The organism is Denitrificimonas halotolerans (genome assembly GCF_034259425.1).
Classification (GTDB): domain Bacteria; phylum Pseudomonadota; class Gammaproteobacteria; order Pseudomonadales; family Pseudomonadaceae; genus Denitrificimonas; species Denitrificimonas halotolerans.
This window is the reverse complement of the sequence record NZ_JAXIVU010000010.1, coordinates 1-57,671: the sequence shown is the minus strand read 5'-3', so window position 1 is coordinate 57,671 and position 57,671 is coordinate 1. Positions and strand designations below refer to the sequence as shown.

The window sequence follows — 57,671 nt, the reverse complement described above, 5'->3', positions numbered from 1 at the left end:
CGCACGCCCCTGCTCAGTAAGCTTACGCTCCGAGTCCTTAATCTGATAAGGCTCTGCAGCACCATGCCTTAACAACCAGAGTTTCATATCTTTGGCTCATCCTTTGACATATTTTCTTGCGCCTTGGTTTTAGCCAATACTTCTGCAGTTACTTCCACTTGCTGCTCTGTCGCTAAATCTGCTTGAGACGTAACACTCTCACTGCTTTGAGCATTTTCTGGCAATTTACTTTCAGCAATTGCTTCCTCATCCAGTATCTGTTTGCGTTCTTCAGCTACCTCCTCTGAAGTCATAGCTGTCACCACCACTGGTGAAGTTGCCGCTGCAGCTGCACTTGCCTCTTCTGAGGTAGGTTCTTTAACGTTGGGAACATATGCGCACTCACCATTAGCTTGACGGGCACGCGGCCAATCAGCAACTGGCCAAGGTTTCTCATCCGTATTAAACACTGCATAGCGTCCAATCTGACTGAGGTATTGACTCAAACTATCACCAAAACTCATAAAATGCTGACTTGGTGCTCCGTAAAAAAGACGATATAAAAACTGCGCCACAATTAAAATAGCTAACAAAGGCACAGCAACCTGCCATACTAAGAAAAATAGCAGCATCCATAGCACGCGCAAAAAAAGCGATTCGCGCCTGATAGTTTTTTCCGCTGGAGTCATTTGAAAAATCCCCTATTTAAAACCATCAATTGAAATAAAGTCGACATCTGTTTTAGGCTCACCGCTCATTAACCCTGCAATGACTTGTTCTAGAGTACACCCCTCAAACAAAATTGCATGCAAACCAGCCACCAAGGGCATATAGACACCAAGTTCTTGTGATTTTTCTTTAAGCACTTTTAAAGTATTGACCCCTTCAGCTACTTCACCCAAACGCTCAACAGCATCCTCAAGACTTAAACCTTCACCAAGGGCAAAACCCACTTGATAGTTACGACTTTTAGAAGATGTGCATGTCACAATTAAGTCGCCCACTCCAGCCAACCCCAAGAAAGTGATTGGATTAGCGCCCAACTTCACTGCAAAGCGTGTCATTTCAGCTAAAGCACGGGTAATTAACATACTTTTTGTGTTTTCTCCCATACCTAGCGCTGCTGCCATACCAGCAATAATAGCGTAAACATTTTTAAGCGCTCCACCCAATTCAACACCAAAGCGATCAGCGCTGGCATACACCCGAAACGTTGGGCCATGCAAAACAGATTGCACTGTTTTACACAGTGCTTGATCTTCACTCGCCACCACACTGGCAGTTAAAGCATGTGCCGCAACCTCACGTGCCAAGTTCGGGCCAGACAACACACCCACGCGAGCATGGGGTGCAACCTCTTCTAAAATCTGACTCATTAGTTTAAATGTTTTAGCCTCAATACCCTTCGTAGTGCTCACCAGTAACTTGTCACGCAACACTTCAGCAAAAGGGGTCAGCACACTGCGTAAAGCAGTTGACGGCAAAGCCACAAAGATTAAGTCACACTCTGCTAAAGTTGCCGCCAGATTAGTTGTGGCAGTAACACCTTCCAGCACCACCACTTCTTTTAAATAACGCGGATTTTTCCGGTTGCTATTAATGGCCTGCGCTTGTGCTGCATCACGCATCCATAAACGGACAGCATATTGATTACTGGCCAATAAGTTAGCAACGGCTGTGCCAAAACTACCGCCACCGACCACTGCAATTGGTTTTTTATCTGACATCTCGTGTTCTCTTGTGCCTCTATTTTGGCGATTACACCATTATACGGTGCTGCCCACGCATAACCAGTATTTAACCTTACCAGCTCAGCTGTTAATTTTTCATTTCTATCACAGATACAAATACTCTTAACCGGCCTCCAGCTCATAGCAGGCACAAACAAATGATTTCCAAAACCACACTTCTTATGAAAACCCGCTCAAATGCATACAAGCACCTTAGCTGATTCAACGAACATACCACTGTCATACCATGAAAAACTCATACAAAAACAACATCATGATATCTCAGCGCCATCGCACCGAAACGGTTAGGATAGTCATAAGCGGCCACTGAAGTTCTTATAAAAGTATCATTTACTCATTTCCAATGTGACTTACGAGTCGGCAATGTGGTCTAACCCTTCAATTAAGCTTAAGATAAAGCTTATTATCTACTGTTCAAACAAGAGTAATAGCCTTACAAGCGGCTTAAGTTGAATAGAGTTTTTTTGTTAAGCGTTATTAAATGTGTTAAAAACACGCTGATATGCTTTAAAGTAATCATTTTTAGTTAGATGGATATCCATCGCCCATGCTGTATACGATTAGGCACGTTGAGGAGCCCGCATGACCAAACAAAACGCCTTCACCTACGAAGAACTGCTCAAATGCAGCCGAGGAGAGCTCTTCGGTCCAGGTAACGCGCAATTGCCCGCACCAAATATGCTGATGATCGACCGCATTGTGCACATCGATGATACAGGCGGTAAATACGGTAAAGGACAAATCACTGCTGAGCTAGATATTCATCCCAATCTTTGGTTTTTTGCTTGCCATTTTGAAGGTGACCCTGTTATGCCAGGCTGCTTAGGTCTTGATGCGATGTGGCAGCTGGTAGGTTTCTTCTTAGGATGGCAAGGCAACCCTGGCCGTGGACGCGCTCTAGGTTCAGGTGACGTTAAATTTTTTGGCCAAGTTCTACCTACGGCTAAAAAAGTGACTTACCAAATTGATATTAAGCGCACCATTAATCGCTCTCTAATTCTCGCGATTGCAGACGGTACAGTTACCGTTGATGGTCGCGAAATTTATAGTGCCGAAGGCTTACGTGTCGGCTTATTCACTTCCACTGACTCTTTCTAAAGGATGACCAGTATGCGTCGTGCTGTAATCACCGGAATAGGCATTGTTTCTTGCCTAGGTAATGACAAAGATACCGTAGCTGCCAACTTACGTGCAGGCCGTACTGGTATTCGTTTTAACCCGTCTTATGCTGAAATGGGTTTGCGTAGCCATGTTTCAGGGACGGTCGATATAAACTTAGAAGAAGCCATTGATCGCAAAGTTTTACGCTTCATGGGGCAAGCTGCTGCATTCTCCTATTTATCAATGCAACAAGCGATTGAAGACAGCGGCTTAAGCCCTGAAGATGTATCCAACCCACGTACAGGTCTCATCGCAGGTTCTGGCGGTGCATCCACTTTAAACCAAATGGAAGCTATTGATACCTTACGCGAAAAAGGCGTTAAACGTATTGGCCCTTACCGCGTCACCCGTACCATGGGTAGTACTGTATCGGCCTGTTTAGCAACACCTTTCAAAATTAAAGGTGTGAATTACTCTATATCTTCTGCATGCGCAACCAGTGCTCATTGTATCGGACAAGCACTCGAGCAAATCCAACTGGGCAAACAAGATATTGTTTTTGCTGGCGGTGGCGAAGAAGAGCATTGGAGTCAGAGCTGCTTGTTTGATGCCATGGGTGCCCTATCGACACAATACAACGATACCCCAGAAAAAGCATCACGCGCCTACGACAGCAAGCGTGACGGCTTTGTCATTGCTGGCGGTGGCGGCATGGTTGTGGTTGAAGAGCTTGAACATGCCTTAAAGCGTGGCGCTAAAATTTACGCTGAAGTTGTTGGCTATGGCGCGACCTCTGACGGTCACGACATGGTAGCCCCAAGCGGTGAAGGTGCGGTACGTTGTATGCAACAAGCACTGGCAACTGTTGACAGCCCTATCGACTACCTTAACACCCATGGTACTTCAACACCCGTCGGAGATATCGCGGAAATTAACGCAGTACGCGAAGTCTTTGGTGATAAAGCACCACCAATTAGCTCAACCAAGAGTTTGTCAGGTCACTCTTTAGGGGCTGCAGGGGTACAAGAAACCATTTACTCATTACTAATGATGGAAGGTGACTTTATCGCAGGCTCTATCAACATTGATGAGTTGGATGAGGCCGTAAAAGATATGCCTATCGTTCAGAAAACCCAAGAAAACGTTAAACTCAACACTGTAATGAGCAATAGCTTTGGCTTTGGTGGTACTAACGCCACCTTAATTTTAAAGCGCTATAGCAAATAATTGAGTTGAGCAACACAAAACGGCCACTGCATTTTAAACTGCAATGGCCGTTTCTTTATCACACTAATGTTCGTGCAGGCACCCTTCTAACTCCAAAAACGCTTCTGTAAACGCTCCCAACCTTTATCAGCAATATGCTCCAATGCAGCACCAGCGGTTAACCCTACACGTTCTTGCAACGATTTTTTCTGAACATACTTTAACGAATAAATATCTGCTTCCTCTGCATATTTAGATAAATACTCATCACTGGTCTGCAACACATCTACCAAAGCCAAGCGCTGAGCGTCAGTACCCAACCACACCTCACCTGTGGCGACTGTATCAATATCCAATTGCGGACGAAAGCGTGCAACAAACGCTTTAAATAAGTCATGGGTAGTTTGCAGCTCTTGCAAAAACTTCTGTCGTGCAGGCTCTGTATTCTCTCCCATCACGGTTAAAGTGCGCTTGTAATCACCTGCGGTGAGCACCTCCACATCAATATCATTTTTCTTTAATAGCCGATGGATGTTAGGTATCTGCGCCACAACACCGATAGAACCTAGCGCAGCAAAGGGAGCACTCAGAATTTTGTTACCAATACAAGCCATCATGTAACCACCACTTGCAGCAACCATGTCCACACAAACGGTTAAAGGGATACCCGCATCACGAATACGCGCCAATTGTGATGCTGCCAAACCATAACTATGCACCATGCCACCACCACTTTCTAAACGTAAAACCACCTCATCACTTGGCTTAGCCACACTTAACAAAGCGGTAATTTCATGACGCAAATTTTCTACTGCTGAAGCACGAATATCACCATCAAAATCTAAGACATAAATACGCTTTTTATCAACAGGGACTTTCTTTTCTTTTTTCTCTTTTTCTTTATTCGCTTTTTTCAAGGCTTTAAGTTGCGCCTTATCTAATACGCTGTACTCAATATTTTCTTTAAGATCACTGTAAAAATCATTAAGGCTGTTCACTGTTAGTTCGCCACTTTTAGTATTGCCGCGGGAACGCAAACTAGTAGCGACACCCAACACAATAATAATAACCACCAACACTGTCACTGCACGTGCTAAAAAACCGGCATATTCAAGTAAAAAATCCACTGCAAACTCCTTAAATAATAATGGTTACTATCTTACCTGAGCCTCAAAGATTATTGACAATAAACACTCAGTTTTGTTTGTTCTTAAGGGTGCAAATCGAGGAGGGACTAAGGTCCATTTTATATTTTTTGCTCACTAAACTGTATGCTGCGGACATCTAACTTCTAATTTATGTCATTGCTTGAAGGACTGCTATTTTTCGAAGGAATTACCACCATTTCTCTTCTCGCAGGAGCACTCTCTAAGGCTTTTAAAAGTCTCATGTCAACCTTTTTTCTTAAAAAAACACGAAACTTGTCCACATTTTTATACTTGACTTTTAAATTTATTATTTTTATAACAGCTCACAATAAAACTCTAAAAAAATACTTAACATATTGATTATAAAGGATTTTTCATAACGTTTGATTTTTCATCAATTTAAGCTACAGCCCCACACCATCAGCCTCGCAGCCATTTACAACCATCTTACCCACAAAGTTATCCACAACTTCTGTGGATAACAATACAACAATATGTAATCTTGACGTCGACGCAGTGATATTGAATAACTTGCTCTTATGCTAGCTCAGAAACTCCAGACTAGAACTGTGTCACAACTCCACTTCTATCCCACTTGGGGTGAGCGTGGGTATACGTATTTTTACTAAAAACCAAAGGCTGTGTAGTCGTTCAGTGTACCCGCCATTCTAATCAGCACTCGCAACCAAACACCACAATGAAGTGGTTTCTGCACTGCGCGCAGTAAATAGCGGGTCTGCTTCGTCTTTACTGCGACCATGCCTTGGCTCAGTATCCAGTCGATACTTCACCTCTAAGCCTGCCTGAATAAACCAGTTCAACAGCTCCTCACGGGTACGCAACTGTAAATGCTCTGCCAAATCCGAAAGGATCAACCAAACCTCTCCCTGTGGTGCTAAATGTTGCTTAACCCTCTGCAAAAAGCCTCGCAACATAGAACTTTTAGGATCATATACCGCGTACTCTAAGGCAGAACTAGGCTTGGCTGGCAACCAAGGCGGGTTACACACAATTAAGTGTGCTTCTGACTGTCCTACAGGAAACAAGTCAGCTTTTTGTACTTTAACACTGGTTAAACCTAAACGTTGTAAGTTGTCTTGTGCGCAAGATAAAGCACGTGGATTAAGATCAGTTGCAACCACTTGCTTAACACCCCGAAGAGCCAAAACAATAGCCAGTAAACCAGTCCCAGTACCAATATCGAAAGCTAAATCTTGATTATCAGGCAGCGGTGCATCCAACATCAATCGCACATACTCATGACGAGTCGGTGCAAACACAGCGTAATGTGGATAAATTGATAGATCTATACCTTCAATAGGCACTCCTTTTTCACGCCACTGTGCAGCACCTAACGCACCCTGCACATCACGCAAAGCAATCAAACAAGGCTCAGTTAGCTCACCAAAAGCCTCGGTACAAGCAGTTTTAAAATCAGGGGCGCGTCGTAAATCACTGACGTAGCCTGGAGCAAGCTCTAACAATACCCGACTTAAAATACGCGCACGCTGAGCTTGAGCGAGACGCTGCTGATGAAATTGATTAGAAACAACATTTTTGTCGGTCACATTCTGAGCTGACTTGGATTTTTTATTAGCTTTACGCTGTTCCGTACGCTCAATACGACGGCTCATAGCCTGCAATAATTGACGAGCATTATGAAAGTCCCCCCGCCATAATAAAGATGTACCCTCGCAAGCTAAACGATAGGCATCATCAGCTTTGGTTTGATCATCAACCACAACTATACGTGTGGGTACTGACTGGTTGCTCTCAGACAACCATAAAGTCTTACGAGGCGTTTTATTGTCTTGCCAGTGCACATACTGTTTCTCGATTTGCAACACGCAACACTTCCTTCACTTTCAGGGCCCGCCATAAAGATGCTCAGGTCGCTTATTAAAGGGCCGCTTAGGCAGCCCTCGCCATCTACCCCTGTACTAAACGCACGAGACTTTCCGCAATTTTAGTAATACCTAACCGCACTTACTATCACCACAGGCTAAGCAGGTTAAGCATCCATCCATTTGTACCGCAGCTTGGGTATGGCACTTATTACACAACAGAGCTCCAGCTGGGTACTCATTAGCATTATGCTCACTGTTAGCCGCGGCTTGCTTAGTCCCATTAAGCTGCTCAAACTCAGCACGCTTTTGCGCCACAAATTGTTTTTGATGTTCATCCAGACCGTCATCCATCAAACCAATGAACTTCAAGTGACGTTCCAACACATCACCAATTTCAGCCACCAACGATGGCATCCACAAACCACCTTGCTTAAAATACCCGCCTTTTGGATCAAAAACGCTTTTCAGCTCCTCAACCAGGAAAGTACAATCGCCCCCTTTACGAAACACCGCAGAAACAATCAAAGTTAAAGCTGCAATCCACTGATAGTGCTCCATATTTTTTGAGTTAATAAAAATCTCAAATGGACGACGCTGCTCATGCTCAGTATGCGGATTCAAGACAATATCATTAATCGTAATGTAAAACGCATGTTCAGAGTTTGGCGTTTTAATCTTATAAGTTGAGCCCACCAAAGACTCTGGACGTTTTACCTTTTCATGCATTTCAACAAAAGCTGGGGCCGGCGCTACCGTAGACTCTGTGGTTTTTTTATCATCAGCAGAAACCACTTCATAGCCAACGATTTTTTCGCTGATTTTTTTAATGCTCATGTTGTCTTCCTCAGCTTAAAGTTTTCCGTAATAGCCTTCTTTTAAGGCTTCATAAAGATTGGCAGCACTGTGCAACTCACCATCATATTCAATTTGCTCATTACCTTTAGCTTCAACCTCGGAGCCATCAGCTAGCTTGAATCTATAGGTGGTATTAGCCAAGTTTTCTTCCGTCACTAATACGCCTTGGAAGGCTTCAGGGTTAAAGCGGAAAGTAGTACAGCCTTTCAAACCTTGCTGACAGGCATATAAGTAAATATCTTTAAAGTCTTGATATGGATAATCTGTTGGTACGTTAGCCGTTTTAGAAATGGATGAGTCAATCCACTTCTGCGCTGCTGCTTGCACATCCACATGTTGAATCGGCGTCACATCATCAGCACTGATAAAGTACTCAGGTAAATTATTGGTTAAGGCATCAGGATCAATTAAAGTGCGATAAGCTAACAACTCATAGCTGAATACATCCACTTGCTCTTTCGACTTTCTGCCCTCACGAATAATGTTACGTGAATAATGGTGTGCAAAACTTGGCTCAATACCATTGGAGGCGTTATTGGCCAGTGACAAAGAAATGGTTCCTGTCGGTGCAATAGAACTATGATGGGTAAAGCGCGCGCCTTTCTCAATCAAGGCTTTAGCTAACTCAGGCTCAGCTTCAGCCAACTGCTGCATATAACGACTGTACTTACCCCACAGCACTTTGCCTTTAACTTTCTGCCCAACTTTATAGCCATCACTCAACATTTCTGGACGCTTAGCTAACATGGCCCCAGTAACTGTAAATACTTCATCCATGATTGGCGCCACACCTTTTTCCTCACCTAGTTCTACTCCAGTACGCCAACCTTCTAATGCCATTTCTTTGGCCACTCGCTCAGTAAACTCTAGTGAAGCTTGATCACCATACTTCATACGCAACATACATAATGTTGAGCCCAAGCCTAAGAAACCCATGCCATGACGACGCTTACGCATGATTTCTTCACGCTGCTCTGGCAGTGGCAAGCCATTAATTTCTACCACGTTATCCAGCATACGTGTAAAAATGCCAACAACTTTACGATACTCATCCCAATCAAAACTCGCCTGATCGGTAAAGGGCTGACGCACAAAGCGCGTTAGATTCACCGAACCTAATAAGCATGCGCCATAGGGTGGTAATGGCTGTTCACCACAGGGATTCGTAGCTCGAATTTCTTCACAGAACCAGTTGTTATTTAACTCATTGACACGATCAATCAGAATAAACCCTGGCTCTGCAAAATCGTAAGTAGAGGCCATGATGGAGTCCCAGATACGACGCGCCTTAACCGTGTTATAAACACGGCAAGCAACCATGCCATCCTCACGTCTAATGTAATGCTTGCTCGCAGGCCAATCACGCCAAATGACTTGTTTAGGATCATTCAAATTCAGCTTATCCACTTCCAACTCGGCAGGACTCAAAGGAAATGCGAGCGCCCAATCACTATCATTCTTAACCGCCTGCATAAACTCACTGGTAATTAAGAGTGACAAGTTGAACTGACGTAAACGACCCGTTTCGCGCTTGGCACGAATGAAGTCCAATACATCCGGATGCCCCACGTCAAAAGTAGCCATTTGCGCACCACGCCTACCACCAGCCGAGGAAACGGTAAAGCACATTTTGTCGTAAATATCCATAAAGGACAGTGGTCCTGAAGTGTATGCGCCAGCACCTGAAACATAAGCGCCCTTAGGCCTTAACGTAGAAAACTCATAACCAATACCGCAACCGGCTTTTAAAGTTAAACCTGCCTCATGCAACTTACTAAGGATATCGTCCATAGAATCACCAACTGTGCCAGAAACGGTGCAGTTAATGGTTGAGGTAGCTGGTTTATAAGCTGTAGCCCCAGCATTAGAAATAATACGCCCTGCTGGAATCGCACCTCGATACAATGCCCACAAAAAATGATCGTACCAATACTCACGCTTCTCGGGCACTTCAATATCCGCTAATGCTCGAGCGACGCGTTGATAAGTAGCGTCAATATTTTCATCAATACTCTTGCCATCCTTGGTTTTCAGACGATATTTCGAATCCCAAATATCTTCTGATGCTGGCTGTAAAGCAATATCTGTTTGCGATGTAACCTGAGAGACAGCTGCAGCAGCTTGATTCATGATTGACTCCTAAAACTTAATTGACGGCAAAAGCCCCAAGCAAACGCTTTTTTCAATGCACGCTCAGAAGCGCAAAATCACTACATAATGTGTAATTATGCAAAATACTAACACTATATATAGTGGTCTACAAAATATAGTGGTCTACAAATTCAACAATGCTCATTAGCTTGTTTTATTATTGCTGAAGAATAAACGCATATACCTCAAGATCTATAGCCTGAGCCCTTTCTTCAGATTGGAGTTTGGCCGATCAGGCCTACAAGTTATGATTTTATCTGCTCGCACTTAAACATGAGAGGCTCATGACAAAGTCGATATAATGACATGCGCTACCAAGACAAGAAGTAACGTTATTAACAATAAAGAAATGAAACAACTGAGTAAGTATATCAGCAGAAAGGCAAAAGCTGAACTCACACACCGCCCCTCGCTCCTGCACTTAGCAACACCAGCTTTCAATATTGATATTTAAGGAGCAACCTTCAATACACTTGGTAGATCAGCAGAAGCTCCGTCATAAACAATGCAACCATCAGTTAAGCGAATGGTGCGCAAACACCGAGCGCTTATACGTGGGTCATGCGTGACAATAACAATAGCGCACCGGTGCTCCACATTAAAACGCTCAAACAACTCAAATACTTCATCAGCAGTTTGTGTATCAAGATTACCTGTTGGCTCATCGGCCAAAATTAAAGCTGGTCGCGATACCAAAGCCCGAGCTATAGCGACCCTCTGCTGCTGTCCACCCGACAAGCGATTAGTCGGCTGACGCATATATTGCGTAAGCCCCACTTCACCCAACAGGTACTCAGCATATTCTACTTGAGTTTTAGACGGCTGACCGTAACGCAACATTAAAGGCATCAGCACATTATCCAATACACTAAAAGCGCTGATCAGGTGATGAAATTGAAAGACAAAACCTATGGATTCACTGCGTAATTGAGTGCGCTGTGGATCTGTTAAACCTTCGGTTAAGTGCCCTTGAATGCGCAGCTCACCAGATGATGACACATCTAACAAACCCATCACATTCAGCAAAGTACTTTTACCTGACCCTGAAGTTCCCACTAAAGCCACCAACTCACCACGGCTGACTTGCAGAGAAACATCATGCAACACATGATTTTCCAGAGGTGTCCCCTGATTAAAAATTTTATTGAGCTTATCCAACTGCAACACAACTTGCTGCTTTGTGCTATAACTTAATGGTTGGGATTTAGACATAACGAATTGCTACCGCAGGATCATACCGAGCTGCTCGGCGTGCCGGTACCACCGCCGCCAAAACCCCAGCAGCAGTGGCAATTACAATAGCTGAAACCAACATAGAAGGTTCTAAGCGGATCACAAATAAACGCTCTTCAAAACCATTGAACACTTGCACTAAGCTGTAACCGACTAACACTCCGAGCAAAGAGCCCGCCAAACCAAGCAATCCTCCTTGCAAGAGAAACACCCGTAAAATCTGCTGCTGAGTACTGCCCATAGCTCTTAAAATACCAATTTCACGAGTACGTTGTACTACACTTACGGCCAACACACTGGCAATGCCAAAAACCACCGACATAGCGACAAAAATACGAATCATTTGCGTAGTCATGCTTTGCGAACTCAACGCATTAAGCAACTGCCCATTACTTTCCATCCAACTTTGCACATGTAAACCAGTTAACTGCTTAACCCGTTGTGCCCAATATTCAGCATCAAAGACATCAGTAATTTTCAACTCGAGAAAGGTCACACCACCGGGTAAGTTCAGCAATGCCTGTGCCTGCTTTAAATCAGTGTACACATAACGGCTATCCAATTCGCGTACACCGAGTTCAAAAATCCCCGCAATATCAACAATGGTCTGCCGATCATCACCTGCATCCAAGCGTAATTTATCACCGACCCTCAAGCCTAGATCTTCTGCTAACTGATAACCAATCAGTACATTACTGGCACCCACTTTAAAGTGCCCAGCCACAAGATAATCGTCTAGCTGAATAATGCCTGCATAACGCACCGGCTCTATGCCCATCAAAGCTACTGATGCTCGAGCGGTGCCTTTCTGCGCAAAAGCAGGCCCTGAGATAAGGGGAGACACTGTCTTAAAGATAGGGTAAGTGTCCAGAGCATTACGCACCTCTTGCCAGTTATTGATGGTTTGCAAACGCTGCGCCCGTGGACTTTCTAGCATCCAAATATATTGTCCTTCAGGGGAAGCAGCATAATTATTGTGCTGACGTGTCGCTTCAATACGAATATGAGCTTGAGTACCTAGAGTTTTATCAATCACGTTATCTTGTAGCCCTGTAATCAGGGCTGTAATAAAGACAATAACCGCTGCACCAACTGAAATTGCCACACTAATCAGCAGCGTTTGTAAAGGGTTATCTGCTAAAAAGCGCAAAGCAATGCGCCACTCAATCCATAGCGCATTGCGCCAGCTGCGCAACCGCTTAATGAATAACATGTTGCGCCTGCTCAATACGTATGCGAGCACGCTGACCATCGATGACTGCATCTGTTTGTACCACGATATCACCCTCTCTGAGACCTGAAACAACCTCACTATGAGTCATATTGCGCAGTCCTAACTCCACATCAACCGCAGTTACTTTACCCTCCTGCCAACGCAGTGCTTGCATCAGCCCGGACCCCGTACGTTGTAAATAATCATTCGGCAAAATTAAAGTATTCGACCGCCGCGCAGCAATGATATTGGCGGATACAGTCATGCCTTGTAAAAACGTCTTGTGTTTTTCCGGTTCAAGCAACACATCAATATGCACGTCGATAGTGCCACGCGCGCTATCTACAGCAGGAGCTATAAAGCTCACCACACCTGGGACGATTTGCTCCGGCCACGCATCAGCAATGAGCTCAACCGGCTGCTGCAATTGCACTGGAGCAAAGTTTTTCTCATCTAAAGCCACGACTACTTCTAAACCATTGCTAAGCTCACCACTACGATCATTACCATCTCTGCGGGCAATCTCGAGCAAAACATCACTGGGTTGTACTAAATCACCTGGTTCTACATTGCGAGTTTGAACTTGTCCAGCAAAAGGCGCATAAATACGAGTTTTAGCCAACTCAGCCTCAGCACTAATCACACGCTGCTGCAGCAACTGCTCTTCGGTACTTCCAACCGCCATAGCTTCAGCAGATAACTGCGCACGCGTCAGTGCTGTTTTAGCATTGAGCTCAACTCGCTGTGCTTGCTCCACCTGCTCAATAGAAATCACTCCTCGCTTAACGAGCTGTTCCCGGCGACGCGCCTCACGACTAGCTTGGCGCAAATTATCTTTGGCTTCAATTAGAGCTGTTTGTGCTTGTGGACGGCTGACCTGTTGCAATTGCTGCAGCATACTCTGCGCTTGAGCTAAGCGCGACTGTAACTCGCCCGGGCTCAACTCAAGCAACAGGTCACCTTCGTTAACTAAATCACCTTCACGTACATGACGCGCAATCACCGTGCCAGTTATTTCACTCCCAATACGTGCCACTGATTGATAACGTACCTCACCACTAGCAACAATGCGTAATTCTAACGGCATATACTTAATCTTTTGCGCCACCAACACTGGGCCACGCCACTGAGACACTCCAATAAATACAGCCAGGCATACAGCAACAATTAATATCCCATAAATAATGCGCATTCATGCTCCATTACAAGGCTTTACAGCAACTCAATTGACTCTGGATAAATACGAATGAGACCTTGCTTATATAAACCACCAATGGCTTTCTTAAAATTGCCTTTACTCACACCGAAAGTTTCAGCAATCAATGGTGCGGGGCTTTTATCACTCAACTCTAAACGGCCATTATTGTTCTTTAGCTTGGTTAAAATAGCTTCACCTAAGGTCTCGCGCAGCACTTGACCTTGAGGCTGTAGACTTAAGTTAATCAAACCATCCTCTCGAATCTCGCGAATATAACCACGCTCTTGCATACCACTACGCAAAAACTTAAAAGCTTCATTTTTATGGATTAAACCCCAATGCTCACTATTAATAATAGCCTTGAAGCCTAGATCTGTAGCCTCAACAATGAGCAGCTCCACTTCTTGCCCCACACTATATTGAGCTGGAGTACGATCCAAAAATCGATCTAAATGAGCGGTTGCTGTGATACGACGAGTGCGCTCATCAATGTAAGCGTACACCACACAATAGTCACCCACTTGCAATGGACGTTTTTCTTCAGAGTGTGGCAATAATAAATCTTTACTTAAACCCCAATCTAAAAATAAACCAATACGGTTAATATCTACCACTTTTAAACTGGCAAACTCGCCCACCCTGATCGTCGGAGTACGACCAGTGGCGATAATACGATCTTCACTGTCTAAATAAACAAAGACATTAACCCAGTCGTCGTCCTCACAAGCTTCTCCTTTAGGCATTTCACGCCGAGGTAAAAGAATATCCCCATCAGGCCCACCATCTAAATACACGCCAAAATCGGCCTGCCGAATCACCTGCAGAGTATTCATATCTCCAATCAACGCCATACCTATGCACCTACTTAAAACTGAAAGATTACTATTATGCCTGTTTGCCAACCAAGAACGAGGATTTAATGGCGCAGCACAATCCTAAGTATTAAGACTACAATTTAACATGCCCATTTTAACCTAACCCACTTCTAACTCCGTGCTTTGTACGTAAATCACGGCAAACTGTAAAACTGCTGACAAATACCAAGGTAAGTTTGTATTTCTTCCTCCCAGCGCTGCTGATCCCAGGTCAAATAAGGCTGGCAACGAGCCCGCACCTGTTCAACCAAATCTACCACGCCCAGCAAACCCAGCCGAGTGCGACGCAGTAATAAGTCATCCAAATGGATCACTAGCTCATACTGACAAGCAAAAATAAGCTCAGCCCAATAGATTGCAGTATGAGCGACTTGCTCTGCACCTACCTGCTGAAAAACCTCCGTAAAAGCAACCCAGTTGCCACCATAGCGGCCTCGCAAACGCTGTTGTGCTGCATAAGGTAACGCCGCAATACAAGGGTTCTCCGAGTGCTGCTCAATATCCTTTTTTAACTCAGTGACAACTTGCATAGGGCAGCCATTCAAGTCAGCGCAAGCTTCAATCACCTCAAGTGCCAGCAGGCGAAACGTAGTAAGCTTACCGCCGGCGATACTGACCCGCCCAGGCTCCACCCAAAGAGTATGTTCTCGCGACTGAGCGGAAGGCGCACCAGAATCGGCTTGCGTGTGCGCCACAATGGGCCGAACTCCTGACCAAGTGGACACCACATCCCTTTGAGTGATTTGAGCCTCAGGAAAAACCTTAGCACAGGCCGCCAACAAATAATCCAATTCCGCTTGATCAATCGCTGGCTCTTGATTTAGATCGCCATGATGATCCAGATCTGTTGTGCCTATAATCGTAGCCCCTTGCCAAGGCAATATAAATAATAAGCGCTGATCCTGCGGGTGTTGAATACTTAACGCCTGTTTGATGGGTAAACGTGCATATGGCACTAAAATATGACTACCACGCAAAGGCCTCATGTATTGCTGCCCACCACTCAGTTGGGCAACATCCGTCCAAACCCCTTTGGCTTGAGCCACCACACGACAAGATAACTGCCATTGCGTTGCGCTTAACTGATCCTCCACTTGCAAGCCTATAACTCGCCTCTGTGCTCCTTGCACAACATCACTATAAATCGGCTGCAAAGCCCTCACATAACTAACAATGTACGCCCCCATTGCACGGGCTTCAGATAAGACTTTCATCACCAAGCCCGCATCGTCAGTCAATGCATCCTGATACTCACTAGCACCTATGAGCTGTTCCGGATTAATTTTTTGCGGTATTTTTCTTACCGGATAATAGTGATATGTTTTCGATGCAGCAAATCGATCATAAAGCCACAGCGCACCCCCCAAAAGTAAACGCCCGGGAAATTCTCCTCGATAATGGGGATATAGAAAAGGCATTAACTCAACAAGCCCCGTTTCTTCCTGCAATAAGCGTTGCCGCTCACGCACACTGTCGCGGGTTAATGCAAACTGACCTTGGGCAATATAACGTAAACCTCCGTGCACCATTTTCGAAGTACGACTAGAGCTTCCCCAAGCAAAATCGCGCTGCTCCAATAACAAGCAACGCCAACCTAGACGTGCTGCTTCTCGAAGAATACCAGCACCGATGATACCGCCACCGACAACGATTAGATCCCATTCTTGCCCTGCCAATGTTGGTATTACTTGCTCACGCCAAGCTTGCGTCCAAGGCTGTGCTGCTGCTTGAATGGCTTGCATCATAATCTCAACCTGTTTCGTACGTACTCTATGTGCAGAAAATCACAGCTACCGCTGCAATGTAAAGGTTTATATACACAACATCACATACGATTAAAATGAAAACAAAACACTTAACGAGCATGCTCTAAAAAGTGCTCAGAAGAAGATAGGAGCAATATAGGAAAGGAAAAAAGAATAAACGCATATTCTGTACTGTCTCATCCACTCGCAAGAGTCTGAGCCATTCGAGTTTATACGTCATCCCTTATGTTTTACTGCAAAACGTACCCATGGTACTGCGTGGTTACTTCACAATTCCCGCCCATTAAAGGGCGGGAAAAATGTTACAGATTTAGCTGGCGGTTCGACGCTTTAATGAATTCTTTCTTTAGGTCTTCGAAGTTATGCACTGCAGGGAATTGTGGAAACTCATCAATCACATTCTGCGGCGCATGGAATAAGATGCCCGCATCTGCCTCTGACAACATAGTCGTATCATTATAAGAATCGCCCGCAGCAATAATGCGGTAATACAAAGTTTTCAACGCCAATACTGACTGACGTTTTGGATCTTTCTGGCGTAATTGATAGTCTACCACCCGTCCCTGTTCATCAGTAATTAGCTTATGGCAAAACAATGTCGGAAAGCCAAGCTGACGCATCAGTGGTTGAGAAAACTCATAGAAAGTATCCGACAAAATTACAACTTGAAAGCGCTCACGCAACCAGTTTACGAACTCCACAGCGCCATCTAGCGGCTTCAATGTTGCAATCACTTCTTGGATGTCACTCAGGGTTAAACCATGTTCATCCAAAATACGCAAGCGTTGCTTCATCAACACATCGTAATCTGGAATATCACGTGTGGTCGCCCGTAGTGATTCGATACCAGTTTTTTCTGCAAAGGCAATCCAGATTTCCGGAACCAATACACCTTCAAGGTCAAGACAGGCGATTTCCACAGTAATTCCTCATAATGTAAAAAGATGAACTCTAGCGCCTCCATCCTCTCCATGCAAGATCAAGATGCATTTTGACATCCTCCCCGACCTAAAGGACAGGGATTCCTACTGCTAGACGACCATGCCCGGCCGCGAGAATGTTACGTGCCGCGTTGATATCGCGATCGTGAGTGACACCACACCCACTGCACGTCCATTCTCTTATTCCAAGTCCTGCGATACCTTTCGGCCTCAATTCGGGCAAACTGCCGCAACTCGAACAGGTTTGGGTGGTGTATGCCTCGTCAACTTCCTTAAAAACAATGCCTGCGTGAGCGCATTTATAGTCCAGCATTGTTTTTAATTGGCCCCAGCCAGCGTCCAACACTGACTTGGCCATCGTGGTTTTACTCACCTGCAATGCACTGTAAGGTTTGACTGTGCAGCCCAAGCTCTTTACCTACGCCCTTTGTGTAGGGATGCATATCATACGCAGACAAAAACACACCACGCTCTTTAATCGAGCGCTGACTTAATTCATTGACAAAGTTCCAGACGAAATTGACGCTGCGAGCCATGCGATTTAGCAGTGGCGTATGCCTGTCTCGTACTCGGACTTTTAATGTTTTGGTGTGCTTTATCATGCTGTATACAATACCAGTACCAACCTATACTGCAAAGACTTTAGCAGCCTGTTAAGGGGTTAAGGGGCTGCTTACGCAGCCCTCGTTATCCATCCCCGCACTAAAAGTACGAGGTCTTACGCGATTTTGATAAACACTACATATACCTATAAAGAATAAGCATAATGGTTTATATTCATTCTAACACGCATATTTACCTTGGTAAGATACCGTGCTCACGCGTATAAATCTTCTACCTAGGAAACCAGCATGACTGATTCAATCGATCTTCAGAAACTCACTTCTGACTGCGCTAATGCCTCCCCACAAAGCATCCTCAAACACGCTTTTGCAACTTTTGGCGACGACCTTTGGCTCTCTTTCAGTGGCGCAGAAGATATTGTGCTGCTCGATATGGCTTGGAAAATCAATCCTCGAGTAAAAGTATTCAGTTTAGATACTGGACGTTTACATCCAGAAACTTACCAATTCATTGAAAAGGTACGCGAACACTATCAAATTAAGATTGAAGTCCTTTCTCCAGACGCCGAACAAGTCAATGCTTTAGTCAAAGAAAAAGGCTTATTTAGTTTTTATAAAGATGGTCACAGCGAGTGCTGTGGTGTGCGTAAAATTGCTCCACTAAAGCGTAAGCTCAGCACTGTAAAAGCCTGGATCACCGGCCAGCGCCGTGATCAAAGCCCAGGTACTCGCAGCCATATAGCGCCATTCGAGCTGGATACAACTTTTTCTACAGCTGAGCGAACATTGTACAAATTTAACCCACTGGCACATATGAGCAGTGAAGAGGTTTGGGCCTACATTCGCATGCTAGAATTACCTTATAACGCTCTGCATGAGCGCGGCTTTATCAGCATTGGTTGTGAGCCTTGCACACGTCCCGTACTCCCCAATCAACATGAACGTGAAGGACGCTGGTGGTGGGAAGAATCTACACAAAAAGAATGCGGTTTACATGCCGGAAATAATATTGCAACAGATAACTAGCCCAAGACACACCTCGCCACACTCAAACCTATTTAACATCTCGTCTTTAGGTGGTTTGATAGGTAGTCTTTAAAGCTTTTTCATTATGAGCAAACCCAAATAGCACGCCCCTCGCACTAAAAATACAAGCTCTTTCTCAGTCTCGATAATATTGTGCGCCAAGCAGGTTATACTTGGCGCACAATATTATCTATGTGAAAGTATTTTTCACTAGTTTACTGACAATATTTTACTTACATTCACTGCAACTACTTTGGGAGCCCTATGAAAACCCCTGCACGCCTAATACCCTTAATTAAAGACGGGCTGATTGATGAGGTGTTACGTCCCCTAATGAATGGCAAAGAAGCTGCTGTCTATGTTGTACGTTGCGGTGACGAAATCCGCTGCGCTAAAGTTTATAAAGACATGGATAAACGCAGCTTTAAAAAAGCATCTTTATATCGAGAAGGCCGCAAAAGCGGCAACAGTCGTCGCGCACGCGCAATGGAGAAAGGTTCGAAGTTTGGCCGTGAACAAGCTGAAGAGGCTTGGCAAAATGCAGAAGTTGACGCCCTTTATCGTTTAGCGACTGCTAAGGTACGGGTACCTCAACCCTACGGCTGCTTCGACGGCGTCTTACTCATGGATTTGGTAACCTTACCAGATGGACAAGTTGCTCCACGCCTAAACGACGTCAGCCTTGAACCGAGCGAAGCTCGACGCGATCATGCCATCCTCATGGAGTCAATCAAACGCATGCTCAGTATTGGTCTTATCCACGGTGACCTTTCAGAATTTAATGTCTTAGTCGACGAGCAAGGCCCTGTGATCATCGACCTCCCTCAAGCAGTCGATGCTGCCGCCAACAATAATGCTTTTTTTATGCTCAATCGTGATATCAATAATATCACTCAATATTATGCTCAATACGCCCCTGAGTTATTACAAACGCAGTACGCACCTGAAATGTGGAGCCTATATAAAGAAGGGAATCTCACCGCAGACACTCCTTTAACTGGCAAGTTTTTGGAGCCTGATACAGAGGCCGATGTAGACTCTGTCATGGCAGAAATTCAAGCCGTATTAAACGAAGAACGGGACCGAGTTGCTCGCGCTAATGCTGAGGACTTTGAAAGCTACTCATAAAGGCCTCATTCACTGATATCTGCTGAAAAACTAAAAAGCCCCTGCCGGAATCTAAACCGCAGGGGCTTTTATCGAGACGGTTAGGCAATCGTCATAGGCTCATGTTAACGGTAACGCTTTCGCTACGCATTGCGACACATTGTCACTGCCCACCCCACTCATTACTCCACCCCTCTGAGAGATAAGGCAAAATATCAAAACGAGCACAGCACGAAACCCAGATCATTTTTTCTCTAGGAATAAAAAAACCCGCTATTAGTAGCGGGTTCTTTACAGGACAAGCACCGGCGGTGTGCTTGTTAATATGGTGCCCGGAGCCGGAATCGAACCGGCACGGTGTTGCCACCGAGGGATTTTAAGTCCCTTGCGTCTACCTATTCCGCCATCCGGGCGGTAGATGCTAGATGGGTTGCTTTACTGAACTGCTTCCCAATCGACGGGCGCTAATATATGAGATATTTCTGATGAACGCAAGCCTTATTTTGTTTTTTTTATAAAAAAGTTATTTTTTACTCAATTTCTATGATTTTTACCATTACGGATGAACTGCCAACCACTTTAGAGGTGTAGGGGGCCCAGGTAATACACAGACTTGCTAAGGTGCGCTGCACCACAGCAGAGGTTATGCAAATTGACTCGGCTAACTCCCTCGCACCGCAGGTTTCTGTCATTGATATCCAGCATCGTGGCAAACTGTGACCATGAGCTGTCGCTGATCGCTTTAGCTAAGCGCCTGCTTTAACTTTAGCCGCCGCCCTCGGCGAGCTAAAACCTTTTGCTCACGCGCCAACTTATTTTCGTGCTTGGCTAAAAACTTAGGATGAGCAACTCGTGTTTCGTCTGACATCACAATAAAGTCTGTTACCCCTAAATCAATGCCTATATTGCTGTTGGTTTTGGGTAATGGTTGGACAATGATTTCAACCAGCACACTGACAAAGTAGTTACCGAACTGTTCTTGATACTGTGGCGCTTTTGATAAGGCCGTTGACCTTGCGGTCAATCCGAGCTTTAACATGCCTCACCTTGGGCAGCTTGATTGAGCGGCTGGTAACAGCAACTGTGCCTTTTTGGTTGTTGGTCGTGTAGCTGTCCTGAATGCCTTTCCTTTTGAACTTAGGGCAGCCAAAACCACCCTTGAAAAAACTTTGAAAGGCGCTTTGCAGGTCAAGCTGAACATTGGCCAGTGCCAAACTATCCACTTCTTTAAGCCATTCAAATGCTTTTTTGTACCGAGCAGGCGTGTTTCTTAGTGTGGTCTTAGTTTTTTCATAATATTCTATTTTTATCGTGGAGCACTTTATTGCAAACAAAGCGAGCGCAACCAAGCGACTTGGCAAAAAACACCTGCTGTTCTGCCGTTGGGTAGAGCCTGTATTTATAGGCCTTAAGGACTTGCTTGCTCATTTCACTGGCTTACTATGTACTGCTTTACAACATCAAGCGGTGCACCATCTTTGCTCTACTCGATACAACAGCATCAAATACCTTTCTGCGGTACCTGGTGACAAGTATCAAGGATAATTGAGCAAAAGACTGAATTCACATTTATATCTAACAGCACTTACTTTCAAGCCCATCCATGCTTAAGACTGAGTCTTTATTTCATCATGCAAACACCTAAAGGTAAGATCAAAAGCGCATTCATCCCACCACCTAAAAGATGGGGGACTTCTTCTAGCAACTGTTAAAACTATAACAACCATCTTTAAAGCCTAAAAAATCAGATAAAGGCTTCAACCGTGCTTCAATTGCGTAATACCCCTAACCATCAGCGAATTAAAGACTGCTTCTATTCTGGTTCATTAACTCAATCATCGCACCTAAACCACATCTAGCTACGACCGAGTTATTACCAGCTAATGTCAGTGTTGAATGTTAGCTAGAGCCAATCAAAAACAATACTGGACTATAAATGCGCTTACGCAGATATTCTTTTAAGAAAGCCAACAAGACATGTACCACTCAATCTTATTCGAATTATGGCAGTTGACCCAGTCAAAACCGCCTAGCAGTAGACTCCCCATCCTTTAGATCGCCGAAGATATCAACTCAACATATAAACTTAAGAATCATCCTTGATGCTCAGCCTCCAAAAATAAAATACTCTCCTAGCAACTCTAATTGTTTACTTAATCAAACGAATGCGTAACATATAAATTGCTTCCTGCACAATAGCAGGCAGTTCCAATGAAAACCCAAAGTAAGGGGAACACAATGAATAATGTTCTAAAATTTTCTGCTCTGACTTTAGCTGCTATTTTAGCGACTGGTTGCAGTAGCTTATCCACTGAAAACGAAGCTCGTTTAACTGCAACTGAAGACTCAGCTGCACGTGCACAAGCACGCGCCGATGAAGCCTACGGCAAAGCAGAAGAAGCTCTGAGCGCTGCTCAACGTGCCCAGCTCACTGCTGACGAAGCTAACGAGCGTGCTTTGCGTATGTTAGAAAAAGCCAGCCGCAAGTGATCTGATTTATTCAGGTAAAATAAAAAGGCTGCCCTAAAGGCAGCCTTTTTATTAGTACAATGCATCTTAGATGCTATTACTCAACCAACAAAGTTCAATAATACACCTGCTGCTACAGCAGAACCAATTACACCTGCCACATTGGGTCCCATCGCGTGCATTAACAAGAAGTTTTGTGAGTTAGCCTCCAACCCAACCTTGTTTGCGACACGAGCAGCCATAGGCACTGCAGAAACACCTGCCGAACCAATCAACGGGTTAACTTTCACAGTACTAAACTTATTCATAACTTTAGCCATCACAATACCCATAGCTGTACCACCACTAAAGGCAATCATACCTAAAATCAAGATACCTAATGTTTTAATTTGCAAGAATGACTCTGCTGAAAGCTTTGACCCTACGGTCAAACCTAACGCAATTGTCACAATGTTAATCAAAGCATTACGTGATGTATCAGCCAAGCGCTCAACCACACCAGACTCACGCATCAAGTTACCGAAGGCAAACATACCCACTAAAGGCGCAGCATCAGGTAGTAACATACCAATGAGCAAACACAAAACCAATGGGAATACGATCTTCTCCGTCTGCCCCACATGGCGCAACTGAGACATGACAATTGCACGCTCTTCTTTAGTCGTCAAGGCTCGCATAATCGGTGGCTGAATCAAAGGAACCAATGCCATATAAGAATATGCTGCAACCGCAATAGGACCTAAAAGATCCGGTGCTAATTGGGCTGTCACATAAATCGAGGTCGGTCCATCAGCGCCACCAATGATAGCAATCGAAGCCGCCTCTTTAAGAGTGAACTCCAAACCTGGAATACCCAGCATACCTACAGCTAGCGCCCCCAATAAGGTCGCAAAGATACCAAATTGTGCAGCAGCACCAAGCAGCAAAGTTTTGGGGTTAGCCAGCATAGGACCGAAATCGGTCATAGCCCCCACTCCCATAAAAATCAAGAGTGGAAACACACTCGTTGGCAAGCCAACTTGATATAGAATGCTCAGCAAACCACCGGTTTCCGCCATGCCTGCTACAGGAATATTAGCCAACACACCACCGAAACCAATCGGAATCAGCAGTAAAGGCTCAAAGCCTTTACGGATCGCTAAATAAACCAAACCTAAGCACACAGCAATCATTAAGGCTTGACCGCCTTCAATGTGATAGAGGCCAGTGCTCTGCCATAAACTTAAGAGCTTATCCATCATCTAGCCCTCAAGATATGGTCAGCAGGCTATCGCCAACCGACACTGCATCGCCAACTTTTACGTTGACACTACCAATTACACCACTGCGGAAAGCGCAAATTTCAGTCTCCATTTTCATGGCTTCTAAAATCATAACAACCTCGCCCTCTTCCACCTTCTGACCCGGCGACACCAATACTTTAAAGATATTCCCTGATAGCGGCGCACCTTGTGGATCACCCTCACCTGTAGCAACAGGAGCTGGCTCACAAGCAGTTGCCTCACCAACCGGCTTCAAACCTTCGATATCCCCACCCTCATTGACCTGCACCACATAGCTTTTACCGTTCACTTCAACAGTATAGGCTTGCGGACCAACTGCACCACCAACAATCTCATTACCAGTAGGCACGGGTTCAAAAGCATCGGGGTTGTCACGGTTCTCTAAAAATTTCAAACCGATCTGCGGGAAGAGTGCATAAGTCAACACATCATCAATCACATCATCAGCTAGGCGAATATTTTTCTCTTTCGCTAATTCCAGCAACTCATTGGTAAGCTTTTCAACTTCATTATCCAATAAATCTGCAGGACGGCAGACAATTGCTTCTTCACCTTCAAGTACGCGCGCTTGCAAATCAGCATTAAATGGAGCCGGTGCAGCACCGTACTCACCTTTTAATACACCCGCTGTTTCTTTAGTAATGGATTTATAGCGCTCGCCTGTTAAAACGTTAATCACCGCCTGTGTACCAACAATCTGTGAAGTCGGTGTAACCAGCGGAATAAAACCTAAGTCTTCACGTACACGTGGAATCTCTTCCAACACTTCATCAAACTTATCTTCAGCCCCTTGTTCTTTGAGCTGATTCTCCATATTCGTCAACATACCACCAGGCACTTGTGCAACGAGAATACGTGAATCAACACCTTTCAAGGTACCTTCAAATTTCGCATACTTTTTACGCACTTCACGGAAATAAGCAGCCACCTCTTCAAGCAATAGCAAGTCTAAACCCGTGTCATGTTCTGTACCCTGAAACATGGACACAACAGACTCGGTTGGCGAATGGCCATAGGTCATCGACAGAGAGGAGATTGAAGTATCAACGTTATCAATTCCAGCCTCAACCGCCTTGAGGATCGACACTGATGATAAACCGGCAGTCGCATGGCACTGCATATGAACAGGAATAGACAGACTACTTTTGAGCTTACTCACCAGCTCATAAGCAACATACGGGGTCAAAATACCCGCCATGTCTTTAATCGCAATGGAGTCTGCACCTAAATCTTCAATTTGCTTAGCCAGATCAACCCACATTTGCATGTTATGTACAGGGCTCGTAGTGTAAGAAATCGTGCCCTGAGCATGCTTACCATTAGCTTTCACAGCTTTTAAGGCGCGATCGATATTACGCGGATCATTCATCGCATCAAAAACGCGGAACACATCAACACCGTTCAGTGCTGCGCGCTCAACGAACTTATCTACAACATCGTCAGCATAGTGACGATAGCCTAATAAGTTCTGTCCACGTAAAAGCATTTGCTGACGCGTATTGGGCATCGCTTTTTTCAATGCGCGAATACGCTCCCATGGATCCTCACCCAAATAGCGAATGCACGAATCAAATGTTGCTCCACCCCATGACTCAACTGACCAAAAACCAACTTGGTCAAGTTTCCCAGCGATGGGCAACATATCTTCTAAACGAACACGAGTAGCTAAAATGGATTGATGAGCATCACGTAATACAACGTCAGTAATGCCGAGTGGCTTTGTGGCGGTCATTGAGAAAAAACTCCGTATGGGTACACTCAGCCGCGGCTGGCGCGGTGCTGTTTAATGGCAATTTGAATGGCTTGCAATGTATCTGCATCTATCGGCTGCACATTACCTGGTTTCACAGGCGCTGCTACAGCTGTAGCACCATGACTCTCTTCTGGAGCAATGCGCTCCAAAATAAAAGCCATCATACGGATGCAGAAAATCAATAAAACCAAAAATGTGAAAACGAGCCCCATACCAAAAAGCATGAGTTCAACGCCTTCAAGAAGGAGTTGCTGAGAAGTCATATAGGCTCCAAATCCTGAACATCAGGGGGGAAGTATTATAATTTTCATTAAGCCGCTCTTGAGCCAATAGCTAGTAGCTCACGGCAAAACCATCAAACATTACCGTGAATCTCTATCCATTGGCAAACAAATGAGCATTTTTATTTAGATTTTTTTTATTTTCATAAGCTAAACTGAATTTTTATAGTAAAAACATCGTTGCCAAACCAAGGAAAATAAAGAAACCTCCGCTATCTGTCACAGCAGTGATCATGACACTGGAGCCTAGTGCTGGATCTCGCCCTAAACGAACCATCGTCATAGGTATTAACACCCCCATAAGAGCTGCTAATAATAAATTTAACGTCATTGCAGCAGTCATCACAACGCCTAGCGCCCAATTCTCATACAACAACCAAGCAACAACACCAATGACACTGCCCCAAATCACACCATTAATAAAAGCAACTCCCAACTCTTTGCGCAATAAGAGCGATGTATTGCCCGATGACAATTGATCCAAGGCCATTGCACGAACAATCATAGTAATGGTTTGGTTACCCGAGTTCCCCCCGATACCAGCGACAATAGGCATCAATGCAGCCAGCGCAACCAATTGCCCGATCGAACCTTCAAACACACCAATCACACGCGATGCAACAAAAGCAGTTATCAGATTAATCGCCAACCATGCCCAACGGTTTTTTAAAGACTTCCAAACCGATGCAAAAATATCCTCTTCCTCACGCAAACCAGCGCGATTTAATGCTTCACTTTCTGACTCTTCACGAATCAAATCAACCATTTCATCAACGGTTAAGCGCCCAATCAATTTCCCACTTTTTTCAATTACAGGCGCAGACACCAAGTCATAACGTTCAAACGCTTGCGCAGCATAAGAACCATCTTCTTCAGGATAAAAGGTGACTGGATCATCAGCCATCACCTCTTGCACAGTAAGCTCTGGGTCGTTAACCAACAAGCGCTTAATCGGCAGTACACCTTTTAGGATTCCAGCCACATCAACAACAAAAAGCTTATCGGTCTGATCTGGCAGTTCTTTTAACCGACGCAAGTAACGCAAAACAACCTCAAGGGCGACATCTTCACGTATAGTGACCATCTCAAAGTCCATAATGGCACCAACCTGATCATCTTCATAAGACAGCGCGGAACGCACACGCTCACGCTGCTGCGCATCTAGGTTTTCCATAAGGCCTTGTACTACATCCCAAGGCAACTCTGGCGCTAAGTCAGCTAGCTCATCCGCATCCAAATCCTTGGTTGCAGCTATGATTTCATGCTCATCCATGTCAGCGATCAAGGTTTCACGGACCGCATCCGAAACCTCTAGAAGAATTTCACCGTCATTCTCTGAGTGAACCATTTGCCAGACAGTCATACGGTCATCGAGCGGTAGCGCCTCTAAGATATAAGCAATATCTGCTGGGTGCAGCTCAGATAATGTTTGCTGCAATTCAGCTAAGTGCTGTTGCTGCACCAACTGATCAACACGCTCTTGCTGCTCACTACCCTGACGGGCAACACTCTCCTCAATCAGCCGATGTCGTTGCAAGAGCTCAAGAACCTGAGTAAAACGCTCCTGTAGGCGCTCCTGGGGCTTTCTCTCTTCAACTTCAGTCATAAATGAGGTCTCCGTTCCTGCTCACTACTGAGCCAAGGGGTGTGTTTAAATGTGCGTAGCGATCGCTTAATGTAAAAGGCTTTTACTGACATTTATAAAGAGCCAGCTTTGCACTGGTTTTGTAGAGCGCAATAATAACATTGTCGTGCTGGTTTGCATCCAGCAATGAATCTTTCAGGCCTTACTTGCGAGCTTAGCGACTCAAATGTGACAACTTTATAGTAGGCAAAAAAAAACCTGCAAAAATGCAGGTTTTTTAAAAATGGCGGACTCAGGAGGATTCGAACCTCCGACCGCTCGGTTCGTAGCCGAGTACTCTATCCAGCTGAGCTATGAGTCCATTTGGTGCTTATCCAGATCACCACTGGTTTTACCATAGAAAATTTAACTCACTGTCAAATTTTCCAATATGGCGGACTCAGGAGGATTCGAACCTCCGACCGCTCGGTTCGTAGCCGAGTACTCTATCCAGCTGAGCTATGAGTCCGTTGTGGCGCGTATTATAGAGCTATTTATTTGATAATCAAGGAGTTTTTCACTTATTTAAAAACTCTTTGCAATTTTTAGCTCTTCAATACTCAATATGGCGGAGAGGGAGGGATTCGAACCCTCGACACCCTTTTGAGGTGTACTCCCTTAGCAGGGGAGCGCCTTCGGCCTCTCGGCCACCTCTCCGTAACAACGGAGCGTATATTACCTACATTTAAAAAAATGTAAAGGGCAAAAACGAAAAAAGATTAAATTTCTCAGTTTTCGTTATTTCCAGCCTCTTCTTTCTCTTTCTGAATACGCTGATAAATCTCTTCACGATGCACCGCGACTTCTTTCGGCGCATTTACACCAATACGCACTTGGTTACCTTTAACACCAAGCACAGTGACAGTTACATCATCACCGACCATGAGCGTCTCTCCGACTCGACGCGTTAGTATCAACATCATTTATCTCCTTGATTCAGTAGTTTTGGATTACAGTTTGTACCTGTAAAGTGCAAACAGCCTACACCTATAAAGCTTGACCGCATATGATCAGAAACAATTTTTGACAGTAAAGTTTTTTTAGAAGAACAATACTGCCAATTTTCAAACCACATGTCCCTGATAGACAATCACTGGAAATAGCTGTCGCTATACTTTCCTAGAAGCGTCCAGCCCAAAAGCTGTATGCAAAGCACGAACAGCAAGCTCCACATATTTTTCTTCAACAACCACTGAGACTTTAATTTCGGATGTGGAAATCATCTGAATATTAATATTCTCTTTAGCCAAGGCTTCAAACATACTGCTTGCAACACCAGGATGCGAACGCATGCCAACGCCTACAATAGACACCTTGGCAATACTAGTAGTTCCTGCAACTTCACCGGCACCAATATCTTTAGCAGTTGCTTGTAATATTTCGAGTGCTTTATCGTAGTCAAGATTCCCCACAGTAAAAGTAAAGTCCGTAGTATTATCTTGAGCAACGTTCTGCACAATCATATCAATATCAATATTTGCTGCACTGATCGGCCCTAAAATTTTAAAAGCAACACCAGGCCTATCTGGCACGCCACGAATGGTTAATTTGGCTTCATCACGGTTAAAAGCAATGCCAGAAATAATTGGTTGCTCCATAGAGTCCTCATCATCAGTCGTAATTAGAGTGCCAGGGCCCTCTTGAAAACTATGCAATACGCGTAGCGGAACATTGTATTTACCAGCAAACTCGACAGAACGCAGTTGCAGGATTTTTGAGCCAAGACTGGCCATCTCAAGCATTTCTTCAAAAGTAATACGTTCCAAACGCTGTGCTTGCGGCACAACACGAGGATCTGTAGTGTAAACACCATCCACATCAGTGTAGATATGACACTCATCGGCCCTCAATGCAGCAGCTAACGCCACAGCGGTCGTATCTGAGCCACCACGCCCCAGCGTCGTGATGTCACCCTTTTCATCCACACCTTGAAAGCCAGCCACCACAACTACCTTGCCTGCCTGCAATTGTGCCCGCACACTGGATTCATTAATGCTTAAAATACGCGCTTTACCGTGCTCACTATCAGTTAAAATAGGCACTTGCGCACCAGTAAAAGAAACTGCTGGAACACCAATCCTATTTAATGCCATAGCAAGCAAAGCAATAGTTACTTGCTCACCTGTAGCAACCATGACATCCATTTCACGTGCAATAGGTTTAGTAGTAATTTCTTTCGCCAAAGCAAGCAAACGATTGGTTTCACCACTCATCGCTGACACAACAACAACAACATCGTCACCTGCCGCACTAAACTGAGCTATCTTTTCCGCGACCCGCTGAATCTTCTCCGGCGTACCCACCGAAGTGCCACCAAACTTTTGTACGATCAATGCCATTTAACTGTCGCCTTAATCATTATTAGCGTTGAAACATTCATATAGGTAGGCAAGATCAACTTACCCATAGCCTTCAGGCTTTGATTAACTCTGGCCGGCCACATACTCAGCCGTAACAGCCAGCGCTTTCTCAAGCTTATCAAGGTCAACACCACTACCTTGAGCCATATCCGGACGCCCACCGCCTTTGCCGCCGACAACAGCTGCCGCTTGCTTCATTAAATCGCCAGCTTTAAATCGCCCTGTTAAATCTTTGGTCACACCTGCAACCAATGCAATACGGTCACTACTTACACCTGCTAACAAGATTACAGCGCTACCAAGTTTATTTTTTAACTGATCAATCAAAGCTAACAGCTCTTTATTCTGCAAACCATCTAAGCTCGCAGTCAAAACCTTAACACCATTCACCTCAACTGCCGCAGATGCTAAATCACTGCCTGCTGCACTAGCTGCTTTAGCCTTAAGCTGCTCTATTTCTTTTTCTAAACTGCGCTGTTGATCAAGCAAACCTTGCAACTTATCTAAAAGATTCTCACGAGTGCCTTTCACTAGGCTCATAGCTTGTTTTAACTGTTCTTCCGCGCCAGACAACCAATTCCATGCTGCTTCTCCCGTCACAGCCTCAATACGGCGAATACCCGCCGCAACCCCACCCTCACTAGTGATTTTAAACAGCCCAATATCGCCGGTACGCTGCGCATGAGTGCCACCACAAAGCTCTACCGAAAAGCCATCGGCCATGCTTAATACACGCACCTCGTCACCATACTTTTCACCAAAGAGCGCTAAGGCACCTTTAGCTTTCGCAGTTTCAATATCAGTCAATTCGGTCATCACTTCAGTATTATTACGAATCTCGAGGTTCACGCGCGCTTCTAAGGTCTTAATCTGCTCAGGGGTTAGCGCCTCGAAATGGCTAAAATCAAAACGCAAACGCTGACTATCCACTAAAGAACCTTTTTGCTGCACATGCCCCCCTAAAACTTCACGTAAAGCTGCATGCAAAATGTGCGTTGCTGAGTGATTTAAAGCAGTAGCATGGCGTACTTGCGCATCCACTGTTGCCCTGACACTATCACCCACTTTGACATGACCTTGGGTCAAGCGACCATGATGCAAAAATGCACTACCACTTTTCGTTGTATCGGTGACATCAAGATGCAAGCTGTCGGTACTTAAATAACCGCAATCACCCACCTGACCACCGGACTCAGCATAGAAAGGCGTACGATCCAAAACGATCACCACTGCCTCCCCCTCTACAGCCGTATCAACCTGCTCTCCATCTTTCAGAATCATCAGTACTTTGGCATTGGCTTGATGTTTTTGATAACCAAGGAACTCTGTTTCACTGTCGACTTTAACCAAAGCATTGTAATCAATACCAAAAGTACTGGCTGAGCGAGCACGCTCACGCTGCGCTTCCATTTCTCGTTCAAAGCCTTCTTCGTCCACAGTCAAGTCTCGCTCACGGGCGATATCAGCAGTTAAATCCATAGGAAAACCATAAGTATCATATAATTTAAATACTATCGCCCCCGGAATTACTGTACCTTCGAGATCCTCTAAGTCTTGCTCTAGAATACGCAAGCCTTGCTCCAGTGTTTTAGCGAACTGCTCTTCTTCAGTCTTTAAAACACGCTCAATCTGTGCTTGATTGTGTTGCAGTTCTGGGAAGGCTTCACCCATTTCCTCAACCAGTGCAGCAACAACTTTGTAGAAAAAACTACCTTGCGCACCCAGCTTGTGACCATGGCGGCAAGCACGACGAATAATACGACGTAATACATAACCACGACCATCATTGGAAGGCACCACACCATCGGCAATTAAAAAACTACATGACCGAATGTGATCAGCGATCACTTTCAATGACGGATTATCATCATTAACATGTCCTGTCGCCTGCGCGACTGCGCTCAATAAACTCTTGAAGAGGTCAATATCGTAGTTAGAATTCACGTGTTGCATAATGGCACTGATACGTTCTAGCCCCATTCCAGTATCGACACTTGGTGCCGGCAACGGATGCATTTCACCATCTGCGGTGCGGTTAAACTGCATGAAAACGTTATTCCAAATTTCGATATAACGATCACCATCCTCTTCCGGTGAACCTGGCAAACCACCCCAAATATGTTCACCATGATCATAAAAAATTTCAGAGCATGGACCACACGGCCCAGTATCACCCATAGCCCAGAAATTATCTGATGCATAAGGTGCACCACCGTTGTCACCAATACGTATGACACGCTCAGCTGGCACTCCAACTTCCTTCACCCAAATATCATGAGCCTCATCATCACTCTCATAAATAGTGACCCATAACTTTTCTTTAGGCAGATTCAACCACTTCTCGGAGGTTAAAAATTCCCACGCATAATGAATGGCATCCCGCTTAAAGTAATCGCCAAAACTAAAGTTACCGAGCATTTCAAAAAAGGTATGATGGCGTGCAGTGTAACCGACGTTTTCCAGGTCATTGTGCTTACCACCTGCGCGCACACACTTCTGACTCGTGACCGCACGTGTATAGGCGCGCTTTTCTAAACCCAAGAAGCAGTCTTTAAACTGATTCATGCCCGCATTGGTAAATAATAGCGTTGGGTCATTGGCAGGGATCAATGAACTGGAGGCTACGCGGGTATGACCCTTTTCTTCAAAGAAGCGAAAGAAGGCTTCGCGGATTTCTGCGCTTTTCATATACTCTTCCAAAATTAAAATAACGGTAATTGCGTGCTCGATATGGCCTGTTTACCGACTCAAAAGACGCATTATATCGTTGATGCACGATGCCTGCAGCGTTTAACTGCAGACGACAAAATTAACGATCAGTGCTCACATTCATCTGTATGCACATGATCATCTGCAGCTACATCGGCCGCTTCCATTTCCAGCTGCAAACCAACTAAATTACTGGCCAGTGGACGCAAGACCATATTGGCATACTCGGTGTCACCTTCCTCAACATCTACACCCATCAATAACTGACCGTCGCCGACTGTTTGCACCCAAATCTCTTTGCCCTGCCAAACCACCGCAAAACGTGAACATTCAGCTTCTGTATGCGAGCCATCTGCACTTTCAAGAATCAACTTTAAACCTGTCGTCATAATCTGTTTTACTCAACGTTCAATAAAATAAGATGGCGCACAGCAGAATCTCTCTAAATCTGTGCGCTATATCAGCAGTGTGAAGCTTATGCGCCGTTCTGCGCTACAAATTTCACAACAGCCTGTTCAAAACGTGCAAGCCCCTCATCAATATCGACCTGCTCTACAATCAAACTGGGCGCAAAACGCACTACATTTGGACCCGCCACCAATACCAGTAACCCTTCGCGTTCTGCTGCGGCTAATAGTGCGCCGGCCTGATCTTGATATTGTTTATGTAGTACCGCTCCTACCAACAAACCTTTACCGCGAACTTGAGCAAATACACCGTATTTTTCGCCTAAAATTCGTAGTTTTTCACGCAGGTATTCACCTTTTTCTACAACGCCTGCTAAAACCTCAGGAGTATTAATAATATCCAACACCGCCCCCCCCACGGCACAGGCCAGTGGATTACCACCAAACGTTGTACCATGGGTACCTACTGATAAATGCTGAGCATTCTGCTCTGTGGTTAACATCGCCGAAATAGGAAAGCCACCACCTAAACTTTTCGCTGTTGTCAATACATCAGGCGTCACACCATACAACTCATAAGCAAACAGCTTACCGGTACGACCAACACCTGTTTGCACCTCATCAAAAATCAGTAATGCATCGTACTTATCACACAGTGCGCGCACACCATCAAGGTAAGTCTGGTCAGCAGGTAATACGCCGCTCTCTCCTTGAATCGGCTCTAAAATCACCGCACAAGTGCGCTCAGAAATGGTGCGTTCCATTGCAGCTAAATCATTATAAGGCACATGAGTAATACCCTCTGGACGCGGCCCAAAACCTTCTGAATACTTAGGTTGACCACCCACATTCACAGTAAATACTGTACGACCATGAAAACTATTTACAGTCGAGATAATTTCATATTTTTGCTCACCAAAACGATCGTAAGCAACTTTACGTGCTAGCTTTAGTGCAGCCTCATTAGCTTCTGCACCTGAGTTACTAAAAAAGACACGATCAGCAAAGGTCGCTTCAGTTAATTTACGTGCCAAACGCAAAGCAGGCTCATTAGTAAACACATTAGATACATGCCATAACTGCTGAGCCTGCTGAGTTAAAGCAGCAACCAAAGCAGGATGGCAATGCCCCAAACCATTCACAGCAATACCACCGGACAAGTCGATCAGCTCGCGCCCACTTTGATCCCAGAGTCGCGACCCCACACCTCGTACTGGTACAAAGCCTGCTGGTGCGTAATTGGGCACCATAACTTGATCAAAATCAGCGCGACTCACTTGCGCCTCTTGAATGGACATGCCTACTCTCCCGGATAAAATCCTGTTGGTAAATAACCTACTTGAATAAATGAGTTGCGTTTAAACGCAATGCAATAGTTTAAACCCAGATCAATAAAAAAACGCACAACAAACATAAACTTTCTGCGTCATTGTAAATCCTGGCATCATCCCTGCTATCAATATTGCGGCCCTATAGTTTTCAACGATTGTATTCAAGCCCAAAGAACGAAAAACTCTTGCGCACTATACGCTACAGCATGCGCAAAACCGCTCACTCTGAGCGCCAACTTTATGCTTAAGCGAAAGAACTTAAGCCATTACCGCTCAGTCACCTATTTAAGTATGAAGCACCTACCTATGCTATTCACTCCAAACAAATACTCACTGCACTGTTTGGAACCATTGTAGGCTGCCATGCAAATGCACCACCTCTCCAACAATGATTAAGCTTGGGCTTTGCACTGCCTGACCTTCCATCCGTTGTTCAATATCCGCTAAAGTTCCCGTAAATACCCGTTGTTCTGGTGTCGTTCCACGCTCTATTAAAGCAATAGGTGTATCGCTACTTCGCCCATGAGCCATGAGCTGTTGGCAAATATTGGACAAACGACCTAAGCCCATATAAAACACTACAGTTTGTAATGGCACCGCCAATTCCAACCAAGGTAAATCCAATTCATTACCTATTGTATGGCCAGTAACAAAACGTACAGATTGTGCGTAATCTCTATGGGTTAAAGGAATGCCTGCATAAGTGGAGCAACCTGAAGCTGCTGTAATACCTGGCACGACTTGAAAGGGAATATGTTGCGCAGCCAGCTCGGCAATTTCCTCACCGCCACGACCAAAAATAAATGGATCACCACCTTTCAGACGCACAACCCTTCTACCTTGCTTAGCTAACTCAACCAAGCGTTGATTAATTTGCTCTTGCGGCACACTGTGTTCTGAGGCCTGCTTACCCACATACATCCGATCAGCATCACGCCGACACAGAGCCAAGATCGCCGGCGAAACCAACCGGTCATATAACACCACATCGGCTTGCTGCATTAAACGTAAAGCTTTAAAAGTCAACAGGTCAGGATCACCTGGACCAGCCCCCACTAAATACACTTCGCCACAGATCTGAGTGGATGCACTGTGAATTTTGTCAACTAGCAGCTGTTCAGCCTTTTGGGCACGCCCTGCAAACACATGCTCGGCAACCTGCCCTTGAAATACATCTTCCCAAAATACACGACGCGGCTGTACTTGAGGCAACCAAGCTTTAACTTGATCACGAAAGCGTGCAGCCAACTTAGCTAAATGCCCATAATTAGCTGGTAACAAAGTTTCAATTTTAGCCCGCACCAAACGCGCTAAAACAGGAGCTTGCCCCACAGTAGAAACAGCAACGATTAATGGCGAGCGATCCACAATGGTGGGAAAAATAATGCTAGATAAACATGGTAACCCCACCGCATAGACTGGGATACCTTGCTCTTGAGCCTGCTCAGCCACCTTGGTATTGACTGACATCTGATCGGTTACTGCTAAAACAAGGCTACACCCTCGCATATCTTCGGACTGATATGCTCGCCATAAACATTCGCCTTGCTGTCTTACAACGCGCTCTTGTAGCTCAACACTGATCGAAGGCGCAACTACGCGCACTCGTGCACCACTTTCCAATAAGACTTGTGCCTTTCGTAAAGCCAGCCTTCCACCACCAACTAGTAGCACATTACGCCCTCGCAGCTTGTGAAATAACGGCAAACAATCCATCAAAACTCCCTTGCGAAAAACAATCTTGCAGTGTGCACCACCGGCTCAAGACAGCACTAAATTGACCATATATGCTGCTGCCAATAAAAAAGCGACTCAACTGTAGCCAAGTCGCTTTTGTTTGTTTTCAATCATTAAACAAGCACGATCATACTGCTCATGCCTTAGCAAATAATATCCATCCCCCCCATATATGGGCGTAACACAGTTGGAACCGTAATACTGCCATCAGCCTGCTGATTGTTTTCAATCACTGCAACCAAAGTGCGCCCTACTGCCAAACCTGAACCATTTAAAGTATGTACCAACTCCGTTTTTCCAGTTTCAGGATTACGATAGCGCGTCTGCATACGGCGCGCTTGGAAGTCCGTGCAGTTTGAGCACGAAGAGATCTCACGGTATTTATCTTGGCTCGGAATCCAAACTTCTAAATCATAAGTTTTGCTGGCACCAAACCCCATATCTCCAGTGCAGAGCGCCATCACACGATAAGGTAACTCTAATGCTTGCAAAACTTTCTCAGCATGGCCAGTTAACTCTTCGAGTGCCGCCACGGAAGTCTCAGGCGTAACAATTTGTACCAATTCAACCTTATCAAACTGGTGCTGACGAATCATCCCCCGCGTATCTCGGCCTGATGCGCCTGCCTCACTACGGAAGCATGGACTATGTGCAACCATTTTAATTGGTAATTGCGTAGCATCTAAAATTTCACCAGCAACAGTGTTGGTTAAAGAAACCTCTGCTGTCGGGATCAAATACAAGGGGGCTTGCTCATCACGCTCAACACGGAATAGGTCTTCTGAAAACTTAGGCAATTGACCTGTACCTTGCAACGCAGAAGCTTGTACCAAATATGGCGTGTAAGTTTCTTGATATCCATGCTCAGCAGTATGCAAGTCCAGCATAAACTGTGCTAATGCGCGATGCAGACGTGCGATGCCACCTCTCATAACAGAAAAACGTGCACCAGATAATTTAGACGCAGCCTCGAAATCTAAACCCTTAATGCCTTCGCCTAACGCCACATGATCTTGTACTGGAAACTCAAAAGTACGCGGCGTACCCCACTTGCGCACCTCAACATTATCCTCTTCATCCGCACCTTGCGGCACTGTTGCTTCTGGCAAGTTTGGTATATCTAAAGCTATCGCATCAAGCTCAGCCTGAACAGCATCTAGTTCACGTTTACCGGCTTCTAGCTCACCACCTAACTGCTCTACCTGGGCAAGTAATGGTGCAATATCTTCACCACGTGCTTTAGCTTGACCAATCGACTTAGAACGACTGTTACGCTCAGCCTGCAACTGCTCAGTACGCACCTGCACTTCTTTACGCTTGCCTTCTAAGCTTTCTAAACGAGCAACATCCAAAGTATAACCTCGCGTAGCTAAACGCTCAGCGATTTCTTGCGGTTGGGTACGTAACAGTTTTGAATCAAGCATAAAAGTATCCGTTCTTACAGAGAAAATTTAACCAGCGCCAAACCCAAACCAGTAGCTAATAAACCACCGAACAAGGTGACGCCCATATAAAATAAAGCATGCATGAACTGCCCATCGATCAACATGCGCAGCGCATCCAAAGAAAATGTAGAAAACGTGGTAAAACCGCCTAACAAACCGGTCATCAACAACAGTTTGAGCACCTCTGAAGCCCCAGGGCGCCCAATAAACCAGGCAAAAACACAACCGATTAAAAAGCAACCAACGATATTAACGAAAAGTGTTGCAATGTGCAGCTGCGTTGGCCAAATAGTAGCTACAGCGAGTCCCACAAAATAGCGTAAAACACTACCCAATGCCCCCCCTAAAGCAACCACTACTAGGTCACTCATTTCACTGCTCGCCGCTGCTTAGAACTTTGAGCATCAAGCCGTTTCAAATACTGCAGCTTTTCACCTATTTTGATCTCCAAGCCTCGAGTTGCCGGCTGATAATACTGACGCGGCATTAAAGCCTCAGGAAAATAATCCTCTCCTGCCGCATACGCCTCAGGCTCATCATGAGCGTAACGGTATTCATCACCGTAACCTAACTCTTTCATCAGTTTGGTTGGCGCATTACGCAAATGAATAGGCACTTCTAAAGAACCAAATCCTTGCGCATCACGCCGCGCAGCGTTATAAGCCATATAAACCGCATTACTTTTTGGCGCACAAGCTAAATAAACAATGGCTTGCGCAATGGCTAACTCACCTTCTGGACTCCCTAAACGTTCTTGGACATCCCAAGCGGAAACACATAAAGTCAACGCACGAGGATCCGCATTGCCAATGTCTTCACTGGCCATACGTACTACGCGCCGTGCAACATACAACGGATCACAACCGCCATCGAGCATACGAGTATACCAATACAGCGCAGCATCCGGATTAGAGCCCCGTACAGACTTGTGCAGCGCAGAAATTTGATCGTAAAAAGCCTCGCCACCTTTATCAAAGCGGCGCATGCTGTCCCCTAGTACATTTCCGAGCAACTCACTGTCAATACAGGCACCATCCTCCACAAGATCCGCTGCATTTTCTAGTAGGTTCAATAAGCGACGCGCATCACCATCGGCAGCACGCAACAACAATTCCTGTGCTTCAGATGTAATGGACAACTGACGCTCCCCCAAACCTCGCGCCTCATGTAAAGCCCGGGTGATCAGCTGCTGGAGCGCTGTATCGTCAAGACTTTGTAAAACATAAACACGAGCACGAGATAACAATGCATTATTTAATTCAAAGGACGGATTTTCAGTTGTGGCACCGATAAAAATAAAAGTACCATCTTCTACATAAGGTAGAAACGCATCTTGCTGACCTTTATTAAAGCGATGAACTTCATCCACAAATAAAATACTACGCCGGCCGTACTGCGCAGCCTGCTGCTTGGCCTCCTGCACCGCCTCACGAATTTCTTTGACGCCAGACAGTACGGCCGACAGCGTAATAAAATGTGCATCTGTTACTTGTGCCAATAAGCGCGCCAAAGTAGTTTTACCTACACCTGGCGGCCCCCAGAAGATCATCGAATGCAAGGCACCTTGCTCTAAAGCCTCACGTAGCGGCTTACCTACAGCTAAAATATGCTGCTGACCAACATATTCCTCCAGCGAACTGGCACGCAAACGAGCAGCTAACGGCTGGGCAATAGGCTCACAGCTAAAGAGTTGCACACCTACTCCTCAATCACATCAACACCATCCGGTGCTGTAAAAACAAACTCACTGGCAGCCACAGGCTCATTCACCGTTACAGCCGTAAATAAAATATTGGTACGTTGCCCCACTGCGTCTAATAATTGCATGTCATTAATCACACCATTACGAAAAGACAAACGCAAGGTATCAAAGAGTGTGTCTTTAGCCGTTGGTGTTAGCGTAAAATCAATCATTGTTCCAGCTTCTTGATAGCTAATCGCAAAGTTCTCGCTAATTTTGGACACATCGCCAGATAACAATAAGGCAGGCGTGTGAGTTAAGCGCTGATCCATTTTCTGAACTGTCACCTGCATTAAATCCGGATCATACAACCACACTTTTTCACCATCGGACACTAACAATTGCTCCAGTGGCGGATCTGTATGCCAACGAAATAAACCTGGGCGCTGCAACACCATCTGACCTGTCGCTTCCTGCAGCTGCGTGCCGGTGGCATCTAAGGTTAACTGAGAAAAGCCACCACTAATAGTTTGTGTTTTGCTTAACAGCTCACTTAGCTTATTCGCCGAGTACTGTTGCTGTGCTTCGTTGGCCTGTACAGTTTGCGGTACAACGAACACAGCACTGCACATAACACTGCCCAACAACCCGAGTAAACCTTTATATAATGTGCGCATCGTTCATCTCTTTTATCTGAGTTGCGAAATAGGTCCTAAGTTGGACAAGTGAAACGCAAAAACATTCTCAACTAATCACGCACGGGCGGTGGTGCTATCACTTCTCGCGCCCCGTTATGACCTGCGGCCGAAACTACGCCCGCTGCTTCCATCGCTTCCACCATTCGTGCCGCTCGGTTATAACCCACTCTAAATTTGCGTTGCACCGAGGAAATCGATGCGCGGCGCGATTCAGTAACAAAATTCACCGCCTCATCATACAGAGGATCATCTTCACTACTACTATCACCCTCACCATCAAAACCACTACCGGAATCTTCAACACCAGCCAAAATATCCTCAATATAATCGGGTGCACCGCGCAACTTCCAAGCATCAACCACACGATGCACCTCATCATCAGAAACAAACGCACCATGCACACGAACCGGTAAGCTGGTTCCTGGCGGCAAGTAAAGCATATCACCGTGACCTAACAACTGTTCTGCTCCACCCTGATCCAGAACAGTGCGTGAATCAATTTTACTGGACACTTGGAATGCAATACGGGTTGGGATATTAGCTTTAATCAACCCCGTAATGACATCCACCGAAGGACGCTGAGTCGCTAAAATCAAATGAATACCGGCAGCTCGAGCTTTTTGTGCAATACGTGCAATCAGCTCTTCTACTTTTTTACCGACCACCATAATCATGTCAGCAAACTCATCCACGACCACTACAATCGTTGGCAGTTTGTCTAACAACGGCACTTCATCATCAATATTTTCACGCTTAAATAGTGGGTCTTCTAATGGTACACCCGCCTCGATACCTTCTTTCACTTTCCGATTAAAACCGGCAAGATTACGCACCCCCATCGCTGACATCAATTTATAGCGACGCTCCATTTCAGCAACACACCAACGTAATGCATTAGCCGCTTCACTCATATCTGTTACGACCGGACACAATAAGTGCGGAATACCTTCATAGATCGACAACTCCAGCATTTTTGGGTCAATCATAATCAATCTCGCCTCTTCCGGCGTTGACTTAAACAACATCGATAGAATCATTGCATTGACCCCTACCGACTTACCCGACCCTGTGGTACCTGCAACCAGTAAGTGTGGCATTTTAGCCAAATCCGCAATGATTGGCTGACCACCAATATCGTGCCCTAAGGCAACGGTCACTGGTGACTTCGCTTCGGTGAACTCCGGAGTTTCAATCACTTCCGAAAAGCGCACGATTTGACGATCCTCATTGGGCACTTCAATTCCCACAGTGGTTTTCCCTGGAATCACCTCTACAACGCGCACACTGATCATTGCCATAGAGCGCGCAAGATCTTTCGCTAGGTTAGTAATGCGACTCACCTTCACACCTGGAGCTAGCTGAATTTCAAAACGTGTCACTACAGGCCCTGGATGTACCGACTCCACTTCTACCTGCACACCAAACTCTTTGAGCTTCGCTTCAAGCAAATGTGACATTTCTTGCAGCGACTCTTCTGAATAGCTCGGTTTAACTTTTTCAGCCTTATCCAATAATGAAAATTCAGGCAAAGTATCAAGCACCTCTGCACTCGCGGCACCTTCAACAACCTTGGCCTGCTTGCTCGACTGCGGTTTACTCTCAACTGTTTCAGCAAGAGGAATTACAGGCACGCTCACTACGGGCTCTCGACGCTCAGCTTTCACACTTTTATCAGCCATCACTTTAGATACTGGCTGCTGTTCCACACCGTCCTCGAGCGGCACTGCCTTACTTATAGCTTCATGCTTTTGCTCATAAAGCTGTTGCTTTTCCTGCTTGCGCTCCTGTACTTCACCCAAAGTATTCTGCAACCACTCTTTAACCCAAACACTGGCACGCAAAGTGATCTCACCAATACCATCCATAATTTTAAACCACGATAAATTGGCATACACCGTTAAACCAAAAAGGAAGCAAGCCAATAACAATAAGGTTGTGCCTTCCACATTAAGCACACCAACCAAACCCTGCCCCAACGCCTCACCCAAAATATTAAAATTCTGTGGAGCAAGCTCAGGGACAGGGAAGTGAATGTGCGCTAGTGCAGCTCCCGAACACAATAAAAAAACAAAGCCAAAAGCACGCAAGGCAAACAACCAACCGTTCCAATGCATACGCTCATATCGGTTTTGAAAAACCAAGACCGTTTTCAGCATTAAAACCAAAGGAAAAAGCCAAGCAAAATAACCTAACAGGCTAAATAGCACGTCAGCGATCCAAGCACCAATAGCCCCCCCCGCATTAGCCACCGTATCACTAGGCGCAATACTGTTAGTAAAGCTAGGATCATTGGCATCAAAGGTTAGTAATGCCATCCACAAATAAATACAAAGCACCGCTAAAAGGATCAGCCCGCCTTCTTTAAGGCGCAACTGAGCCTGCTGCTTCCACGTGGATTGTTCAGGTTTGCTTGCTGTATTCTTCAAAAAAGCATCCTAAGTGGCCTAAATAAAATAAGGCTCATCAAAAATATAATCACAAAAGTATTCAACAACAGGTCATTGTACGTATTTAGTTTAGCCATTTCATCTATAGCTGCTACCAGCCAAGACTATTGAACCCATAGATGTTTTTTTCATTCATTTAACCTATCTTATGAACTGATTTGTCACCTATATTATTCTAAGGTTGCAGCTTTCACCGACCCTCACACTTGCTTTAAGGTCCCTTATGTTAACTTGGCTTGATCGTGCATCACTTGACTTCCCTCCCCTGCACACAGCATTACGCGAACCCAATGGTTTGCTTGCCGGTGGCGGCGACCTATCCTGCTCACGTTTGATTGCAGCCTATCGTCATGGCTGCTTTCCTTGGTACTCCGAGGGCCAACCTTTGCTTTGGTGGTCACCGGATCCTCGAACAGTCTTATTACCAGATAAACTGCATATATCCCGCAGTTTGCGCAAAGTACTACGCAGTAATAAGTTTCATGTGACCTTTGACTACAACTTTACAGAAGTAATCCGTGCTTGCGCTGCACCTCGCGATAATTACGGCACCTGGATTACTGAAGCGATGCAGGCAGCCTATACTGAACTACACCAACAAGGGTATGCGCATTCCGTAGAAGTATGGCAAGCCAATCAACTTGTTGGTGGCTTATACGGCATTGCCATAGGCCAGTTGTTTTTTGGCGAATCCATGTTTAGTCATGTCAGTAACGCCTCCAAAGTAGGCTTTGCCTCCTTAATTACAACCCTTAAGAACGCTGGCTTTGTATTAATTGATTGCCAAATGCCAACTGCACACCTAATGAGCCTTGGTGCAGAAAACATAGCTCGCATAGACTTTGCTGATTATTTAGCTCGCTATATAGAGTCACCCAACCGTATGCAATGGTCCTCTACCGAGATTATTACGAGCACAATTTTAGAATGAGATCCTTACAACTTTACCTTACGCAAGAGCACCCTTGCAGTTATTTATCAGGTTTAAATGCGAGCTCTATCTTTATTGACCCAGAAGAACCGATCACTGCCGAACTGTATAGCCAACTCATAGAGCAAGGATTTCGCCGCAGCGCTGACAGTATCTACCGCCCTCACTGCGGCCCCTGCACGGCTTGTATTTCAGTGCGCATTCCTGTACATCAATTCAAGCCCAGCTCTTCACAAAAAAAGATTCTACGCCGCAATCAGGACCTAAGCGTAACAATTACTAAAAGCCAATTTACCAACGAGCACTACGCTCTTTATAAGCACTATATTGAACACCGTCACGCTGATGGTGATATGTATCCACCAAGCATCGAGCAATTTAAAAGTTTTTTAACCTCTGATTTCGAGTTTGTACGCTTTTACGAGTTTCGACTCGACAAAAAATTGCTTGCTGTAGCAGTCACTGATGTGCTGCCATCGGGTTTATCGGCTATGTATACCTTCTTTAGCCCTGATGAACAGCGCCGCAGCCTAGGCCGTTTTTGTATTTTATTCCAAATCCAAGAAGCTTTACGCCTAGACCTACCTCACCTTTATCTCGGTTACTGGGTCAAAGATTGCTCTAAGATGAACTATAAAACCCAATATCAGCCATTAGAGGGGTTTACTGAGCAGAACTGGCAAGCGCTCATTGCTTAATTTATATACACTACAACGGATATTTTGCAATTATATTGATATCTGCATGATCAGGTTTGGTCTTTTCTGCTGAAATACGGCATAATACCTACCGACTTTTGCCTGCCGCACTGAAAGCGCCAGGTTTTTATTTGTATTTTGAGGGTTATACTGCATGTCGAAAGAAGACAGTTTCGAAATGGAAGGCACTGTCGTTGACACCCTGCCTAACACCATGTTCCGTGTGGAGTTAGAGAATGGGCACGTCGTAACTGCACATATCTCTGGGAAAATGCGTAAAAACTACATTCGCATTTTAACCGGTGATAAAGTCCGTGTTGAAATCACTCCTTATGATTTAAGCAAAGGCCGCATCACTTACCGCGCCCGCTGATTCATAGAGCAATAGCTAAACCGCTATTACAAGACGGTACTCGCCAATGGCTAGTGCCGTTTTTTCTGTTAAAAATATCTACGCTTATCCTAATGCAACGCTCCCAGCACTGATTGCAGTAAACAACTCACCTAAACGACCGCAAAACGCGAGACGGCTCAGCAACAATGCGCTGAACCGTTTCCATTAGATTAGAATTTCATATCAACTCGCGCCCACCAGGTGCGGCCGACTTCATTGACTCGCGTATCTGCTGACAAGCCAAACGCATCATTACCACCCAAATTCAGATGTTCGCTGTACTTTTTATCAAACAGGTTGTCCACGCCAGCACTGACTTTCCAGTTTTGACTCAAGCGGTAAGCAGTGTTTAGTGAGAACACGCCAAAACCTGAGCTTCCCCCGAAGTCTCTACCTACCACATTACCGCGCCCCTCATCGATACGGTTTTGCGCAGCAACCACACGCCATAAAGCGGCGCTACTGAAGTCGCCCTGCTCATAACTCATACTAAAACGTGCTTCCAGCGGTGGAATTTGTGGCATAGCACGACCATCAGAACTGTTTTTACCATAGGCATACGCCAAGCTGGCATCAGCTTTCCAGCCCGGCGCAAAGCGATGTGAACCGCCCAGCTCACCGCCCATAATGCGGGCATCAATATTCTCAACCTGAGAGCCATTGTTTGTATAAGTGAACATTAAATAATCACGCACTTGCCCCACATAGGCAGATGCCCACACTTCAACAGGACCTTGCTGGTACTGAATTCCAAAGTCCACTTGGGTGGTTTTCTCTGGATTAGCTGATACAAAAGCACTTGGCGTATCTGTCCAGCTACCGTTAGCTCCTGCAGCAGAGAACAACTCCCAGTAATCCGGTATGCGCTGAGCATGACCTAGACCAATATAAGCAGTGGCAGGAATGCTTTGCAGATCGTTTTCATAGCGCACAAAGGCACTCGGTAAGGTTTCTGTTCTGTTTTTATTGGCGGTAGGGTTAGGCGTACAGCTCGCCGACTCTGGACATGTGGGAATCATGCGTCGCATGGCAAGGTAGTCACGGTGATCTTCAACTTTATGACGATCCACACGCAGACCACTGATCAAACGCTCATTGTCAGTCAATAACCAAGTCAATTCACCAAACACACCCCACTGGTTAAACTCAGCATCTTTAACCATGTTTGAATGCGGGCGTCCCATTTTATTAGCTGCACCTCCAGTACGAGCACGCAACCTATGCTCACTGGTTAAGCCATCCACCCCAGTCACCAGCTCAAAATCACTCCACTGCCAAGTGCTTTTAATGCGCCACCCTAAAGTGCGGGTATCCACTTGGGTAGCCATTGGCATTTTGCCCGCAGCCGTTCTACGCAGCTTATAGTTGTCCATAATATGGTCGGCGTAGTTGTAATACACCTGCGCTTCTAAGCTGGCCCAAGTATCGGAAAGATTTTCCTGCTTAAAGCGCAGCGCCACACTCTCACGTAAAAACTGCGTGCCATCCATCCCACGCCCAGCGTAGCGGGACTCACCATCACCACGCCCCACTGTGAGTTCTAATAAGGTATTGTCGCCTGGCGTCCAACCCACAACAAAATCACTGTTCCACTTATTCCAACGGGAAGGCACGCGATCACCATCACCGTCGTTGTAGTCGTGGGCTTTGGAAGCATTGGCAATTATCCGCACATAACCTTCTTGACTGCCAATCGCACCATCAATATTACGGTCGAAACGCCGATTGGAACCCACCTGCACACTACTGTTTAAGCGATAATCCGGCTTATCAAACTGCTCAGGGCCACGCTCAAACAGTACTGTTGCCGCTGAACTGCCTGCCCCCCACTGCACAGTTTGCGGTCCTTTAATAACAGTGAGCTCATCGTAACTGCCTGGGCTGATATAGGAGCTGGGCGAGTCCATACGGCTGGGGCAGGCACCCACCATCTCACCGCCATTGGTCAGCAATTTTAATCGTGAACCAAACATACCGCGAAACACCGGATCACTGTTAACCCCACCGCTGCGCAGCGCAGAGAAACCAGGAATTGTTTTTAAATAGTCGGCACCATCACTAGCAGGTACAGGCTGACGAGGAATACGCGGATCTGTTACCACCTTAATAGGAGATTGTTGCGCTACACCTGTAATCACCATAGGTGTTAACTGCAATTCATCAGCCTGTGCTGATACCGTGATCACGCAACCCAGTAATGCGGCATGAGCCCAAATAAGACCTTGTGTTAAAGATGTTAATTTAAAGCACTGAGTTGGACGCACGCTTTGAGTTGTCTGTCTTGACATAGAACTATCCGTTATTCATTTCAATAAAGTTACGGCCCATTAGAACCAACTGTTTTCAATTGAATAACGCAATAGGTGGTGCACGAGAATAATGCAAGCTATGAGCAGCAGCTTGTATTCGAACAAACCTTGGCAAGGCTGTTGACCAATGCATCACTGGCGGTATAGCCAACATGCACAAGAATACTAAACTCAACAGAGGGTTGACGGTTAACAAATCGCAATAACCGCACATTTCTAAGTCCCTTATCCACTGTGGCACCCCCTCCAGAGCAGACCTATGCCCCATAAAAGCATGATAATCCAAGCTGTGTACAGACTCATACTCGCCTAGATGCTGAGCATCAGCTGTCTGTTTAGACTCTGTAGACATAACAAAAGAGTCATATTCTTGCTGTAAAGCTTGGATACCGCTGATAAGTGGCCCTATATGGATCAGCAGCATGGCAAAAAAGCCCAACCAAACCGCCCAAGCATTATTAGGATTTTGTTTTACCACAGATACTCCCTTCTATTACAGAACCCTAATCCAACGCATTAAAATCAAAGTCAAATCATCGCACTTTTTCTGCTCTCAGCATCGTGACAGACTGTCGCACAGAAACATCGCTCAACAAAAAATAACTAATATTTTAAAAAAATCAGAATAATCAACCCTTAAAAACAATAAAAAAAGTGATTAACACCATTTAATCATCATTGCTTGCAATAAAAACCACACAAATGTAGTTTTACCCTTATATCTACGGTCTACAGCGTTAACTTGCTGCGCACCTCACCATGCTTCACTGCTGCTAACATTTAAGGACCCCATTCATGTCGATGCTGAAAAAACCTTCCGCAAAATATCGCGCACACCCTGTACTGCACTTACCCGACCGCACCTGGCCCAACAACAGCATTACTCGAGCACCGATTTGGTGCAGCTCAGATTTACGCGATGGTAATCAATCGCTGATTGAGCCCATGAGCCCAGAAAAAAAATTGCGCTTCTTTAAAACGCTAGTGGACGTTGGCGTTAAAGAAATTGAGGTGGCTTTCCCCTCTGCCTCACAAACTGATTTTGATTTTGTGCGCTTACTGATTGAAGAGGGTCACATTCCTCAAGACACCACCATCCAAGTCTTAACTCAAGCACGTGAAGACCTAATTGCTCGCACTTTTGAATCTCTAAAGGGCGCACCTAAAGCAATTGTGCATATGTACAATGCTGTATCCCCTGCATTCCGCCGCATCGTCTTCAATCAAGATAAAGCAGGCGTTAAAGCCATTGCTATACATGCTGCACAGTTGTTTAAAAAATATGCTGCCCAACAGCCGGAAACCCAGTGGACCTTCCAGTACTCACCAGAAACTTTTAGCGCCACAGAAACGCCTTTTGCGGTTGAGGTCTGTAATGCCGTGTTAGACGTATGGCAACCCTCTGCCGAAAATAAGGTTATTTTAAACTTACCTGCAACCGTAGAAGTAACCATGCCCAATGTATATGCCGACCAAATTGAATACTTTGCTCGCCATATCAATCACCGTGAAAATGTAATCATTAGCTTACACACACATAATGACCGAGGCACAGGTGTAGCAGCTAGTGAGCTCGGGATACTGGCTGGTGCTGACCGCGTAGAAGGTTGTTTATTTGGCAATGGTGAGCGTACTGGAAACGTTGACTTAGTGACCTTGGCACTTAATCTATACACCCAAGGAATAGATCCACAGCTGGACTTCTCTGATATCGATGCAGTACGTAAAGTTGTTGAAGAGTGCAACCAACTGCCTGTACATCCTCGCCACCCTTATGCAGGCGACTTGGTGCACACTGCATTCTCAGGCTCTCACCAAGATGCAATTCGCAAAGGCTTTGCTCAGCACAAGCCCGGCGATATTTGGGAGGTTCCTTATCTACCCATTGATCCAGCCGATATCGGCCGTGACTATGAAGCTGTGATTCGCGTAAACAGTCAGTCTGGCAAAGGCGGAGTTACCTATTTACTGGAGCAAGAATACGGCCTGCAGTTACCACGCCGCATGCAAATTGAGTTCAGCCAAGTGATTAAAGCTGAAACAGACCGCTCTGGCCTAGAAGTCAGTGCAGAAAAAATTTATAACTTACTCGAAAAAGAGTATCTGCAGTCCGCCACTCCTTACACGCTGCACAAACATCGTGTACAAGAAGACCGTAACAGCTGCTTTTTAACCACTGAAGTACATATTGAGGGCAACCCCCAAACTTGGACAGGTGAGGGTAATGGCCCATTGGAAGCCTTGATCGCCAGCCTTCCAGTTGCTGCAGAAATTATGGATTTTAATCAACATGCCATCGGCAGTGGCAGTGATGCAAAGTCCGCTGCATACATTGAACTGCGCTTGCCAGAGCAACGCCCAGTTTTCGGTGTAGGTATCGACAGCAATATCACAACTGCTAGTGTGCGTGCGGTTTTCAGCGCATTAAACCGTGCTCTGGCTTCAGCTTAAGAAACAGTTAAGCAATCAGCCTAAATATTTTAAACCTCAAAAAAAAAGCCCTTATCCATAATATAAGATAAGGGCTTGAACAGTAGCGACTTAACATCTACTGCAACATCAATTACGCTTGCGCTTTAGCCGCAGCTTCCTTGATGAGTGTCTGCAACTCACCACTGGCATGCATTTCAGTGATGATATCGCAACCACCTACTAGCTCACCGTTAACCCATAACTGCGGAAAGGTTGGCCAGTTTGCGTAAGCTGGTAAATTCGCACGGATGTCTGGGTTTGCAAGAATATCAACATAGGCAAATTTTTCACCACACGCCATAACAGCTTGAGTCGCACGCTGAGAAAAACCGCACTGCGGCGCGTTCGGAGAACCTTTCATATACAGCAAGACCGGATTGTTTTCGATCTGGTCTTTAATAGTTTCGATGATATCCACTATTCACCTCGACAAATGTTTAATTCATTGAGCCCACTTGTTTATGAGCACCTGTCACGCATTCTAGCCTAAAACCTAGTGCAACGCTCTGTTTTAGGTTAAGAAAAATCAAGTAAAGATGTTTACTCTGCTGACGCAGTACGCAAAGATGCCTCAATCATAACCTTTAATACAAGAGAGCAACTCAGCAAAGACTGACGAGGTTTGCACAACCCCCCCTTTACCTTATAAGATTCGTCCTTAATTCAATTGAGCCGCAAGCACAGCATTGCCAACATCAGAACAAGGCTGCGCTGTTTTTCCCCTTTATTCGGTACCAATCAGTATGGATAAGCAAGGTCCTTTGTTAAGCCTTAACGATTTAAGTTGCGGCTATCAAAATCAAATCATTGTCGAAGATCTTAATCTACATTTGAATACCGGTGATATCGGCTGCTTACTCGGCCCTTCTGGCTGCGGAAAAACCACAACGCTACGTGCAATTGCCGGCTTTGAACCGATTCTTAAAGGCTCTATTACCTTAGACGGCAACACTCTTTCTCGCCCTAACTTTACTTTAGCTCCAGAAAAACGTCGCATTGGTATGGTTTTCCAAGACTACGCCCTGTTTCCACATCTAAGCGTAGAAAACAATATCGCTTTTGGAATTCGTAAAAACCCGCAAGCCAAGCGTATTACTCAAGAACTTTTGGAGCTAGTCAAGCTAGATCAACTGGGCAAGCGCTATCCCCACGAACTCTCTGGCGGACAACAACAGCGTGTCGCTTTGGCTCGCGCCCTAGCCCCCGAACCCAGTCTATTGTTAATGGACGAGCCTTTCTCCAACCTTGATGGTGAGCTACGCCGTCGACTCAGCCAAGAAGTGCGCGACATTCTCAAACACCGTGGCACCAGCGCTATTCTTGTCACTCATGACCAAGAAGAAGCTTTTGCCATGAGTGATAATATTGGCGTTTTTAATAAAGGCCGACTAGAGCAATGGGATTCACCCTTTAACCTCTACCATGAACCACTCACACCGTTCGTTGCTAGCTTTGTTGGTCAAGGTTATTTTATTCGTGGACAAATGCTAACCAATGACAGCGTACAAACTGAGTTGGGAGTTATTCGCGGTAATCGAGCCTATAACTGGGCCGCAGGCAGTACCGTTGATGTTTTATTGCGCCCTGACGATATAATCGACTCACCAGAAAGCCCACTAAAAGCACGCATCATCGGTAAAACTTTTTTAGGTGCAGCCACCTTATACCGCTTAGAACTACCCACTGGCAATCAATTGGAAGCTATTTTCACCAGCCACATTGACCACTTCCTAGGTGAAGAAGTTGGCATTGCCGTGGCTGCCGACCACCTCGTAGCCTTTGCCACACCTGGAACTGTTGCCGCGCACAGTAATTTACCAACGTCTGATAAACGCCACTATAGTATCAGCGCTGATAGCCATTAGGAGATTGGCCTAGCACTATATCAACTCAACGTATTGCCCTCGTGTCAGCTTAAGCAAATCATCTGCCGCTAACTCAACATCTAAACCACGACGCCCAGCGCTGATATAAATAGTGGAGAAGCGCTGAGCACTGTCATCTATAAAGGTACGCAATGCTTTCTTTTGCGCCAACGGACTGATACCACCCACTAAATACCCAGTTATTCGTTGTGCTAATTGAGGAGCGGCCATTTCAACTTTTTTCACACCTGCATGGCTAGCTAACGCTTTTAAGTTAAGCTGCACAGCAACAGGCAATACCGCAACCAAAAGTTCTCCGTTATCAGTTTGAACCAACAAAGTTTTAAAAACCTGTTCAGCATCTAGACCGAGCTTCTCCGCTGCTTCAAGCCCGTAAGAATCACACCCTGCATCATGCTTATAACTATGCAGTTGATATACAATTCGCTGTTTCTTTAATAAATTAATCGCTGGTGTCATCGCTCAGCCTTAAATAAAATCCATCATCCAGTGCACACAAAACGTGCGCCAACCTAAAGGTAATACTGTCTTACTTTACAAATACACACTTACCAACATACAACAATGAATGTATATTAGCCGGTTAAGTTAAAACACGCTGCATTTACCCCTAAAGCAGTGCATAATTAGGCCCACTTAATCCGTATTAACGTGCCCTTTACTGTGCAGTGCTGTCAAAATGCTAACTAGGAATAATTTTATGACCCGCCTTTCATCAAGCGCTATTGCTGCTGTCTTGACTCTTACTTGTGCATTTTTACTAAGTGCTTGTGAGCAAAAGCCAGAATCTGCGGCAAACCAAGAACGACCTGCACCTAAAGCTGGCTTCGTTATTCTGTCAGCAGAACCTTACACTTTAACTAGCGAATTACCTGGTCGAACAGCTGCTTACCGTATTGCTGAAGTGCGTCCACAAGTCAACGGCATTATCCAAAAACGCTTATTTAAAGAAGGTAGCGATGTCAAAACCAACCAACAACTTTACCAAATCGACCCTGCTATTTATGACGCAAATTTAAAAACTGCACAAGCAGATTTACTGGCAGCTCGAACCTTGGCTGAGCGTTATAAAAAACTTGTCGATCAACGAGCTGTCAGCCGCCAACAATACGACGATGCTCATGCCAAACGTTTAGCAGCAGAAGCAGCCCTCGAGCGAGCCAAAATTGAACAACGCTATACTCGTGTTCTCGCGCCTATTTCAGGACGTATCAGTCGCTCTATGGTGACCGAAGGTGCTTTAGTCAGCAATGGCCAAGCTCAAGAACTGGCTACTATCCAACAGTTGGATCCTATTTATGTTGATGTAACGCAGTCAGCCAATGAGCTATTACGCTTACGCCGCGAACTAGAAAGTGGTCAACTAGAAAAAGCAGGTGAAAACGCAGCGCAAGTCAAGCTCAAACTACAAGACAACAGTACCTACCCCCACCAAGGCCGATTAGAGTTCTCCGAAGTGTCTGTAGACGCTGGCACAGGCTCAGTGACCTTGCGCGCTGTATTTCCTAACCCAGACAATCTCTTATTACCTGGTATGTTTGTCCATGCTAGTTTAATCAGTGGTGTTCAAAGTCAAGCAATCCTAGCCCCACAGCAAGGTATCACCCGCAACCCTAAAGGTGAGCCTACTGCTTTAGTACTGACCGATGACAACATCGTTGAATTGCGTCATTTAAAAGCAGAACGTACTGACGGTAGTCGCTGGCTCGTCACCGAAGGTCTACAAGAAGGCGATCGTTTAATCACTGAAGGTCTTCAATTTATTCAGCCTGGCGCAAGTGTTGACCCTTACCCTGCTAGCAACGTAGATAACGCTAAAGCAGCTGAAAACGCTACAAACCAAGCTCAATAAGGAATTACTTTTATGTCAAATTTCTTTATTGACCGCCCCATTTTCGCGTGGGTTCTATCCCTCGTCATTATGTTAATTGGTGGTCTTGCCATTCTTAAACTACCGGTTAACCAATACCCAAGCATTGCACCACCTTCGGTTAGTATCTCGGTACGTTACCCTGGTGCTTCCGCACAAACAGTACAAGACACTGTAGTGCAAGTGATCGAACAACAGATGAGTGGTCTCGATGGACTGCGCTATATCTCTTCTGAAAGCCATTCTGATGGTAGCATGCGCATCAACATCTCTTTTGAACAAGGTGTTGATCCGGATACAGCTCAAGTACAAGTCCAGAACAAATTACAGCTGGCAACCCCCATGCTGCCCCAGGAAGTGCAACAACAAGGAATCCGTGTAGCTAAATCGGCTAGCAACTTCTTAATGGTCGTGGCCATCACATCTGAAGATGGCAGTATCGACCGTTACGACCTTGCTGACTACACCGTTTCCAATATCCAAGACCAAATCTCACGTACCGCTGGGGTCGGTGACTTCCAAGTGTTTGGTGCCCCCTACGCCATGCGCATCTGGCTTGACCCAGCCAAACTCACTAACTTTGCAATGACTCCTTCGGATGTTGCTGCAGCAGTCCGTGAGCAAAACGTACAAATTTCCTCAGGACAACTTGGTGGTTTGCCTGCCTTACCTAACCAGCAACTGACTGCAACCATTATTGGTAAAACCCGACTCGAGACACCTGAACAGTTTGAAAACATCTTACTTAAAGTCAATCAAGACGGTTCACAAGTTCGCTTAAAAGATGTTGCTCGTGTCGAATTAGGCGGGGAAAATTACAGTACCAGTGCTGAGTACAATGGTAGACCAGCAACGGGTATCGGGATTAAGTTAGCCACTGGTGCCAATGCCCTAGAAACTTCTAGAGCTGTGCGTGCAACTTTGGCTGAACTTGAGCCATTCTTCCCGCCAGGCATGGTAGCTGTTTTCCCACATGACAGCACTCCAGTTATTTCCGCTTCTATTAAAGGGGTTGTTGTCACCTTAGCTGAAGCTATTGTCTTGGTTTTCTTAGTCATGTATTTATTCTTACAAAATATACGTGTCACTTTGATCCCAGCCTTAGCTGTACCTGTCGTTATTTTAGGCACCTTTGGAGTGCTAGCAGCCTTCGGCTACAGCATCAACACCTTAACAATGTTTGCGATGGTACTCTCGATAGGTCTCTTAGTGGATGACGCCATTGTTGTGGTAGAAAACGTTGAACGGGTAATGGCCGAAGAAGGTTTGTCACCTGTTGAAGCAACCCGAAAGTCAATGAAACAGATCCAAAGCGCGCTCGTGGGTATAGGCTTAGTTTTATCAGCCGTGTTTATTCCTATGGCATTTTTTGAAGGTTCAACGGGGCAAATCTACAAACAGTTTTCGGTCACCATTGTTTCAGCCATGGTTCTATCTGTTTTGGTTGCCTTAATCTTTACCCCAGCACTCTGTGCCACCATGCTGAAGCCAATTGAGAAAGGCAGCAACTTAGAAAAGCGTGGATTCTTTGGTTGGTTTAATCGCTCCTTCCAAAGCGGTGTAAAAAAATATGAGCGCGGTGTAGCAGCTATCATCCAACGCAAAGCACCGTACCTCCTGATGTACCTAGTGTTAATTGCCGTCATGGGTTGGATGTTCACCAAAATCCCAACATCTTTCTTACCCGATGAGGATCAAGGCGTAATTTTTGCCCAAGTGCAATCACCTACAGGCTCTACTTCAGAACGCACCTACGAAATGGTGAAAGAGATGCGTGATTACTTCCTTACCAAAGAAAAGGACATTGTTGATACCGTCTTTACCATCAGTGGTTTTAACTTTGCCGGTCGTGGACAAAATTCAGCAATGGCCTTTATTGGGTTAAAACCTTGGGATGAGCGCACAACAGAAGCACAAAGTGTTTTCGCTTTAGCACAACGCGCACAACAACACTTCTTCTCCTTGCGTGATGCTTTGGTGTTTGCCTTTGCACCACCTGCTGTTATGGAGTTGGGTAATGCCACAGGGTTTAATATGTTCTTACAAGACCGCGCTGGCGTCGGTCATGAAGCACTGAGTCAAGCTCGCGATCAGTTTTTAAAACTGGCCAATGCTGACCCACGCCTCACCCAAGTACGCGCCAACGGCTTACGTGATGAGCCACAGTATAAGTTGGTCATTGATGATGAAAAAGCTATCGCTATGGGCCTATCACTCAACGACATCAACCAAACACTCTCCTCCGCCTGGGGAAGTAGCTATATCAATGATTTCATTGATCGTGGTCGAGTAAAAAAGGTCTTTATGCAGGCAGAAGCTGATGCCCGTATGAACCCAGAAGACCTAGAGAAGTGGTTTGTTCGCAACAACCAAGGTGAAATGATCCCCTTCAGCAGCTTTGCCCATGGCGAGTGGGTCTATGGTTCACCTAAACTGTCGCGCTATAACGGTGTGCCGGCCATGGAGATTTTAGGTAGCCCCACACCCGGTTACAGCTCCGGTGATGCCATGTTAGCGGTCGAAGAATTGGCGAAAGAACTGCCTCCCGGTGTTGGTGTATCTTGGACGGGGCTTTCTTATGAAGAACGTCTCTCAGACGGCCAAGCGCCCGCACTTTATGCTCTCTCACTACTGGTTGTCTTTTTATGCTTAGCAGCCATGTACGAGAGTTGGTCAATTCCCTTTTCTGTCATGCTGGTTGTACCTTTAGGTGTAATCGGTGCCCTACTGGCAACCTACGGGCGCGGCCTATCAAATGACGTATACTTCCAAATTGGCTTATTAACCACTATTGGTTTATCGGCACGTAACGCAATTTTAATTGTGGAGTTTGCCAAGTCATTACATGAGCAAGGTATGAGTCTCACCGCGGCGGCCGTAGAAGCTAGCCGTATTCGTTTACGTCCTATTATCATGACCTCGCTGGCTTTCGTCTTAGGTGTAACACCTTTAGCTATTGCCACAGGTGCTGGCGCAGGAAGTAAACATGCCATTGGTACTGGTGTTATTGGCGGGATGCTCACGGCAATGTTTTTGGCTATTTTCTTTGTGCCATTGTTTTATGTCGTTGTAGGCTCTTTATTCAAATCAGCCTCTGATAAAAAACTGGAGGATACAAAATGAAGCGTACCGCACTAGTCGCAGCGCTTACAGTGGCCCTCACCGGTTGCTCATTGGCTCCAAGCTATCAGCAGCCCGAGGCTCCCGTTGCTGAACAATGGGACAATACAGACCAATACAGCGCAGTTACCCCTCCGCATTGGCGCGACTTCTTCGCTGATCCTATTTTACAGGATCTAATCGAAACGGCTCTAAAGAATAATCGCGACCTGCGTATTGCTGCACTAAATGTCGATGCCTTCCGCGCTCAATACCGTATTGAACGTAGCGCACAGTTTCCATCCATAAATGCTAGCGGAGGCGCCAACCGCCAGCGCTTACCCGGCTCGATGACTGCAGATGGCAATTCCGCTATTACCAGTCAATATTCAGCCAATCTAGGTATCACCGCTTGGGAGCTCGACTTATTTAACCGCTTAGGTAACTTAAGTGAACAAGCCTTAGAAACCTACTTTGCCAGCGAACAAGCTCAGCGCAGCACCCAACTGAGCCTTATTGCCAGCGTCGCCACAGCATGGTTAAATCTGCAAGCAGACCAAGAAACGCTTGCCTTAGTACGCGATACTTTAGCAACTTATGAGGACAGCCTTAGACTGGTTGAGCACAGCTATGATGTCGGTATTGCAACCCTACTGGAGCTACAACAAGCACGTACTGCCGCGAATAGTGCGCGCATCAGCTTAGCGCAATTTGAACGCCAAACCGTGCAAAGCCGTAATGCCCTAAACCTGCTGCTCGGTGGAACACCTCGAACAAACCTATTGACTCCCGTACCCTTAAGTCATTTTGAGTTTGCAGAACTACCCGTTGGACTACCCGCACACTTACTACAACGTCGCCCTGATATCTTGCAAGCAGAACACCAACTTAAAGCAGCCCATGCCAATATCGGTGCAGCCCGTGCAGCATTTTTTCCTAGCATCAGTTTAACTACTCACGCTGGGAGCTTAAGTCCAGACTTATCCGGTCTTTTCGATGCTGGTAGCGGTTCATGGTTGTTTATGCCAAGCATTAACCTGCCTATTTTTAATGCCGGCCGTCTGCGCGCGAACTTAAATTACAGTGAAATCCAAAAAGATATCAATGTGGCACACTATGAAAAAGCTATTCAAACTGCTTTTCAAGAAGTGGCTGACGGCTTAATTGAACGCACAACCTACAAGCAACAATTAGCTGCACACGACGAAATGGTGCAGACCAGCGAGGAATACTATGCCCTCGCCGATCTACGTTACCGTGAAGGAGTAGATAATCAATTAACCTTACTAGATGCACAACGACTGTTGTTTGATGCCAAACAGAAGCGCATCAATACACACTTTGCTAAGTTAGCTAGCGAAATCAACCTTTACAAAGCCTTAGGTGGCGGTTACAGCCAAGAGCTTTAAGTGTTACTGGGCAACAAAAAACGGGCACCCTGTTTATACAGTTGCCCGCTTTTATTACCAACTATATTATCAAAATCGCGTAAGACCTCGTACTTTTAGTGCGGGGATGGATAGTGAGGGCTGCTTTTAACCCCTTAACAGACTGCTAAAGTCTTTGCAGTATAGGTTGTCACTGGTATTGTATACAGTATGATAAAGCACACCAAAACATTAAAAGTTCGAGTACAAGATAGGCATGTGCCCTTGCTAAATCGCATGGCTCGCAGCGTCAATTTCGTCTGAAACTTTGTCAATGAATTAAGTCAACGCTCGATTAAAGAGCGTGGTGTGTTTTTGTCTGCGTATGATATGCATCCCTACACAAAGGGCGCAGGTAAAGAGCTTGGCCTGCACAGCCAAACCTTACAGTGCATTGCAG

Annotated in this window: 48 protein-coding genes, 4 tRNA genes and 1 pseudogene (1 of these 53 running past the window's edge); 13 read left to right on the top strand and 40 right to left on the bottom strand. The window is 45.5% G+C overall.

Features of this window, described 5'->3' with window-relative positions; translation table 11 throughout:
* The 3 genes and pseudogenes from sixA to TOI97_RS08490 form a co-directional block, all read right to left on the bottom strand.
* On the bottom strand, nt 1-87 hold the 5' end (the start) of the coding sequence (sixA, locus tag TOI97_RS08500; RefSeq protein ID WP_321553692.1) for a phosphohistidine phosphatase SixA. The gene continues 375 nt to the left of window position 1, outside the view; 87 of the gene's 462 nt are visible here — the first part of the coding sequence; its start codon is at nt 85-87; the stop codon falls past the left edge of the window.
* A gap of 251 nt (nt 88-338) precedes the next feature.
* A pseudogene (locus TOI97_RS08495) lies at nt 339-668 on the bottom strand (DUF4389 domain-containing protein); the annotation flags it as partial.
* Between the two features lie 12 nt (nt 669-680).
* Nucleotides 681-1,706 carry an NAD(P)H-dependent glycerol-3-phosphate dehydrogenase gene (locus tag TOI97_RS08490; RefSeq protein ID WP_321553691.1) on the bottom strand — a complete coding sequence of 342 codons (1,026 nt, stop codon included), beginning with the start codon at nt 1,704-1,706 and terminating at the stop codon, nt 681-683.
* Between the two features lie 606 nt (nt 1,707-2,312).
* Here TOI97_RS08490 and fabA point away from each other — a divergent pair.
* Both fabA and fabB read left to right on the top strand, forming a co-directional pair.
* On the top strand, nt 2,313-2,828 hold the full coding sequence (fabA, locus tag TOI97_RS08485) for a 3-hydroxyacyl-[acyl-carrier-protein] dehydratase FabA (RefSeq protein WP_321553690.1): 516 nt from the start codon (nt 2,313-2,315) through the stop codon (nt 2,826-2,828).
* A gap of 12 nt (nt 2,829-2,840) precedes the next feature.
* Nucleotides 2,841-4,058, top strand: coding sequence for a beta-ketoacyl-ACP synthase I (gene fabB, locus TOI97_RS08480; protein WP_321553689.1), 1,218 nt, complete (start codon nt 2,841-2,843; stop codon nt 4,056-4,058).
* Between the two features lie 86 nt (nt 4,059-4,144).
* On the opposite strand, the gene sohB is transcribed toward fabB, so the two are convergent.
* The 12 genes from sohB to TOI97_RS08420 all read right to left on the bottom strand — a co-directional run bounded on the left by sohB (nt 4,145) and on the right by TOI97_RS08420 (nt 17,800).
* Entirely contained in the window at nt 4,145-5,164 is a 1,020-nt protein-coding gene (gene sohB / locus TOI97_RS08475; protein WP_321553688.1) for a protease SohB, read from the bottom strand.
* 689 nt (nt 5,165-5,853) lie between these two features.
* Complete coding sequence (locus tag TOI97_RS08470) at nt 5,854-7,032, bottom strand: class I SAM-dependent methyltransferase (protein ID WP_321553687.1); 1,179 nt, start codon at nt 7,030-7,032, stop codon at nt 5,854-5,856.
* Nucleotides 7,033-7,161: 129 nt separating this feature from the next.
* A complete protein-coding gene (locus tag TOI97_RS08465) occupies nt 7,162-7,866 on the bottom strand; it encodes a TSCPD domain-containing protein (protein WP_321553686.1) in 705 nt (234 codons plus the stop codon).
* Nucleotides 7,867-7,881: 15 nt separating this feature from the next.
* Nucleotides 7,882-10,017 (bottom strand): adenosylcobalamin-dependent ribonucleoside-diphosphate reductase, encoded by a 2,136-nt coding sequence (locus tag TOI97_RS08460; RefSeq protein ID WP_321553685.1) that lies wholly within the window; start codon nt 10,015-10,017, stop codon nt 7,882-7,884.
* A 471-nt stretch (nt 10,018-10,488) separates the two neighbouring features.
* Entirely contained in the window at nt 10,489-11,250 is a 762-nt protein-coding gene (locus tag TOI97_RS08455) for an ABC transporter ATP-binding protein (RefSeq protein WP_321553684.1), read from the bottom strand.
* Nucleotides 11,243-12,484 (bottom strand): ABC transporter permease, encoded by a 1,242-nt coding sequence (locus TOI97_RS08450; RefSeq protein ID WP_321553683.1) that lies wholly within the window; start codon nt 12,482-12,484, stop codon nt 11,243-11,245. The genes TOI97_RS08455 and TOI97_RS08450 overlap by 8 nt, the downstream gene beginning before the upstream one ends.
* A complete protein-coding gene (locus tag TOI97_RS08445) occupies nt 12,471-13,676 on the bottom strand; it encodes an efflux RND transporter periplasmic adaptor subunit (protein WP_321553682.1) in 1,206 nt (401 codons plus the stop codon). The genes TOI97_RS08450 and TOI97_RS08445 overlap by 14 nt, the downstream gene beginning before the upstream one ends.
* Nucleotides 13,677-13,696: 20 nt before the next feature.
* On the bottom strand, nt 13,697-14,533 hold the full coding sequence (locus TOI97_RS08440; protein ID WP_321553681.1) for a CvfB family protein: 837 nt from the start codon (nt 14,531-14,533) through the stop codon (nt 13,697-13,699).
* A 158-nt stretch (nt 14,534-14,691) separates the two neighbouring features.
* Nucleotides 14,692-16,302: a glycerol-3-phosphate dehydrogenase/oxidase gene (locus TOI97_RS08435; RefSeq protein ID WP_321553680.1), complete on the bottom strand. Its 1,611-nt coding sequence runs from the start codon at nt 16,300-16,302 to the stop codon at nt 14,692-14,694.
* 323 nt (nt 16,303-16,625) lie between these two features.
* On the bottom strand, nt 16,626-17,243 hold the full coding sequence (thrH, locus tag TOI97_RS08430; RefSeq protein WP_321553679.1) for a bifunctional phosphoserine phosphatase/homoserine phosphotransferase ThrH: 618 nt from the start codon (nt 17,241-17,243) through the stop codon (nt 16,626-16,628).
* A gap of 88 nt (nt 17,244-17,331) precedes the next feature.
* Entirely contained in the window at nt 17,332-17,673 is a 342-nt protein-coding gene (locus TOI97_RS08425) for an RNA-guided endonuclease InsQ/TnpB family protein (RefSeq protein ID WP_321553678.1), read from the bottom strand.
* Nucleotides 17,630-17,800, bottom strand: a complete 171-nt coding sequence (locus tag TOI97_RS08420; RefSeq protein WP_321553677.1) for a hypothetical protein — start codon at nt 17,798-17,800, stop codon at nt 17,630-17,632. Before TOI97_RS08420 ends, TOI97_RS08425 begins: the two co-directional genes overlap by 44 nt.
* A gap of 315 nt (nt 17,801-18,115) precedes the next feature.
* Between TOI97_RS08420 and TOI97_RS08415 the strand changes: the two genes are divergently transcribed.
* Entirely contained in the window at nt 18,116-18,853 is a 738-nt protein-coding gene (locus TOI97_RS08415; protein ID WP_321553676.1) for a phosphoadenylyl-sulfate reductase, read from the top strand.
* Nucleotides 18,854-19,117: 264 nt separating this feature from the next.
* Nucleotides 19,118-19,981: a PA4780 family RIO1-like protein kinase gene (locus tag TOI97_RS08410; protein WP_321553675.1), complete on the top strand. Its 864-nt coding sequence runs from the start codon at nt 19,118-19,120 to the stop codon at nt 19,979-19,981.
* Between the two features lie 305 nt (nt 19,982-20,286).
* Here TOI97_RS08410 and TOI97_RS08405 read toward each other — a convergent pair.
* The 3 genes from TOI97_RS08405 to TOI97_RS13345 all read right to left on the bottom strand — a co-directional run bounded on the left by TOI97_RS08405 (nt 20,287) and on the right by TOI97_RS13345 (nt 21,388).
* Nucleotides 20,287-20,373: transfer RNA gene (locus TOI97_RS08405), tRNA-Leu, on the bottom strand.
* 329 nt (nt 20,374-20,702) lie between these two features.
* Nucleotides 20,703-20,912, bottom strand: coding sequence for a transposase (locus TOI97_RS08400; protein ID WP_321553674.1), 210 nt, complete (start codon nt 20,910-20,912; stop codon nt 20,703-20,705).
* A 338-nt stretch (nt 20,913-21,250) separates the two neighbouring features.
* Entirely contained in the window at nt 21,251-21,388 is a 138-nt protein-coding gene (locus TOI97_RS13345) for a helix-turn-helix domain-containing protein (protein ID WP_407651339.1), read from the bottom strand.
* 810 nt (nt 21,389-22,198) lie between these two features.
* On the opposite strand from TOI97_RS13345, the gene TOI97_RS08390 reads away from it, so the two are divergent.
* The gene (locus tag TOI97_RS08390) at nt 22,199-22,450 is read left to right on the top strand and encodes an Lpp/OprI family alanine-zipper lipoprotein (protein WP_321553672.1); all 252 of its coding nucleotides are present in this window, start codon (nt 22,199-22,201) and stop codon (nt 22,448-22,450) included.
* An 80-nt stretch (nt 22,451-22,530) separates the two neighbouring features.
* Here TOI97_RS08390 and TOI97_RS08385 read toward each other — a convergent pair whose 3' ends face one another.
* The 18 genes from TOI97_RS08385 to TOI97_RS08300 all read right to left on the bottom strand — a co-directional run bounded on the left by TOI97_RS08385 (nt 22,531) and on the right by TOI97_RS08300 (nt 42,164).
* A complete protein-coding gene (locus TOI97_RS08385; RefSeq protein WP_321553717.1) occupies nt 22,531-23,667 on the bottom strand; it encodes a sodium ion-translocating decarboxylase subunit beta in 1,137 nt (378 codons plus the stop codon).
* Between the two features lie 10 nt (nt 23,668-23,677).
* Nucleotides 23,678-25,444, bottom strand: a complete 1,767-nt coding sequence (gene oadA / locus TOI97_RS08380) for a sodium-extruding oxaloacetate decarboxylase subunit alpha (protein WP_321553671.1) — start codon at nt 25,442-25,444, stop codon at nt 23,678-23,680.
* 26 nt (nt 25,445-25,470) lie between these two features.
* Entirely contained in the window at nt 25,471-25,728 is a 258-nt protein-coding gene (locus tag TOI97_RS08375; protein ID WP_321553670.1) for an OadG family protein, read from the bottom strand.
* A gap of 181 nt (nt 25,729-25,909) precedes the next feature.
* Nucleotides 25,910-27,352, bottom strand: a complete 1,443-nt coding sequence (mgtE, locus tag TOI97_RS08370; protein ID WP_321553669.1) for a magnesium transporter — start codon at nt 27,350-27,352, stop codon at nt 25,910-25,912.
* A 263-nt stretch (nt 27,353-27,615) separates the two neighbouring features.
* Nucleotides 27,616-27,692, bottom strand: a tRNA-Arg gene (locus tag TOI97_RS08365).
* A 70-nt stretch (nt 27,693-27,762) separates the two neighbouring features.
* A tRNA-Arg gene (locus tag TOI97_RS08360) sits at nt 27,763-27,839 on the bottom strand.
* Nucleotides 27,840-27,936: 97 nt separating this feature from the next.
* A tRNA-Ser gene (locus TOI97_RS08355) sits at nt 27,937-28,027 on the bottom strand.
* Nucleotides 28,028-28,098: 71 nt separating this feature from the next.
* Nucleotides 28,099-28,290, bottom strand: coding sequence for a carbon storage regulator CsrA (gene csrA / locus TOI97_RS08350; protein WP_321553668.1), 192 nt, complete (start codon nt 28,288-28,290; stop codon nt 28,099-28,101).
* 189 nt (nt 28,291-28,479) lie between these two features.
* Nucleotides 28,480-29,709, bottom strand: a complete 1,230-nt coding sequence (locus TOI97_RS08345; protein ID WP_321553667.1) for an aspartate kinase — start codon at nt 29,707-29,709, stop codon at nt 28,480-28,482.
* A gap of 84 nt (nt 29,710-29,793) precedes the next feature.
* Entirely contained in the window at nt 29,794-32,418 is a 2,625-nt protein-coding gene (gene alaS / locus TOI97_RS08340; RefSeq protein WP_321553666.1) for an alanine--tRNA ligase, read from the bottom strand.
* Between the two features lie 128 nt (nt 32,419-32,546).
* Nucleotides 32,547-32,828 carry a topoisomerase II gene (locus tag TOI97_RS08335; protein ID WP_321553665.1) on the bottom strand — a complete coding sequence of 94 codons (282 nt, stop codon included), beginning with the start codon at nt 32,826-32,828 and terminating at the stop codon, nt 32,547-32,549.
* 86 nt (nt 32,829-32,914) lie between these two features.
* Entirely contained in the window at nt 32,915-34,144 is a 1,230-nt protein-coding gene (locus tag TOI97_RS08330) for an aspartate aminotransferase family protein (RefSeq protein ID WP_321553664.1), read from the bottom strand.
* Nucleotides 34,145-34,507: 363 nt separating this feature from the next.
* On the bottom strand, nt 34,508-35,893 hold the full coding sequence (cysG, locus tag TOI97_RS08325; RefSeq protein WP_321553663.1) for a siroheme synthase CysG: 1,386 nt from the start codon (nt 35,891-35,893) through the stop codon (nt 34,508-34,510).
* Nucleotides 35,894-36,057: 164 nt separating this feature from the next.
* Entirely contained in the window at nt 36,058-37,338 is a 1,281-nt protein-coding gene (serS, locus tag TOI97_RS08320) for a serine--tRNA ligase (protein WP_321553662.1), read from the bottom strand.
* A gap of 14 nt (nt 37,339-37,352) precedes the next feature.
* A complete protein-coding gene (crcB, locus tag TOI97_RS08315; protein ID WP_321553661.1) occupies nt 37,353-37,730 on the bottom strand; it encodes a fluoride efflux transporter CrcB in 378 nt (125 codons plus the stop codon).
* Complete coding sequence (locus TOI97_RS08310; RefSeq protein ID WP_321553660.1) at nt 37,727-39,055, bottom strand: replication-associated recombination protein A; 1,329 nt, start codon at nt 39,053-39,055, stop codon at nt 37,727-37,729. The genes crcB and TOI97_RS08310 overlap by 4 nt, the downstream gene beginning before the upstream one ends.
* 2 nt (nt 39,056-39,057) lie before the next feature.
* A complete protein-coding gene (lolA, locus tag TOI97_RS08305) occupies nt 39,058-39,717 on the bottom strand; it encodes an outer membrane lipoprotein chaperone LolA (RefSeq protein ID WP_407651338.1) in 660 nt (219 codons plus the stop codon).
* Between the two features lie 71 nt (nt 39,718-39,788).
* A complete protein-coding gene (locus TOI97_RS08300; RefSeq protein ID WP_321553659.1) occupies nt 39,789-42,164 on the bottom strand; it encodes a DNA translocase FtsK in 2,376 nt (791 codons plus the stop codon).
* Nucleotides 42,165-42,408: 244 nt separating this feature from the next.
* On the opposite strand from TOI97_RS08300, the gene aat reads away from it, so the two are divergent.
* From aat to infA, 3 genes are all read left to right on the top strand, one after another.
* Nucleotides 42,409-43,116 carry a leucyl/phenylalanyl-tRNA--protein transferase gene (aat, locus tag TOI97_RS08295; protein WP_321553658.1) on the top strand — a complete coding sequence of 236 codons (708 nt, stop codon included), beginning with the start codon at nt 42,409-42,411 and terminating at the stop codon, nt 43,114-43,116.
* Nucleotides 43,113-43,814, top strand: a complete 702-nt coding sequence (locus TOI97_RS08290) for an arginyltransferase (protein ID WP_321553657.1) — start codon at nt 43,113-43,115, stop codon at nt 43,812-43,814. Before aat ends, TOI97_RS08290 begins: the two co-directional genes overlap by 4 nt.
* Nucleotides 43,815-43,968: 154 nt before the next feature.
* A complete protein-coding gene (infA, locus tag TOI97_RS08285; RefSeq protein WP_022965546.1) occupies nt 43,969-44,187 on the top strand; it encodes a translation initiation factor IF-1 in 219 nt (72 codons plus the stop codon).
* Nucleotides 44,188-44,378: 191 nt separating this feature from the next.
* Here the strand turns inward: infA and TOI97_RS08280 are convergent, their stop codons facing one another.
* Together TOI97_RS08280 and TOI97_RS08275 are read right to left on the bottom strand one after the other, a co-directional pair.
* The gene (locus TOI97_RS08280) at nt 44,379-46,496 is read right to left on the bottom strand and encodes a TonB-dependent copper receptor (RefSeq protein WP_321553656.1); all 2,118 of its coding nucleotides are present in this window, start codon (nt 46,494-46,496) and stop codon (nt 44,379-44,381) included.
* Nucleotides 46,497-46,551: 55 nt separating this feature from the next.
* Nucleotides 46,552-46,995, bottom strand: a complete 444-nt coding sequence (locus tag TOI97_RS08275) for a DUF2946 domain-containing protein (RefSeq protein WP_321553655.1) — start codon at nt 46,993-46,995, stop codon at nt 46,552-46,554.
* 317 nt (nt 46,996-47,312) lie between these two features.
* On the opposite strand from TOI97_RS08275, the gene leuA reads away from it, so the two are divergent.
* Nucleotides 47,313-48,968 (top strand): 2-isopropylmalate synthase, encoded by a 1,656-nt coding sequence (gene leuA, locus TOI97_RS08270; RefSeq protein WP_321553654.1) that lies wholly within the window; start codon nt 47,313-47,315, stop codon nt 48,966-48,968.
* 112 nt (nt 48,969-49,080) lie between these two features.
* Here leuA and grxD read toward each other — a convergent pair whose 3' ends face one another.
* Nucleotides 49,081-49,407, bottom strand: coding sequence for a Grx4 family monothiol glutaredoxin (gene grxD, locus TOI97_RS08265; RefSeq protein ID WP_321553653.1), 327 nt, complete (start codon nt 49,405-49,407; stop codon nt 49,081-49,083).
* A 325-nt stretch (nt 49,408-49,732) separates the two neighbouring features.
* Here grxD and TOI97_RS08260 point away from each other — a divergent pair, with 325 nt between their 5' ends.
* On the top strand, nt 49,733-50,854 hold the full coding sequence (locus tag TOI97_RS08260) for an ABC transporter ATP-binding protein (protein WP_321553652.1): 1,122 nt from the start codon (nt 49,733-49,735) through the stop codon (nt 50,852-50,854).
* A 15-nt stretch (nt 50,855-50,869) separates the two neighbouring features.
* On the opposite strand, the gene ybaK is transcribed toward TOI97_RS08260, so the two are convergent.
* On the bottom strand, nt 50,870-51,334 hold the full coding sequence (ybaK, locus tag TOI97_RS08255; protein WP_321553651.1) for a Cys-tRNA(Pro) deacylase: 465 nt from the start codon (nt 51,332-51,334) through the stop codon (nt 50,870-50,872).
* Nucleotides 51,335-51,575: 241 nt separating this feature from the next.
* Here ybaK and TOI97_RS08250 point away from each other — a divergent pair, with 241 nt between their 5' ends.
* Genes TOI97_RS08250 through TOI97_RS08240 form a run of 3 tightly spaced genes read left to right on the top strand, consistent with a single transcriptional unit; the run spans nt 51,576 to nt 57,253 of the window.
* Entirely contained in the window at nt 51,576-52,727 is a 1,152-nt protein-coding gene (locus TOI97_RS08250; RefSeq protein WP_321553650.1) for an efflux RND transporter periplasmic adaptor subunit, read from the top strand.
* A 12-nt stretch (nt 52,728-52,739) separates the two neighbouring features.
* Nucleotides 52,740-55,868: an efflux RND transporter permease subunit gene (locus TOI97_RS08245; RefSeq protein WP_321553649.1), complete on the top strand. Its 3,129-nt coding sequence runs from the start codon at nt 52,740-52,742 to the stop codon at nt 55,866-55,868.
* Nucleotides 55,865-57,253: an efflux transporter outer membrane subunit gene (locus TOI97_RS08240; protein WP_321553648.1), complete on the top strand. Its 1,389-nt coding sequence runs from the start codon at nt 55,865-55,867 to the stop codon at nt 57,251-57,253. Before TOI97_RS08245 ends, TOI97_RS08240 begins: the two co-directional genes overlap by 4 nt.
* Nucleotides 57,254-57,671 lie beyond the last annotated feature (418 nt).

Coding starts and splice junctions, on each gene's coding strand:
- aat (WP_321553658.1), top strand. CDS start 42,409: ATGTTAACTTGGCTTGATCGTGCATCACTTGACTTCCCTCCCCTGCAC.
- infA (WP_022965546.1), top strand. CDS start 43,969: ATGTCGAAAGAAGACAGTTTCGAAATGGAAGGCACTGTCGTTGACACC.
- fabA (WP_321553690.1), top strand. CDS start 2,313: ATGACCAAACAAAACGCCTTCACCTACGAAGAACTGCTCAAATGCAGC.
- lolA (WP_407651338.1), bottom strand. CDS start 39,717: ATGCGCACATTATATAAAGGTTTACTCGGGTTGTTGGGCAGTGTTATG.
- TOI97_RS08260 (WP_321553652.1), top strand. CDS start 49,733: ATGGATAAGCAAGGTCCTTTGTTAAGCCTTAACGATTTAAGTTGCGGC.
- TOI97_RS08280 (WP_321553656.1), bottom strand. CDS start 46,496: ATGTCAAGACAGACAACTCAAAGCGTGCGTCCAACTCAGTGCTTTAAA.
- ybaK (WP_321553651.1), bottom strand. CDS start 51,334: ATGACACCAGCGATTAATTTATTAAAGAAACAGCGAATTGTATATCAA.
- TOI97_RS08245 (WP_321553649.1), top strand. CDS start 52,740: ATGTCAAATTTCTTTATTGACCGCCCCATTTTCGCGTGGGTTCTATCC.
- TOI97_RS08250 (WP_321553650.1), top strand. CDS start 51,576: ATGACCCGCCTTTCATCAAGCGCTATTGCTGCTGTCTTGACTCTTACT.
- TOI97_RS08345 (WP_321553667.1), bottom strand. CDS start 29,709: ATGGCATTGATCGTACAAAAGTTTGGTGGCACTTCGGTGGGTACGCCG.
- cysG (WP_321553663.1), bottom strand. CDS start 35,893: ATGGATTGTTTGCCGTTATTTCACAAGCTGCGAGGGCGTAATGTGCTA.
- oadA (WP_321553671.1), bottom strand. CDS start 25,444: ATGACCGCCACAAAGCCACTCGGCATTACTGACGTTGTATTACGTGAT.
- TOI97_RS08385 (WP_321553717.1), bottom strand. CDS start 23,667: ATGGATAAGCTCTTAAGTTTATGGCAGAGCACTGGCCTCTATCACATT.
- TOI97_RS08420 (WP_321553677.1), bottom strand. CDS start 17,800: ATGGCTCGCAGCGTCAATTTCGTCTGGAACTTTGTCAATGAATTAAGT.
- TOI97_RS08375 (WP_321553670.1), bottom strand. CDS start 25,728: ATGACTTCTCAGCAACTCCTTCTTGAAGGCGTTGAACTCATGCTTTTT.
- TOI97_RS08455 (WP_321553684.1), bottom strand. CDS start 11,250: ATGTCTAAATCCCAACCATTAAGTTATAGCACAAAGCAGCAAGTTGTG.
- TOI97_RS08445 (WP_321553682.1), bottom strand. CDS start 13,676: ATGCGCATTATTTATGGGATATTAATTGTTGCTGTATGCCTGGCTGTA.
- fabB (WP_321553689.1), top strand. CDS start 2,841: ATGCGTCGTGCTGTAATCACCGGAATAGGCATTGTTTCTTGCCTAGGT.
- TOI97_RS08290 (WP_321553657.1), top strand. CDS start 43,113: ATGAGATCCTTACAACTTTACCTTACGCAAGAGCACCCTTGCAGTTAT.
- mgtE (WP_321553669.1), bottom strand. CDS start 27,352: ATGACTGAAGTTGAAGAGAGAAAGCCCCAGGAGCGCCTACAGGAGCGT.
- TOI97_RS08465 (WP_321553686.1), bottom strand. CDS start 7,866: ATGAGCATTAAAAAAATCAGCGAAAAAATCGTTGGCTATGAAGTGGTT.
- TOI97_RS08440 (WP_321553681.1), bottom strand. CDS start 14,533: ATGGCGTTGATTGGAGATATGAATACTCTGCAGGTGATTCGGCAGGCC.
- csrA (WP_321553668.1), bottom strand. CDS start 28,290: ATGTTGATACTAACGCGTCGAGTCGGAGAGACGCTCATGGTCGGTGAT.
- TOI97_RS08415 (WP_321553676.1), top strand. CDS start 18,116: ATGACTGATTCAATCGATCTTCAGAAACTCACTTCTGACTGCGCTAAT.
- TOI97_RS08450 (WP_321553683.1), bottom strand. CDS start 12,484: ATGTTATTCATTAAGCGGTTGCGCAGCTGGCGCAATGCGCTATGGATT.
- TOI97_RS08330 (WP_321553664.1), bottom strand. CDS start 34,144: ATGTCCATTCAAGAGGCGCAAGTGAGTCGCGCTGATTTTGATCAAGTT.
- TOI97_RS08410 (WP_321553675.1), top strand. CDS start 19,118: ATGAAAACCCCTGCACGCCTAATACCCTTAATTAAAGACGGGCTGATT.
- leuA (WP_321553654.1), top strand. CDS start 47,313: ATGTCGATGCTGAAAAAACCTTCCGCAAAATATCGCGCACACCCTGTA.
- TOI97_RS08390 (WP_321553672.1), top strand. CDS start 22,199: ATGAATAATGTTCTAAAATTTTCTGCTCTGACTTTAGCTGCTATTTTA.
- TOI97_RS08460 (WP_321553685.1), bottom strand. CDS start 10,017: ATGAATCAAGCTGCTGCAGCTGTCTCTCAGGTTACATCGCAAACAGAT.
- TOI97_RS08240 (WP_321553648.1), top strand. CDS start 55,865: ATGAAGCGTACCGCACTAGTCGCAGCGCTTACAGTGGCCCTCACCGGT.
- serS (WP_321553662.1), bottom strand. CDS start 37,338: ATGCTTGATTCAAAACTGTTACGTACCCAACCGCAAGAAATCGCTGAG.
- crcB (WP_321553661.1), bottom strand. CDS start 37,730: ATGAGTGACCTAGTAGTGGTTGCTTTAGGGGGGGCATTGGGTAGTGTT.
- TOI97_RS13345 (WP_407651339.1), bottom strand. CDS start 21,388: ATGAGCAAGCAAGTCCTTAAGGCCTATAAATACAGGCTCTACCCAACG.
- TOI97_RS08490 (WP_321553691.1), bottom strand. CDS start 1,706: ATGTCAGATAAAAAACCAATTGCAGTGGTCGGTGGCGGTAGTTTTGGC.
- TOI97_RS08335 (WP_321553665.1), bottom strand. CDS start 32,828: ATGACGACAGGTTTAAAGTTGATTCTTGAAAGTGCAGATGGCTCGCAT.
- alaS (WP_321553666.1), bottom strand. CDS start 32,418: ATGAAAAGCGCAGAAATCCGCGAAGCCTTCTTTCGCTTCTTTGAAGAA.
- TOI97_RS08435 (WP_321553680.1), bottom strand. CDS start 16,302: ATGATGCAAGCCATTCAAGCAGCAGCACAGCCTTGGACGCAAGCTTGG.